Genomic DNA, 57,671 nt, shown 5'->3' with positions numbered 1-57,671 from the left:
AGATGATGCATATAAATTTTTACATTTATATCTTTCTCATCTAGTATTTTATTTAACTTATCATCATTCAAAAAATTCATTATACTTTTAAAATAATCTGTATCTGTAAATTTTCCTGAACTAAATTTTATCCAATCTCTCCATGTAGGAGTATATAATATATCTCGTGTTTGTGCAACTTCATTTGTTGGTAAATTGTCATATCTTGCATTTCCAATTATATAAACTGAGTCATCTAACATTCCCCAATCATCTACCATAACATTTCTTTCAAACTCAGAACTTGCTGTAACTATATTATAGCTTTTATATAGATTATCTATAATATTTTTGAATTTTTTATTCATTGGTTTTCTCTTTTTAAAACTTATAGTCCCATGATTTAAGAATACTTTTACTGTCTTTTTATGAAAATAATTAAGAACAGGTACAGCAAAGTTATATGGTGCTATATCTGCTGATGGCGCATGTGAAAATACTATGGCTTTTGAATTGTAATAATATAGATAGTTTTCTACACTTCCTCTTATTAATTTTTTGCCTGGAATTTTATCAAATACTTTACTGTCTTTATTTACCACCCAATAAGTCTCTACATCATTATGCTCCTTCAACATATACTCATAAAAGAACTTCGCATTATCATTGTATATATCTCCTGAATGTCCACCTATAAGCCAGATATTTCTACCATTAAACTTATGCTTACTAAATGGATACATAAAAAAAGCCAAAAGCATATTTATTAAAAATTTAACCTTGTCCATAAACACCATCCTCATTATAACTTATACTGTCTAAATCCATTAATTCTTCCTTTTATAGTGGCACTATGATAATCTCTGTTGGAACTCAATATAAGACCACCTATATTTCTTACAAGTTTTGATGCCATAACCTTTACAAACTTATAATTCTTTCTATAGACTATTTCTTTTTTACAAAGTGCTCCAAAACCTCTTCCATAGTTATAATCTTTTTGATACTTTTCTTTAGATTTAGAATGTTTTTTTGCAGGATGGTAAATTATATCATCTCCAAAGTATTTTCCTTTAAATCCTAAGCTCAATAAATTTAAAACATAATCTATCTCTTCACCAGCACCAAATTCTCCACCAACACCTAATTTTTCATCAAATCTTGTATATTCTTTCTCTTCAAAGTCAACAAAAAAAGTTATAGATGTTATAGTATTTAAAACGTTGGAACTTGTAATATCACAAGTTCCATCCGCCATTTTTTTAAATGCATCAATTTTATTTGCATCCATAGTCTTGCAACTGTATATTTTATAGTCTTTATTTTGATTAAAGAAGTTTATAACTTTTTCTAATGTATTATTTTCATAAACACAGTCATCATCAGGGAAACCTATAATTTGACCTTTAGCGTTATTTATTCCTACATTTCTGTTATAACTTAATCCCAGCTTATCGCTTTTTATATACTTTATATCTAACTTATCAATGTATTTGTCAACTATCTCCTTAACTTTGTTATTATCGTTTTGATCCACTACTATAAATTCAAAGTTTTTGTAAGTTTGACTTTCTAAGCTGTCCATAAGTAAGTATATATCATCATATCTATTTAATGTTGGCATTATTAATGATATTAACATTACTACCTCCTACTTTTCATTTTCCACAGTTCTACATTTCTTTTATCATTTAATATTACTTCTTTTATTAGTAATACTATTGCAAAACTAAATGAAGCCTCTAATAGTAAGTTTTCTGCAAAAGAGTATAATAAAAATATGAATAAAGCTACTAAATACTCTTTCTTATCTTTTTCTATAAAACTTCCTATGCCTTTATACATCAAATACATAAATAATATGCAAGCAATTACTCCTAATACACTAATTATATATATATAAGAACTGTCTAATGGATTAGTCGCTTTTATAGTTGCGCTATATGAATTTCCAAAAGGTTTCATAAAATTTCCTGCTTCAGCTAAGTATACATGCCAATACTTAGGTCTACTTGCTAATAATCTATTTAATATACTACTCTTAGAAAACATTATACCAATAGCTACACTGGATAAAGTAAGTATTATTGGCAACATCTTTACAAGTGTTGGTAGACCTTTTATTTTTTTTATGTTTATCAATCTTATTATTTCTACAAATATTAATCCTGCTAATATAGTAAAAAAGCCTGTTCTACTATATGTCGTTTGATAAACAAAAAATGCAGAACCAAATAAAATTATTCTATCCCATTTATTATAGTTTTTATATCTTAAGAATATATATGCTGCATATATAGTAACCATATGATAAAATACACTATTTGGATTACCAAGCCCAAAATCCATTCTTGTAACAAGCATATCTATATTTTCTATATATCTATAGTGGACTTCTTGATTAAATACTAATGAAGGAAATAAATTAAATAATAATATAGCTGCTATTAAAAAACATGCAGATATTATTAAGTAACTTTTAACTATATATTTATCATCTATTTGTTTAGCTGATACAGCTAGTAATACAATTAATAATATAGCTCCTTCTCTATTTAATACATAAAGTAAGACACAAGCTCCAACTAGAAACATTTCTGTTATACTTTTTCTCTTATCAAATAAAAAAAGTAGCATTAGTATTCCTATTGAAGAATAAAATAACGCTGATTTAATCATCCCTAGATTTATATTTGGGTCAATAAATGATATCATATACTTTCTAAGTACTATGATAAACAAAACAAATATATAAAGATATTTTTTCATCATAATATTTCTATCATCGTTTAAAGTCTTCATTTTACTTTCTCCCTTTTAGTTTCGTAAAGTATTACTTGCAAATATTTTACAACACTTCCATATCTTATTTGCACCTGTTAAGTGTTTGCTTTCTAAGAAATAATTTCTCTTTTTAGCCCAACTTTTTCCCCACCAATGTATACCAAAAGTGTTTTCTGTTATACATTCTGGTGTAAAGTCTTCTTTAAATCCAAAAGGATAAAAATATTCTTTATCATAGACACGAATGCCTTCTTCATAATTATTTGAGTCAATCTTCTTATAATTTTTTTCCATAAGGTGAGTCATTATCTTTGGTATTGTAAACAATGAAGAAGTAAGTACTTCTTTTTCATAATACTCCAATAAGTCTTTTAAAAAAGGATGTCCTTTTTCTACACCTATTATAGCACCATTTATATATTCTCTATCATCTTCATACCCACAGATTAGCCTATTATTTTCTAAAAGAGGAGTTATATCCTTTAGTATTTGCATATCTGTATCCATATAAACTCCACCTTGTTCATAGAGTACTTTTATTCTTGTATAATCAGATATGAATGCCCAAAGCTTTCTTTTATAACATTCTTCCAAAAACTTATTTCCTTTTATTTCCTTCTCTATATCAAAGTTTTTTTCATTCCACTCTACTATCTCATATTCTGGAAGCTTTTCTTTCCAAGAATTTATACATATATTTTCTATATTTCCTTTTGGACCACCAAACCATACATAATGTATTTTTTTAGGAATCAAATGAGCACCTCCTACATATATTCTTGTCTATCTTCTTCTTTTAATTGCTCTACTATCTTTTTGACATCTTGAGCTTTATCTTTTCTACAAACCATAACTGCATCATTTGTAGATACTACTATCAAATCACTAATACCTATTGTCGATATTAATTTGTCATCTGAATATATAATTGAATTTTTAGTGTCTATAGTAATATTTTCACCTCTTTTGATGTTACCTTCATTATCAGTTGGATATATTGCACCTAGAGAATCCCAAGACCCAACATCATTCCACCCAAAATCGCCAGGAACTACTATAACATCATTACTTCTTTCCATAATACCATAATCTATGGAAATTGATTGTATTGTTGGATATATTTCTTTTATTTTTTCTATTTCTTCCTTTGTACCTAAGTAATTGCTGATTTCTTCTAATTTTTCATATACTTTAGGTAAGTACCTCTTAAAATCTTCTAATATTTTAGATACCTTCCATACAAACATTCCACTATTCCATACATATTTTTTAGAGTTTACATATTCTTTAGCAATTTCATAATTTGGCTTTTCTACAAACTCCACTACTTCATATGCAACATTTTCTATTGTGTTTTCTCTATTAAAATTTATGTATCCATATCCTGTTGATGGAAATGTAGGCGTTATACCAATAGTTACTAGTTTATCATTGTTTTCTGCTATATAGATAGCTTTTTCTAATATAGATTTAAATTCTTTTTCATCTTTTATATAATGGTCAGCTGGATATACACACATAACACCATCACCATATTTTTTCATTATGTTAAAAGCTGTAAAACCTATAGCTGCTGCTGTATTTCTGGCACATGGTTCTGGCAATATGTTGCCATCTAAACATTTATCTTTTACTGTATCCTTTAAAGCTTCCAATTGCTTCTCATTAGTTACTATAAATAAATCGTCTTTTTTTGCTAGAGAATCTATTCTGTTTATAGTTTCATTTATTAAAGCATCTTCTCCACTTAAATTTATAAGCTGTTTAGGTACTTCTTGTCTACTAAGTGGCCAGAAACGAGTTCCTCCTCCTCCAGCCATTATGACATTGTATACTTTCATTGTTTATCTCCCCTTAGCTTTTTATATAGAATCCACTACATTTAATATATAAGATATTAAATTTTTCAATTTTAATTCTACATCTTCTTGGTTGTCTGAGTTTGCTCCAAAGTAAAATTTAATTTTAGGTTCTGTACCTGAAGGTCTTATAGCTATCCAAGAGCCATCTTCAAGTAAAAATTTAAGTACATCTGATTTAGGTAAATCATCTACTCCATCCTTATAATCCAAAATCTTATCTACTTTTACATCAGCCACATTATCTATTTTAACACTTCTAAAGTAAAGCATCATCTCTTTTATTTTTTTTATTCCATCTATACCTTTTAAAGTCACTGACTTTAATTCTTCCTTATAATATCCAAATTTATTATATGTATCTATCATAGCTTCATACAGGTTCATACCTTTTGAAGAATAATATGCTGCCATTTCACATATCATAAGTGAAGATACAACACCATCTTTATCTCTAGCATGAGTTCCAATTAAGTAACCATAGCTTTCCTCATATCCCATTATAAAGCTTCTATCATTACTTTCTTCAAATTCTTTTATTTTTTCTCCTATAAATTTAAATCCCGTTAAAGTATTTAAACAATCTACATTATAAGCCTTCGCTATTTTTGCACCTAACTCTGATGTAACTATAGTTTTTATTATTGTAGGATTGTTTTTAGGAAGTTTATTTTCTTCAACTAAACTCTCTATTATATATCTAACTAAAAGTGAGCCAACTTGATTTCCATTTAAGACTATATATTCACCACTTGAATCTTTTACAACAACCCCTACTCTATCACAATCAGGGTCTGTTCCTATTACCAAATCAGTATTATTACTCTTTGCCATTTCAATAGCTATATTAAATACTGACTTTTCCTCAGGATTAGGATACTTAACTGTTGAAAAATTAGAATCTGGTAATTCTTGTTCCTTAACCACCATCACATTTTCAAATCCACATTCATTTAAGACTCTTCTTACTGGCTTATTTCCAGTTCCATGAATAGGTGTATATATTATTTTTAATTTTTTACCATATTCATTTATTATATTTTGTCTTAACGCTTGCTTCTTAACAGCTTTTATAAATTCGTCATCTACTTCATTATCTAATATAGTTATTAAATTTTTAGATAAAGCTTCTTTAAAATCTAAACTCTTAATAACACTGTAATCATCAATCTTATTAACTTCTGCTATTATATCATTTGCCATATCTATACAGATTTGACCCCCCTCTGAGTCATATACCTTATATCCATTGTACTCTTTAGGATTGTGACTTGCTGTTATTACTACTCCCATAGCACACTTTAAGTATCTAACAGCAAAAGAAAGTTCTGGCGTAGGCTTTAATTCTTCAAAAATATAAGCCTTTACACCATAAGTACTTAGAGTCTTTGCTACTTCTATACAAAACTCTCTCGACATGTATCTACTATCATGTGCTATAACTATTCCCTTTTGTTTTCCTTCTTCTCCTTGAGTCTTTATGATATAATTTAAAACTCCAAGTGTCGCACGTCTAACAGTATAAATATTGATTCTATTAGTTCCCGCTCCTATTATACCTCTTAAACCACCTGTTCCAAACTCTAAGTTTTTGTAGAATCTATCTTGTATTTCTTTTTCATCATCTTTTATGCTTAATAGCTCATTTTTCGTTTGTTCATCAAAATAAGGAGAATTTAACCACATTTCATAATTATTCTTATAATCCATATTTTCATCCTTTCTGACTTTATTTTAATTTTCTAATGTAAGTGTCTATCTTTTAAGTAGTTTTTGTTTTCCTTTTCTTAAAAATTCAAAAGCTAAGTCCATCTCTTCTACTTTAAATAAAACTATCAATATCGTATATACAGAAGCTCCACCTAATACTCCTACTCCAACTGATATGATTTCTTTAATTGTTCCTGCACCCATAAATGCATATAGGTTATTATATATCAATAAAGTGACTACTGCCATTACTCCTGATGCTACCAAACTTTTTAGACCAGTCTTTATAATTTTATCTCCTCCAAAATATCCATTTTTCTTTTTAAGAGATATAAACAATAATATAACTGTAATTATATTTGAAGTACTAGTGGATATAGCAATACCTGCATGACCAAGTGGTCTTATCAATATTAAATTAAGAACTATATTTATTATTAAAGCTATACTTCCATTTATCATTGGTGTCTTTGTATCTGCAAGAGAGTAAAATGCCCTATATAAAACATCTCTTACTCCACACGCTAATAAACCTAGTGAATATAATCTAAGTGCTATAGATGTAAGGTCTGTTGATAATGCGTCGAATTTACCTCTTTGGAATAAGATTCTAACTAAAGGTTCTGCTAATATGATAGCTCCAATAGATATAGGAAGCACCACCAATATGATACAGTTAGATGATTTTACAATAGTACTTATAAATCCTTCTTTATTATCTTTACCTGACATCTTTGCTAGCTTAGGATATATAACTGTTATTATTGATGTTACAAATAATGCCATAACAAACTCATTTAGTCTATTTGCATAGTTAAGAGCTGATAACTTTCCATCCCCTAAAGTCGTTGCCAATAACCTGTCGACAAATATATTTAACTGTCCAACAGCTACCCCTATTAACATAGGTAATACTAGATTAACTAATTCTTTTATAGACTCATCCTTAAAATTTATATATGGCTTATACTTGTAGGACTTCTTAAACGCAAATGGCAACTGAAATAATAGTTGACTTGCCATAGCAAGCAGTGCCCCAGCTGGTAGTATCCATATATTTTTACCTGCACTTAGTGCTATTGCTGCTATTATTATAATGTTATATGGAATTCCTATAAGACCAGGAATTACGAAACTATCATTCACCTGTAAAAATGAACTAAATATTTTACTTCCACTCAGGAACAGAACTCCTGAAATCATTATTTTAGTAAATAGTATTGCTGCCTGGAACTTAGCAGGGTCATTTCTAAATCCTGCTGCAAATACTGTAACAAATTGCTCTGTAAATAAAAGCCCAAGAATAGCTATTATTATAGCCATTATATAGCATATATTTAAAACATTATTAGTAAATTTTAAAGCACCTTCATCTCCAAGTCTTTTCTTTGTTTCAAAGTACATAGGTATATAAGTTGTAGCAATTGCAGAGCCTATGACTGCTATGATTAAACCAGGTATATTTAATGTTAATACAAATACGTCTGCATACATACCTGTCCCATAGAAATTTGCAAGTACAAGTTCTCTAAGGAAACCTAATACTTTTGAAAACATAGTGGCTGCCATAATCCACAATGCTGCTTTAGCTGTTTTTGACATTTTCTTTCTCCTTATCTATTTAAACTCTAAAAGTAGAACTTTTAAAACTGCTTATAAACATTATTCTGATTAAATAAATCTAACCTATGAAAAGCTTCCTTATAAATTAAAGACTATATTGAATCATATCTAAGTGCCCTAAATGTAATTAATAGCAATAATAGTATTAATATTATACAAGATAAGGATGTTAGATTAAATATACTCTTTAATAGACTATAATCCCCTACTGCATATCCAACTTCAACTACCTCATTTATATTGTTACTTTTTAAGAATTTATCTTGTGTACTACTTAAGTTATCACTACAAATCAGTATTGGCATATTTTCTTTAGCTGATACTACTCCCAAAGAAATATATTCATTTACATCAGACCTACTACCAAAGTCTAAACTAGCAGTATATATTTTCTTTATATCTTTTTCATTATAAAACTTCTTTATTAAATCGATATTTGTACTTGATTTATTTATTTGCTTTATACCTTCTATATTCTTTAAGCTAGAATCAACTTCTGCAATAAACTCTTTTGAATCACCTAGTGCATATATTGTTTCAAGGTTTTTACCTTTTAGGAAATCAATTTGTTCTTCAAAACCTTCATCTTTAGCCCATATTATTGGCATTCCATTTTTAGCGGCATAAGAATATACAGATATGGCATTCTCTAATCCTACAGTTGAGCTAAGTAAAAATACCTTATCGAACCCTACAGTTCTATACATTTCTCTAGCTATCTTTAAGGATGTATCATATCTGTCTTTTCCTCTTATTCTTTCAACTTTCATTCCCATTCTTTCTATAGTACGCTCAGCATCTTTAGATACTGCTTTTAAACCACCTATTATTGTAACTTTCTCTGTACCTAGTTCTTTTAGATAATTTCTTGTTACTCTCCCAAGATTTTTACTCTTAGTTACAACTATTGGGGCATTTTTTAAATAGGCTAAAGGTGTTGCACTTATACTATCTACAATTGAATCTTCATTTACAAGAATTACTTCCTTAGAACTCTTAAATACTCTTTTATTTAACTCTGTAGAAATCTCTGGTATACTTCCTTCTATTAACTCTTCCTTAGGATTTGCATCTGCAAATACTCCTATCGTACTAGAAATAGAGATTAATAAAACTAACGATAATATAGTAGAAATTTTTTTAATCATAAGTTCTCATTCCTTTTCTTTTTTTGTATTTTTTGACAATAAAAAAGCTCTTTTTTAAAGAGCTTTTTCATTGATTAGTAATCTAATATTTTAAAATTATCTAGCTCCATCTCCTGTCAATACTACTTTAACAGTTTTAAAGAGTATCTTAAAGTCAAGTAATATACTCCTATTTTTTATATAGTAAATATCTTCTTTAAGTTTTTCTTCAGGAGTGATTTCGTATCCACCATTTACTTGTGCCCAACCTGTAAGTCCAGGTTTTATAGCAAGCCTGTTGATAAATCCAGGTATTTCCTCATTAAATTGAACAGTAAAGTTTGGTCTTTCTGGTCTAGGACCTATTAAGCCCATATCCCCCTTTAATATATTAAACAGCTGTGGAATCTCATCAATTCTAGTTTTCCTAATAAACTTTCCAACCTTAGTTATTCTAGGATCATCTTTTTCAGCCCATTGTGCGCCAAATTTTTCTGCGTCTGTTCTCATAGATCTTAATTTATATATATAGAATCTTCTTCCGCATTTTCCTAGTCTTTCTTGCTTATAAGTTATTGGTCCTTTGTCCTCTATTTTAATAAGAATTCCAAATATTGCTATTAAAGGTAAACCTATCACAAGTCCTATTATAGATAAAACTAAATCCATAATTCTCTGGTACAAGTCAAATAAAACTGTTCCTTTTACTATGCTATAGTCAATCTCGCTTGCAATTTCCTTATCTGCCCCTGGATAGCTTTTAACTTTAGGTATTTCACATTCATCATTAGTATATCCAGACATAGTTACCTCCATATTGGAATAAAAATTTTTTTAATTCTTAATTTCAACTTATTTCTATCTTATTTTTGACTTATTTCTATATTATACTCAATAATGAGCAGATTATCAATACAATAAACGTCATTGTAAACAATTTGATTCTTTACAAAAATATATCATCCCTTGTTATATTTTACATTATAACAGGAGATGATATATTTTGCTTTAATATTTTTTGTTTTATTTTACAGATTCTTCTATTCCTATTCCAATTTGAGTTCCCATTGTTTTTACTTTTTCAGAAGTATTTAACTTATCCATATCGCTCTTATTGTCTATAAATGCACATTCGACAAGTATTGCTGGGTAATTATTGTTTCTTAAAACATATAGGTAATCATTTCCATTTGCAAGTGTTCTTGTTTTAATTCCTCTATTTTGCATGTTAAATTTTTCTAATATTCTTTTTAATATATTTGATGCAGCAGTCTTAGTTTTCCCACCATTTTTATCTTTTACTTTATAAAAAATTTCTACACCATTACCTGCACCATTAGATGCATTGTAATGTATACTTGTAAACAAATCTGGTTTTATAGTATTTGATAAAGTTGTTCTTTCTCCTAGAGCCATTGTTTTATCTGTATCTCTAGTCATAACAACATTTACACCTTTTGAACGTAAATATTCAGTAGTTGCTAACGCTGTATCAAGAGTATATTTCTTTTCTTGTGCTCCACCATTTAATCCACTTGTTGCTCCTGAATCAGAACCCCCATGACCTGGGTCAATCACTACAGTTTTTCCTGTAGCATCTCCTGGATTTTCTGGTTCTGTAGGTGAATTATGTTTTGATAGACTAGATGCTATAGAACTTATAACACTATCTTTCATTCCATCACCTATTTGATATACTGTTCCTGCTGTTTTTTCTGATAAATTTGTAGTATGGTATGCAGAAACATAAGTTTTTGGAGTTATAAGTATAGGAGCTTTTAATTTAGCCGCTAAAGGTCCAGCTGTTATTGAGTCAACTATTATGTCAGATTTTGCAACTAACATTGCACTCAACTCTTGGTCTGGATAGAAAGTCTTAATTACATTTGCATTTGTTTCATGTCTATCTGCACCAGAAACTCTATTTTTTGAAGCTCCATTTTTTGCTATTTTAGATATTTGGTCTATAAGTTTTGATGATAAGCTTTGGCTACCACCTATATAATAAGCTTCCTCTAGACCTTGTGAAGATAACCAATCATATGTACTTTGTGGTACAGAATCTTTATTAGATAATATTATAGGTTGTTGGTCTTCACCTGCTTTTGGTGAAATGTTAAGAGCATCATATTCACCAGCATAACCATTTGCTATGTATATTTTATTAACATCATGGTACTTATCTATTTCTTTTGCTATAAGTAAAGATGTTTCGTGTCTATCAACACCACCAATACGAGTTACATTCACATCTACAGCAGATTTAATTTGAGATACTGCCTTTTGTGAAACTGAACCATCATCACCAATGATTATTACATCACTTGGATTTAGACGTTTTAATTCTGCCTTTGTACTTTCTGGTATATCATCTTTATTTGCAAGTAATATTGGTGCATCATAAGTAGAAGCAAGTGGAGTAGCTGTTATTCCGTCTGCTGCCAGTTCTCCATTAACTATTACAACCTTATTAGCTCCATCTTTCCAACCTTGTTTACTTATCTCAACAGCAGTTTCAAATCTAGTAGCTCCTGCAAGTTTTTTTACTGGTGCAGAAGTTTTTCTCATATATTCATTTACTGCTTTTGTTGAATTTGCATCACTTATTATAAATTCTTGTGTAACATCATAATCTTTAAGATTTAATCCCATAGACTCTAAGTCTTCTTTGTTTAAAACTTTTTGCTCATCTTTACCATTTACTTTTATGCTTTGAAGTTCCCATACATTTAAGTATTCTGGGTCTTTATTATAATTTATTACACCTTCATATGTATCTGTCTTTTCATTGTAATTTAAAGTAGCTTCAAGTGGCATATCATAACACATAAAATTTAATGTTATCGAATCAGCATTTAACTTTTCTTTAAACTTTACACTTGCATTCGATTTACTTCCTAACACTACACTTTTTCTTTGTAAATTTATATTAATATCTGAATTAGATTCTGTATTTGCAGTAGTATTTTCCGCTGCTAAAGCCACGTTTGGTGCCACCATTGCTATAGACAACATTCCTGTTGCTAATAATTTTGTACTCTTTTTCATTATATCCCCCCTAGATTTTTAAACCTTTAAATCTTTGTTTAAATTCGTCTTGAACTTGTTTTATATTACATAAATGCAATATTATGTAAATCTTTTTTCATTATAGCACAAAAGATTACAAATTGTAATCTTTTTGTAATCTTTTATGGCATGATTTTTAAATTTTATCTAGAGGAAACTTGTATTATATCTGATACTTTCTGTATATTTAAACAAAAACAAAGAAATTCTTGTCTAAAAAAACATCACACTAAATTTTGATAAATATTTTTTTCTTATACATAATGGACATTACTATAACCCAGAATAAGACATACAATAAAGAAAATACTAGCGAATCCCAAGTTGTACCTGCCCAAGGTGTTATAAGTTCATATGTAACCCACTCTACCAAAGTAGTTGGATAATCGACTTTATCTGTAAGTTTTGGAAGATTCCAAAAAACATGGCTTAATATCTCAAGGCACATATATGTAAAAATAGGGCTACTCCCAAGTGCTATTATTGGTGTGAATATTTTACTCTTATTTTTGATGTCGCATATGAAATAAAATATTGCCAGTAATATACCATAACTTCCAGCCATTAAAAGTACAAATGAGCTAGACCATAATCTTTTATTAAATGGAAAATATTGATTAAAGATAAAAGCACATATTAGCAAAATAATACTCATAACTAATATTTTAAAGAATTTTTTGTATTCTCCTATGTTTTCTTTTAAAAGTACACATCCCATAATACAACCCAACATACCTGAAGAAATTGCTATTATACTAGTTAGGAATCCATCTGGTTCAAAATCTGGTTTGTATAAATGACCTTTAAAAAAATGGAAATCCACCAATTGTGCAAGAGAACCTTCTAACTCGAATCCATATGGTTTTGCAACTACATAATAACCTATTATTATAAATGCAGATATACATAAGAATATAATTATTGTCATAGTACTTCCTACATTTAATTTTTTTAATAGTAAGTATACTAAACTAGTTACAAAATAAACTAGTCCCATACGTTGAAGTACTCCAAGTATTCTCACAGTACTTAAGTCGTGATTTCCTAGGTAATTTAAGAAAAATCCAAATAATATAAGTAAAATACTTCTCTTAAATATACTAAGTATTATGCTTAATGTAGACTTATTGTTTTTTAGTTTACTATTTATTGATATTGGAATTGTAACCCCTAAAGATATAACAAAAAAAGGAAATGCAAAATCTGCAAGTGTTACACCATGCCATATAGCATGTCTTAGCTGAGGATACATTCTCATCCAAGTTCCAGGATTATTGCAAACTATCATGAGGGCTATTGATAGCCCTCTTATTATATCTATTGATTTAACTCTATTTTTCATGATTTTTGTATCTAATTTACCTTCAAATCCACTTTCCATATTACCTCCCCCAAGATTTAACTGTATATTTAGATTTAACTATGAATCTATCTAACTATATATCTTCAGATATAGTTCTAAAATATAGCTTTCTTAAATATACATCTTTTTAATTAAGAAACTTCTTTAGAAATCCAAGTTTATCTAATATATCTTGTATCTTATTAATTTTCTGGCTTATAGAATCTATAGTTTTTTCTATTGAATCAACCTTAGCTTCTAAATCCTCAACCTGATTTACTTTTTTATCTATAGTTCCATGATTAGTAATGTCACTATTAGATGAGTTATCTATAAGCTTTCCTATATAACCATCATTAATTAATTTTGTATCATTAGCAGATGCCAATATCATCATTGTTTCTATATCTGAATTTCTAGTATTTTCTATAACTCTACCATTTTTGTCATGAACTGACAATATAGTTATCGTATCATGATTATTAAATCCACCTTCTCCAATATTTCTAACTATAACATTTACTAAAGTAGCATAGTTATTTACTTCACCATTAGGCATATCTACTGTAACCGTTTTTGAGCAATCGCCTTTTATATTAATAGTTATTGGCTTATTTGTTACCATTCTAAAAGCCTCATTTACAGTATCCTCTTTTGGATTAAAGTTTATAATATCATTAGGACTTGCAATATTTATCATATCAGTTAATTCTTCAACAGTTTTTGCCTCAAAAACAGTCTTATCTTGTAGACTCTTAATCTCATCAAAAGCTTCTTCATTTCCATTTCCACCAACTTGTGTTACTGTACTTAATTTTTTCGTACTAAGTACATCTCTCTGCTTTGTATTTAGTTTATCACCAACTAAAACGACTGGTGACTCATTTCTAGCTGCTAATACTCCAACTGCTAATGAGTCTATAAGCTGGTTTTCATTTTTACTTCCATCCTTGGTAACATATAGATTACTTAAACTTGTATCCGTATAAAACTTTTCTAAAACTTTAGCATTAGTTTCATTTCTATCTTTTCCACTCAATCTTTCTGCATTAGGAAGACTCTTTTCTACTGCTCTTGAGACAGAATTTGTACCTCCTATTACATATGCCCTTATAACTTTCTCCTCTTTTATAAATTTTTCAAATGGTTCTACTCCATCTTTGGGACTAGATAATATTATAGGCATGTTGTTTTGAGCAGATGGTGCTCCAACACTAACAGCATCACTTAGACCTTTTTCTCCATTTACAACAGCTACTTCCTTAACATCTTTTATGTCTTTCAATTTATTAGCCAAAATCAATGAAGTTTCATATCTATCATTACCACTAATTCTTTCTACATTGAATCCTTCACTTTTCAATTGATTTTCTATATCTTTACTTAAAACAGTAGTACCACCTATCAAATAAATGTCTTTAGCTCCTAGACGTTTTATCTCTGCTTTAGTTCTATCATCCAATTTATTATTTTCTGTTAAAAGTATTGGTGCTCCTTTAACTTTCGCAAATGGTGTAGCTGAAAGAGCATCTGCTAATGACTTATCATTAACCAGTACTACATTAGTACTAGAGCTATACGACTTTTGACTTATCTTTACAGTAGTTTCATATCTTCCATTACCTATTATTTTTTCCTCTGTAAGTGCATATGATGAAGTTATAGAAATGCTACTTAAAGTAAGCGCTATTGTCAATGTTGTTAAAATAGTTTTTGGTGCTTTCATTATTATTACCCCCTTATTTTGTTTAAAATCTTACTATATTTATATTATAAAATATCTTTACACTATTTTACAGTTTAAATTTATTACATTTTTCCTCACCCAATAAAAAAAGAGCTATCTCAAAATAGAGATAAACCTCTTTTTCATTGTTGAAATGCTAAAAATATATTTTATTTCATACAAAAAGAGTGCCTCATGAACTAAAAAGTTCATTTTGAGACACTCCATTTTGTTACTTTATATCTATAAACTTATATTAAATATTTTCTAATAATAAAATGTATAGCTTTACTATCTTTATATTTATTATTTTTCTAAAAGACTATTTAATTCATTAAAAGCACTTTCATTTCCATTTCCACCAACTCTAATAGGAGTTTCTATTTTTTTAGATTTAAGAACATTCTTTTGACTTTCATCTAATTTATTTCCAACTAGAACTACTGGTGAATCAGTTTTAGCACCTAATGCTCCTACTGCTAGTCCATCTATTAAGTCACCTTGACTTTTTGAACCATCTTTAACAACAAAAGCATATTTTAAGTCTGAATTAGTATAGAATTTGTCTATTATCTTAGCATTAGTTTCATTTCTATTACTTCCTGCAAGTCTTATTGGATTTGAAAGCTTGCTTTCTAAGTTTGATGATAAAGTAGCTGTACCACCAATTATATAAGACTTAGTTATTTTTGATGAATTTAAAAACTCATCAGCACCTTGTAACTCACTCTTTTCATTAGTAAGTATTATTGGCATATTGTTATCAGCTGCTGCTGCGCCAACACTTATTGCATCTGCAAGTCCATTGACACCATTTGCCACTGCAACTTGTGAAACAGATTTTATACTGTTTAGTTTTTCAGCTAAAGATATACTAGTCTTGTATCTATCACTACCTGAAATTCTTTCTACTGATATACCCATATTGCTAAGTTGAGTTTGTACATTCTTACTTAAAGAATTCTCTCCACCTATTAGATAAACCTTTTTAGTTCCTAATCTTTGTAATTCTGATTTAGTTTTTGAATCTAAGTTATCTTTTCCTGTTAAAAGGATTGGAGAATCAATTGCTGCTGTAAATGGTGTAGCTGTTAAAGCATCCACTATTGTATTTCCATTTACTAGTACTGCATTTTGAGAAGAAGTCCATCCTTTTTGACTAACTTTAACTGCTGTTTCATATCTGTCTGCTCCAGTTAAAGATTCTCCTGAAGTAGCCTGTCCAGAAGATGTTTTTGTTATAGCTTTTATAACAAAGTTGCAAGGAGAAAATTCACTGTATGTATTTATATCTTCAAATTTATTGTTTTGAAGTATGTAACTTTCACCTAAGTTTGCTTTAGCTTCATATAGATAGTATCCATCTATGTTAGTTTCATATGCTAAAGTTGATTTTTCTCTATTAGGATTTGCTGTGTTATCTATAACTACTACTATTGCACCTTTCCCTTTTGGGAGGTTATAAGAGTTAGTAGGTACATTTATGTATCCAGAGTATGATACTGTTCCATTTGCAAGTTTTGTCATTGAGTTGTTTTGAGGAACTCCATTTACTACTGGTGCATAATATACTTCATATTTTGCTCCTACAGAGTCTGTTTCAAACATAACAGAATCAAGTTTTTCAGAATCTCTACTAAAATCAAATACATTTGCTGCTGTTATTTTATTTGACATTATCTTGCTAAGACCAGCATATTCAAGTTGGTACATTTTTTTGTCACTGTCTGGTTTTGATACTGATTTCATTGCATAGTTATCTGTATCTTTTAGTATAGTTTTATCTTCATAAGAAATCCAGAAGAATCCTTTCATAGAATTGAATTCTCCCCAGCTACTTTTTACTAACCATGCTCCATTTGATTCTGGTTTAAAATTAGCTACAAAATTATCTTTTGAGTAGTTATCATCCCATCCCACTATTGCTACAGCATGATTTGATATTGCACTCTTATTTGTGCAATTATATGAATTTTCATCATCACTGAAATACTTTGAATAATGAGCATATCCTGATGTAACTGCACCATATTGCATGATAGCATTTTTTACAGTATTCTTATCTTTATCAAGGCGAATAACATCTGTTACATTAAATTGAGTAGGCACAGAATCCATATTTGAAGGTCTAGTAGCACCTTCTTCTTCAGATTTAAGATTATATGGTATATCCTTTTCTAATTTAGGACCTGCCCATGAAGTCAGATATCCTACAGCTGTTACATTTGAACTCCCTGACATATCATCTAAATTCCATCCATACTTTCCACCAGTTGACCACCATCTTAAGTGTTCTTCTGATAAATCATAAGTTCCATTACCTTTTAATTTTAAATATGCCTCTAATGTTGACATCCCAGAAAAAGCCCAACAAGTATTAAGACTTCCTTGATCTTTAGCTGGTGTAGTAAGTCCAAGACTCATTGGATTGTATTTTACACTTGATTTATATACTGATGGAAGACTACGTATAGTCCTATTTTGAAGTGTTGTACCCTTCATTTTATGTGGAAATGGTATCACTCCATTATATCTCGCTGTGTCTCCATTTTTGATATCTTCTAGATATTGAAGATATTCTTCAGAATACTTTGCAATTTCTACTCCATCTAGAGTTTTATTTTTTTCTGCTGATACAGGTATTGTTGACACTATTAAAAAGCAAACTGTTAACAATGCCAGTAGCTTTGACAATTTTTTTGATTTGTACTTTCTCATATTTACCTCCTTATATATATTTAACTTTTATTATATCAGATTTCTAAATTGAGGTCATATTTTATTTTGTTAAAATTATAGATTATTAGTAAATATTAATTATATGATGTTATAGTTTTATTTTTATAATATTTTAAAATATATTGATTTATTAATGGATATGTTATAATAAAATGTGTCAGTTTTATCTAAAGATAGTTATATTTGATTAGTTTGGGAGGATTTTATATTTGATTTTAAAAAAACATGAGGAGACAATATTATATTTATTTTGTGGAGCATTTACTACTCTTGTAAATATAGTTTCATATTTATTTTTTACTAGAGTTCTTTCATTTAATTTTATAGTTGCAAATACTTTGGCATGGATACTTGCTATTTTATTTGCTTATATTACTAATAAGTTTTTTGTGTTCAAAAGTATTAGGATTGAAATAATTTTCTTATTTAAAGAATTTTTATCTTTTGTTAGTTTTAGATTACTTTCTGGAGCTATTGAAATGTTAATTATGTATGTAATGATTGATCTGTTATTTGTAAATGATGTTATAGTGAAAGTAATTACTAATATAATTGTTATAGTTTTGAATTATTTATTTAGCAAGATGATAATTTTTAAGAATCTTAAATAAAAAAAGTAGCCTACCATTTCAGTAGGCTTATTTATATATTTAAATAATATAAATGCATTAGATTTTAAGGTGCATGTACATATTGAATCTTATTTGTCTTTAATTCATCAAAATGTGATTTTACAGAATGATATCCTATTGCATACTGTCCATTTTCTGGATTCCATTTTTTATAAGCGTTCATAGCACTAAGTAGCTTATTCTCTTGGCTATTTAATACTTTCCATACTTCTATATTTGAATTAATTTTTTTGAAATCATTATAGTCATATGGTTCTACATAAAATCTTAAATCCTTTATTTTTCCTTCATTGTACAGTTCCAATGCTGCCTCTCCCAATGCTCTATGATCTTCATGTATACCACTTGCTTTATACGGAGTAACTGTCTTTACTTTTGCATTTGGATATTCATCAAGATACTTTAATATTATCTCCTTTGCTTTTTTTTTGCTTAATTCTCCATCATGAGCTCTATTTTCTTCTATATGTATATTACTTTCCTTAACACCCATTTCTTTACAACTTTCTTTAAACTCTTTGTCTCTATCTTTTGAAAATTCTTCTTCTGGCAAAGAATACTTATGTACATCTTTTATATGATATGAACATATACCTCCATCATCTAATACCTTTCTTATTATAGATTTACTTCCATCTGTACATAATATAACATGTGTATCACTTTTTTCAACATGCTCAATTATATCACTTCCCATACTTAAAATTTCATCATCTTGATGTGGTGAAAAAAATAAAGTTGCTTCTACCACTATTATAACCTCCTGTTTCGTGAAATTATTTATATTTCTAAAATAGTATACATATAAAAATATGTCACTTTAAATTTCCTCAATTATATCTATTAATGTAATTACTAGCAGTAACTTTTAAACTGTTTAAGATTTCACACTCAAACATAATTCGTTTAATATATTATAAAATTATATAATTGAAAAGTTATATAATCATATATTTAGTAAATATTTTTATCTATTTAAAATATATGATATGCAACAATAAATATTATAAGTACTGCTAGGGCATTTCCTAAAAATATTCCAAATATAGCATCTTTTAATCTCATCTCTAACAAAGATGCTATCCCTGCTGCGCTCCATGTACCTGTAGTTGGAAGTGGTATTCCAACAAATAGAATTAAACCTATGACACTTAAAGATTTTATTTTTTTTGCTCTACTATGTAGTTTATTTTCTATGAAATTAATAAAGACATAAAAATAACCTTTTAATTTTAAATAATTCAATATATATCTAAAAGTTAATATTATAGGTATTCCAATTAATGTAGATCCCATTAAACATGATAAATATACTAGCAGTGGAGATTTAAAGAAAGCCCTATAGGAATTGCCCCTCTAAGCTCTATTATTGGTATCATAGAAAAAAATACTAAATTTACATATTGCAATACATCACTCCTCATTATAAATTAATAAGCATTCTTGTTTAATACCCCTTTAAATATTGTTAAAAATATTATTTTTATATCAAATAAAAATGACCAATTCTCTATATAATACAAATCATGTTCTATTCTTCTTTCTATTGATGTATCTCCTCTATATCCATTTACTTGAGCCCATCCTGTTATCCCAGGTCTAACTTGATGCTTAATCATATATTTTGGTATCTCATCTTTAAACTTATTCACAAAAAATGGCCTCTCTGGTCTAGGACCTACTATTGACATTTCTCCCTTTAAAACATTAAAAAATTGAGGAAGTTCATCTATACTTGTTTTCCTCATTACTGAACCCCACTTTGTTTTTCTTGAGTCATTTTTTGTTGTCCATTTTGTTTTTTCATCTTCATCATCTTGAACTTTCATTGATCTAAATTTATACATATAAAAGTCTTTTCTATTTAATCCAATTCTTACCTGTTTATATATTATTGGACCAGAAGATGTAATTTTTATCATTATTATTGAGAATAACATCATTGGTGATGTTATTAATATAGCAAATAAAGAAAAACATATATCAAATAACCTTTTACATGTATTCTTAAAGTAATTATCTAAAGGTACATGTCTTATATCAATAATTGGCAATCCGTCTAAATCATCTATATATGGTTTTGTAGGTACATAGTTATAATAGTATGGAATTATATTTGTTTTAACACCAGCTTTTTCACATTTATTTATTATCTCTCCAAGTTTAAAAGAATACTTTGAATCAATTGTTATAAACACAATATCTATATACATTTTGTCTAGTATAGTTTCTATATCATCTATAACTCCTAAAATAGATACACCTTCAAACTCATTTTTTTTATTATCTTCTTCATTTAAGCATCCTAATATATTATATCCCCATTGACCATGTTTTGTAATTTTTGATATTAATGTTTTTGAAGCTTTTGTTGTTCCAACTATTAAACAATGCTTTTGATTAAACCCTCGAAGTCTTGACTTTCGCAATATATATCTTATCATTATTCTAACTAAACTAGTTAATAAGGTATTATAAATCATAAATAATAAAAGAACTGCTCTAGAATAGTTTATAAGTTTTATTATAAATAGAACTAAAATCAATATTAAAGCTCCTATTATATTTGCTGTTATAACTTCTTTTATTTCTGTATATATACTACTTATTCGTTTAGTATTATATAAATTCAAAGCATTGTATATTATAAAGTACATTAATGTTGAACAGATTGCAGTTACCACATATCCCTTTGTCCCAATTGAATTTATGCCTTCTAATATATAAAATTTTGTATAATATGCAAATGTAAAGGATAATAAAGTAATAGTCATGTCAAGTAGTATATGTGTATTATTCAACAGCTTCTGATTTTCTTTTATCATAAAAACTCCTTTTTCTAAAAAAATATTCAATTTTAACATATTATTTATTATTTTATTTATTCTGTATGTATATAGTTAAATTTAATTAACACATATAATATTAGAAAGTACATACAAATATTTCTAATATTATATGTTTGTACAAAATTTTTATTTTAAGTTTAAAATAAAAATTACAATTCATCTTATAAATTTATCAATAATATATTTATATACATTAATTATAAGCAAAAACTCTATTTTAAAATAATTAAATAAATTCTTAAAACGGAAACCTATTTTTTCTATTCTTTTTAAAGATTTTAACCCTTCAATAATCCCTTCTCTATAAATTTTACCAAATCCTTTTTGTGAAAAAAATATGTATTTTATCAAAAACCCTATAAAAATAAAAGGAAAATTTATTATTAATTGTGCCAATGGCATATTCTTATAAACTAAGTACACATTATTTCTTGCAGACAGTCTTACCTTAAAATTATTATATCTACTTCCAGTTGTTGCACTTCCAATATGATAGACTTCCGCTTTTGAAGAATATAAATTTTTATATCCATAAATTTTAGCTCGATAACAAATATCTACATCTTCCAAATATGCAAAGAAATTTTCATCAAAATATCCAATTTTTTCTAAGATTGATTTTCTATATATCGCTGCTCCTGCACAACAACTAAACACTTCTCTATCTCTATTGAATTTTTTCACACTTTTTCCATCTCCACATTTTAATGTCCATCCAAACAAATTATATTCATCTCCTGCATCATCTATAATATCTTTTTCAGTATATCTTATCATTTTAGAAGATACAGAAAAGATTTTTTCATCACAACTTATTACTTTGACTAAATTTGAAACCCAATCACTCTTTACCTCTGTATCATTATTTAAAAGTACAATATATTCTGACTTTGACAACATTATACCTTCATTTACGGCTACACTAAATCCGTAGTTTCTATCTAATTTCTTATATACTACTTTTCTATATGCTTTTATCCAATCATATGTGTCATCCTGAGAGTTATTGTCTATAACTATAATATTGAAATTACAATCATTCTGATTTAATAAAGAATTGATGCAATTTTTCAAATATAAACTTCCATTATAATTTGGTATTATTATATCAACCATTAATATTCTCCATTATCCATGTCTACCTTGCAAGTTATTTCTTAAAACAAATTAAATTCAAGTATGATTATGAATTGATGCTACTTTCCTCTTTTTGTAAATCATTTTTCTTAATTTTATAAAGTCTAAAAAGAGTATTTACATAAGAAAATATAAATTTTATCAAATCTCTTTTTGATTCTCCATAGAGACGTTTATTAAAATAAATTGGAATCTCCAAGTTTTTTAATTTCATATTCATTTTGCCCTCCAAAATATAAATTTTGATATACATAAAGTTCTAAATCATATTAGTAATATTATCATATATTCTTTTACAATTTTCAATATCATTATATTTATAAAATTTATTTATTCTCTCAATATATTTATCTTTTATTTTACAATCATTTTCTATATATTCAACAATTAAGTTAACTAATTCTTTATACTCAGTACAAACCTCTCCGAAGCCCATTGTATTATAATCAAAATATCCTTTACTATATGTATGTGTTCCGTTTTTAAAGATTTCTTCTCTATCATATTGATAATAAATAACTGGCTTTTTTAAAAATGCGAAGTCAAAAGCAACAGAAGAATAATCTGTGATAAATAAACTTGATTCACAAAATAATCTATTATAACTAGATTCTGCATTTTTAAATACAACATAATCATTCTTTTTAAAATCCTTAATTTGTTGATGAACATTAGGATGTGGAAAAAATATAATTTTATATCCACATCTTCTTGCACACTCTATAAGTTCTATATCATTTATTAACTTATTATATACCTCAAAATAATAGCTTTTTTTAAAATTTTCATTATAATTTCTTTCTCCATTTTCTACATTTATGTCACTTACTAAGCTTCTTCTCCAAGTCGGACATATAACTATCTGTTTTTTATTACAATCTTTCAAATTATCATATCTAGCAAATCCTGTAAGTTTTACTACATTATTATCATAATAATATTTTCCTTCTAAGATAGAATTATACTCTTGTATTGATGCTGTTATAAATAAATCAATATTTTTATTATATTTATTCAACCATGATGACAAATCATCCTTTGTTATTCCATGTTGCAAAAATATGAATTTAAAGTCAATTAAATTTTTCAAATATTTTCCTCCACTTTGCAATCCACATCTTATATTATCTTCAATATGAGATGAAATCATTTTATCAGATAAAATTAAAAATAATTTATGTTTACAAGATCCAAATTTTATAACTTTACCTATCTTAGATATTCTTTTATAATCCTTAGAATTTTTACTTATGACAAAATATTTTTTTATGGAATCTTTTCTATTCAAAGCATACTTAAATAAAGCCTCTGCATTATCATCTGCTTCATTAACTCTATCCATAAATAACCACAATTCATTTCGTTTTAAAATTTTTAATAAATATGAGATTATTCTTATCAAAGTAATTTTATATTTTTTATTTTTTAAAAGTTCTTGGATAAATCTAAATTCTCTTCCTATTTTGGATTTATTATTTGCTTTAATAACAGAAAATAATGAATCATGATAAACTACACAATATCCATTTTCTATAAAATAAGACTTTTCAATATCAGCATATAATCTAACAAATTTATTAAATATTGGTTTTGTTTTTATTTCAATTCCATTTGATTTTACAAATAATTCAATCACTCTATTCTCCATATTATTTGATAAAGGAATTTTTATTGAAAAATATTTTCTTTGTAATATAACTTCATCAAGCGAAAATTTATCATAAACTACGTTTTCTAATACTTCAGAGGTATATATAACTGAATTACATTTAGCAATTACAGATATATCTTCATCTTTGAAAGCATCTAAATAATTTAAAAATCCTTCTATTACAAATTGATTATCTTGTACATGTAAAAAGTCTATTCTTGGTTTAAAATTAGACAGTTTATAAATAAATTTTTCATTTATTCCATAATAAATTTCATTAGCATTAATTATTTTACTTATATTTATCTGAGATCCATACTTTAACTTTATACAAAACAACTTATGTTCTATGTAAATATTTTTTTGCTCTATTATTATAGAATCCTCTACATCTAATAAAACTGTTTTTAAATTTTTCTTAAACTCTATTTTTTCTTCATCATTAAAAATGTCATCACTTAAGTTCGATACACTAACTCTCCACTGTAAATCATACATCACCAAATATTGTATGTATTTTGGAATCACTCCAAGTTTATATTTTGCATATTTTAATACATAACTTGAAAAATTAATTATATATTCATTATACCATTCTTTTCTATTCTTGCCGTTTTGAATTGCTGATGACATATTTTTCCTTCTTCTATAAAAATATTTAGCATCTGAAATAACTCCAAACTTGCACTTTTCTAATAAAATATTTGTGAGAAATTTAGTATCTTCTGCATATTTTAAATTTTTATCAAACTCAAATCTTTTTGTTATTTCGTTTTTAAAAAATGAACTACCTGAATGTAATTGAATTGATTTATATTCTTCAAATATATCTATAACTTTACTTACTTCAAACTTATAATTTAATCCGTGTTCTCCTTCAACTAACTCAAAAAAATACAATGGTATAGAAACAAAATCTATTTCATCATAATGACACTCAAAAAATTTATAAACTTTATCTAATACATTTTTATCAAACTTATCATCAGAATCTATAAAATTTACATATTTTCCTTTTATGAATTTTAGACCTTCATTTCTAGCAGATGAAACACCGCCATTTTCTTTATGTATGTACACGATATTGTTTGGATATAAAGCTTTATACTTTAAACATATTTCTTCAGAATTGTCAGGACTTCCATCATTAATTAATATTATTTGAATATCAGCTTTAAAATTTATATTTTCTTGATTTATTATACTGTCTATAGTACAATCTAAATATTCTTCAACATTATAAATAGGTATAACTATTGAAAATTTATACTCATAATTGCTCACACTTTTTACCCCTTTTCTAAAAATTTGTCACTATATCTTAAACATTATTCTTTCTATGAACCTTTTTATTCCATAATTATTTATGTATTCAAATGCCACACTAAATTTTGACCTTCTTGTATAAGTACTTTTCTCAATATAACTATTATATTTATCAAAAATTAAGTTTTCATATTCTTTCATGCTATCTTTTTTATTCTTCAACACTTTTCTATCATTAGGTACATTATAAATAGATGTAACCTCATCCAAAAAGTAAAATTCTGACTTAATACTATACTTTATCCATAATTCCCAATCCTCTAATAGATGAAATCTTTCATCCATTCCTCCATACTTTTCATATAGTTCTCTTCTAAACATAACAGCTTGTATAGGAAACATATTTTCAAAAAATATCTTTTCTTTATTCAAAGGTTCATTATATTTTTCAATTCTTTTTATAGCAACATAAGTTAATTGTTCTTCTATGTACTTTATTTTTTGTTCATATGAACTGGAATGTACAACATCATATTCAATGTATTCATCCAAAATACTAGTAAGTAGTTTAACATGGTTAGGCAAAAGAATATCATCATCATCAAGAAAATTAATATATTCTCCTTTAGATATTTCTAGTCCTATATTTGCAGCTTTTACTCTTCCAACTTTTTCTACAGTTGAATAATAGTTTATATTTAATTCATTAAACTCTTTATAGATTTTTTCTTTAGATTTTTCTGGACCATCTTCTACAATAATAATTTCAATATTTTTGTATTCTTGATTCTTAATACTTTCTAATGCAATTCTAAGAAGCTCATATCTATCATGAGTTCTAATTATAATTGATACCATTTTTTCACACATAAACTCATAATCTTAATTAAAGTTTAACAATTTCATTATATATTCTTTCACAGTTTTTATTGTCATGTACTTTAAAAAATTTATCCATCCTTTCACAATACTTAATTTCTAAATTAAAATCACCATTTATAAATATTTGCTTTAGATAATTTATAATATCTAGTTCCTTATCTAAGACAGGACCAAATCCATTTTCAAAATAATCAAAATATCCTTTTTTATAATGTCTTTCAAAAAAATCCTTTCTATCAAATTGATAATATATTACTGGTTTTCTCATATATGCAAAATCAAAATACAGACTAGAGTAATCAGTTATTAATAATTTAGAACTTTTTATCATATCTTGTAATTCAATTTCTCTACTATTCGCAATAATAATATTTTCACTTCTTGAGTTAAAATAAGATCTATATATTTGAAATTCATGATGAAGATAAAATATAAGAGTATAATTATTAAGTTCTAAAAAATCAATTAAATTATCATTATTTATGAAACTATTATAAGTATCATAAAAATTAGAATTTAAAAACAATCTATCATCATGTTTATTTTTTTTAGATAAATACTCTCTCCATGTAGGCATTAATAAAATTTGGTTCTTATTCTTAAATTCATGTAGATTGTCAAACCTAGCAAGACCTGTATATACAACTTCATCTTTATATCCAAATTTAGATTTTACATAATCATACTCAGGTTTTGCACCACAAATAAATAAGTCAAATTCTGTATATTTTCTTCCTAATATATCTACTAAATCATCTTTGATTATACCATGTTGCAAAAAAATATATTTTTTTCTACCTAATATGCCTGAAAAATATTTGTTATAAATCTTATAATTCCATGGTTCTATAGCTCCTTTATGAGCTGTTACAAGTTTTTCAGATAAAATGAATAATATTCCATGCTTAATAGTATAAGGCTCAATCACATCTCCTAATTTATTTACCTTATAAAAATCTTTCTCATTTTCCTTACTTATTAAGTAATATACATTTATACTTTGATGATTTTCTCTTAAATACTTAAAAAATATATATCCATTATCACTAGCATCATTTCCTCTCTCCGATATTATCCATACATTTTTATACTTAGGATTTGTTTTCATAAATATAGATACTATTACTGAGGCAAATATAACAAGTAATTTATTCAATATATTTAAAAATCTATTAAATACATGAAATAAATTTTTATTCTTTAATTTTAAAAGTAATATCTTTATAAAAAATGTATTAAAGTTATTACTTTTCACCACAATTTCAACAAGTTCTATTAAAAATGTATCATCTAATTTACCTATTGATTCATTAGAAGAATTCTCAAATAATACTTTACTTTGCTTAAATATTTTATTTTTTTCTTTTTTGGTAAGAATTCTTTTATTAAGCATATTATATAAAAATACCAAATAAGTTTTCATATTAAACCAATCTATCATAAACTTATATTTAGGATACTTATATATCAAATTATATAATTCTAAATTTAAATCTAAATGCTCAAAATAGTTTTTCTTTTTCTGTAAATAATTATCAGACTTAGAAATATTCTTTTCATCTTCTCTTTTTCTGTAGTAGTATTTACATTTGTCACTAATATATATTTTATTTGCATTAAAAGTTGTTAGTACTGATACCAATACATCTTCAAAGCTATTTATTGGAAACCTTAATTCTTTGAACAATTTTTTTGAAAATATTTTATTGCATACAGAAGTTGCAAATATTATTTCAGGTATATTACATATATCGGTAACTACCCCTTCTTTATCAAATATCTTACTTGACAAATTTCTTTCATATGTATTACCAGATTTACTATAATATAAATACTCATACATGAATAAATCACATTTATTTTCTTTAATCTTTTTTAAAGCCATCTCATATGTATTTAAAGAAATAAAGTCATCTGAATCAACAAAAGTTATATACTCTGCTGTAACATATTCCAAACCATCATTTCTTGAATTAGCAGTTCCTCCATTCTCATACCTATTAAGAATTTTAATTGATTTATATTTCTTAGCATATTCATATACTATTTCTAAACTTTTATCTGTAGAGCAATCATTCACAATAATAACTTCAATATTATCAATTCCTAAGGTTTGGTTTATTATGGAGTCTAAGCATTCCTGTATATAGTCCTCTACATTATACACGGGTATAATAACACTTATTTTATATGACATATTTATCTTATCTCCTCTAGTTAAATAAATTATCCATTTAGATACTCATCATACATGTTACAGATTTTTTCAGAATCTCCAACTATCTTTACTTTTCCTTTTTCTAACCAAACTACCTTAGTACATATACGTCTAATTTGATCTATTGAATGTGATACAAAAAGTACTGTGGCATCTGATTTTATAAGCTCTAACATCTTATCTTCGCTTTTTTTTCTAAATCTGCCATCTCCAACAGATAAAACTTCATCAACAATTAATATTTCTGGTGTTTTTATTGTTGCTATGGCAAACCCAAGTCTAGCTTTCATACCTGAAGAATAATTTTTAATAGGTGTATCTATGAATTCTCTTATTTCTGCAAAGTCAATTATATTGTCTATATTTTCATTTATAAATTTCTTACTATATCCCAATATTAATCCATTTAATGTTATGTTTTCCCTACCAGTAAGCTCATTATCAAACCCAGCTCCAAGTTCTAAAAGAGGTGATACTTGTCCATTAATTTCTATTGAACCTATAGTTGGCCTTAGCACACCAGAAACAAGTTTCAACAATGTACTTTTTCCAGCTCCATTTAATCCGACAAATCCAACAACTTCGCCTTTGTGTACTTCTAAATTAATGTTATCTAGTGCAATAAAATTTTCATATTTTACTTCTTTTTTAATTTTTTTTATAAAGTACTCTTTAATTGAGTTTATCTTTTGAGTTCCTTTTCTAAAGTGCATGGACACACCTTTTATCTCTATTGTAATATTGCTCATACTTAACATCTCTCCTAAATATATAGTATAAATTTATCTTGTTTCTTGTAAAAAATAAATAATCCTATTATTAAATAGATTAAACTATAAAAAGCACATAAAATAATATTTGTCATGGATGTAATATATCCATTTAATATACAATCTCTAAATATACATATGGCAGGATAAATTGGATTTAATTTCATAAAAAAAACAAATCTTGAATCTACAATATTTGGAGAATAAAATATAGCTGACATATACATAACTATCAGTAATACAACTGAATATATGTGTTCCATGTCTCTAAAGAATACATTCACCGTAGCCAAAATTAATCCTATACCAAATGATATAATGAATAAAGTCACTAAGGGATACACAATAAATAAATTCATATAACTAAACTTAACACCAGTAAGAATCATCACCAAAAATAGAGGTATTAAAGATATAATAAATATTATAAAAGTTGACATAACTTTAGATAGAGGATATATGTACTTTGGAACATATATTTTCTTTATTAAAGAACTCTTTCCTGTTATTGATTTCATAGACTGATTTGTAGATTGCGAGAAAAAATCATATAATAATCTTCCTGACAAACAATATACAGGAAAATTTACTATAGAATTTTTGAATATATTTGAAAATATAAATGTTAATACAATCATAGTCATTAAAGGATTTATCATACTCCATAATATACCTAGAAAAGAATTTCTGTATTTTAATTTTATATCTCTTTTAACAAACTCATAAAGCAGTGGTTTATATCTTTTAAATGTTATCAAATATTTATTCATTTTTACGCTCCTGTAACTTAATTGTGTATTTATTTATCTTCTAATAACTTGAAAGCTAAGTAATAATATTTTATTTTTAATTAAATTTAATCTCATAGTTAAACTGATTTTATGATTTATTTTCTACTGCAGAAAGTTCTTTAATATCAAAGTAAAAAGAATGCATACTCATTTTCTTAACTAGCTTTTTAGGTAATTTCTTATAATTTTTCCCACATAAATGACCTATAAATTTAAACCCACTCTCCATTATTAGATTTGGAATTAGCCATATCTTATTATTTTTAACTAGATACTTTAATGCCTCTTTTACAAATCTAATTCCTTCAGATTCAGCTTTAATACCAAAGAAATACTTACTACTGTCAACAAACACGACTCCTATATCAAAATTTCTTTTAAATTGCTGAACATAACTATATGTATGTGAATGAAAAACTTTTGCATTTGATGCATAATAAGTTTTTTTATCATTAAATATGAATTTAGCAGCTATTATCATATCTTCATTCATTATAACATCTTCTGGAAATCCTCCAACTCTAAAAAATTCTTCTTTTATATATGCTGAACAAACATTACTAAAGAAAAAAGTTTTTATATTTAACCTTTTGATATCTTCTTTAGATTTTATTATATCACTATCACCATAATTAAAATTTCTAGAAAATATTTCTATTATGTTAGAATCTTTGTTAGGAATTTGCTTTCCATATGTACAAACAACGTTATTCTTTCCAAGTGGTTTTATTAGTTCTTCCATAACTCCATTATTTTGTGGACATGCATCTTGTGTGATAAATACTAATATATCTCCAGTTGCTAGCTTCGCAGCATAATTTCTAGTTTTTCCATGACCAAATTCATTTTGAGTTATCTGTACAAACTCTATTTTATCATATTGTTGAGCAATTTGTTTAGTTCTGTCGCTTGATTCTGTATCTATAATTATTATTTCATCAGGATTCACAGTTTGATTTAGCAATGACTTTATAAGATTTTCTAGATATCTTTCAGCATTTCTAGTTGGTATTATTACACTTATCTTCAAATTTACATCTCCTTTAAACTTCTTATTTATATTTAAGTATAAAAGATTTATTATAAACTTTTATATGTATTTTATAAACTATTGTTTGATATATATCTATATTATATCATTTTTGTACATATTAAAATATTTATTTCTAAATAACACTTTTTAAATTATAAAATATAATAAATTTTTATGACTTAGCTTTATTATAACTATTTTATTGTTAAAATAACTTTGAGCATGAACATTTCGATATTTTACTTTTATTAAAAATTTTGTTCTACATATTTATATTGAAACAATTTATTTTTCTTTATATATCCATTATAAAAAAATATTACTAGAATTAAAGCATCTAGTAATATTTTTTCTTTATATTAAATATATCGTTTATACTTCTTCAATATCAGTATTAAAAATTCTATTTGCACTTATACCTCCAATAACCCAAAATATCACAGAATTTCCAACTAAACTATCATTAAAAACTGCTTGAATTGCATATGCTAAAAGTCCAAAAATAAATATATATAAATACTTATCATTTATCTTGTCTGCAAATTTATAAAATGCACCCTTTAATAAGCATATTATAATCCCTACTAAACCTACTAATCCAACTAATCCACTTCCATAAGTAACACTAATATACCAATTATGTGGTTTATCTATAATTTCACCATAAGAACTAGTTGCTCCATCTTTATCTTTGCTAATTATTTCATATGGAAATGTATCAAATCCATGACCCAAAATAGGTTTATCATTAATATATCCTATTGCTTTAGTCCAAATATTTAAACGGTCTGTACTCATAGAATTAACTGATTTAAATACTGCTGAATCTTCTATCTTAGTTATATTAGCATCTGGATTCGTTTCAAGTATGCTATTTTGTTTATTTAAGCTCATCGAGAAAAATAATGAACCTACTGTTATACTTCCTACTATCACGATAGTAATAATATTGAACAGTTTCTTTTTATTGCTATACTTTATAATAAATATAAAAATTATAAAACATATTACAATAACTGGTAGTATGATTGGTGAAATATTATTTATATCAGCAAATACAGAGAATGTTTCTTTGTATACATTGTTATTGTATCCATTAAGTAGAAAATATATAATAGCATCTAACACAAAAACACTTAAGAACCATACAAAAAATGTTTTTTTATCTTTTTTATCAGTTAAACTGTAAACTGCTAATAATATGATTGGTAATACTACTATTGAAGTTAAGAAACCACTTATTGAATTTGATACAAGAATTAATATAAAAGAAACTATGTTTCCTATAAGAGCTCCTATTTTTTTCTTATTATTCTTTTCAATTAATAAATATGTTAGGCTTATACTAAAAATTACAGAAGCTATGCCACTCATATAGTTAAAGTGAGTTAATGTTGTCCAGTAAGTTCCTGATAACGCCTTACCACCAAGTACAATATTTAAAATATTTGAACTTAAAACATTATATCCAAAAAAATTAGCTAATCCTAAAAATAAATTTATAAACAAAAATGGAAATAATCCAAAATAAAACAAACTAAAATATTTTTCCTTTATTTTTGTATTATATAATATAAAGAAAATTATCACATAACAAAACCAAGCAATAGCCCCTTCATATCTTTCAGTATTTCCAAATAGAGCTATATCCTTATATTTAGATACTAGTGGAGAAATAATTATTCCAATAGTCAAAATCAATAACATTATATTTAACTTTTTATTTTTTAAATCTTCTTTCAAAAACAAAATTTTATATAAAAATAAAATAAATACTATAAATGTTCCCAAATATAATAAAAATGTTTTGTAAAAATTAAATATTTCCATTTTTTGACCAGAAGCATATTGTGTTACTAATGTGAAAATAGGACTATAATTTGTAGACTTATATACATGATTTACTATTGGTATTATACAAAGCATCAATAAAATCACACATAAAATAATCTCATTTATTCGTTCTACTTTACCTCTATTATAATATTTATTTAATTTACCTGACATATATCCCTCCTATTATTTAACTTTTGATAGTACTTCATCAACTCGCTCTTTATATCCATCATTTGCACCAACTTTAATAGATTCATTTATAATTTTTTTTGCTGTCTCTTTATCACCATTATTTGCCGAAGATTCAGCATATAACAGTAAAAGATACGGATTCTCTCTTACACTTGGATATCTTGAATATATTTTTTCCATTTCCTCTTGTAAATTTTTATAATCTTCCTTTTGTAAATACAACTCTATTTTTGCTAAACTTAAAGCATCACTTTCACCATACTTCTTTTCCAGTCCATCAATTTTACTTAAGGAAATATTTATTGTATTTTTCTCTTTACTTCTAATAGCTGCATATTTATTATATACTTGATAATCTGATTTTCTTTCATTTATTTGAGCAAATGCTTTCGACATTGAAAATCCAAAACTAGCAATTGCTAAAAAAGACAATAGTAAAACAAATTTACTTGTAAATTTCAATATAAAGTCTCCTCTCTATTTATAATAAAATCTTATTGTCGAACGTGATGTAGTTGAATCAGAGATATTATCATTAGTTACTCCAGACCTACCCCATCTATTAACTTTACTATCAGTAGTTTTTGTTTCAACTACCTCTATATATTTTCCATCTTGAACATTGATAGTGAATGAATTTTGATTAGATACCTTTTTCCAAGAGCTTTTACTTATACTTGAACCAACATTCATCGCTGATGGTCTAGAATTAACTATTCTATAATACATTTCATAACTAGAAGATTTAGGTTTTGTTGACACTTTAAGCATCACACTATCTTTTTTAGGTGGAGTACATGGATACACACTCACAGATATTCCATCAGCTTTGTCATCATCATCCTCTATTACATTATCTTCTTCTGGAGATTTTCCACTCATTGCAGGATATCTTGAACCATCTAAAATATCTATCCTTCCTGAATTTTTTATAGTTACATTCTTGGCATTATTAGTTATTCTATATATTTTTCCACTATTATCAACCAGTACATCTTCAGCATCATTTATAAAAGTTAATCTATTAATTTCACCATCAATTCTATTGTCTATTTTTAATCCATTATTGTCATAAACTGTTATATCATTAATATATCCTTCATTTGTTAATGTTTCTTTTTTCAAATCTTTTATTTCTACCTCTTTTTCTATTGTCCCTTTATTATTAACATCACTATTTGGCATATTTAGTGTAATTTTACCTCCAAATATACCATCAAAAGTTATTTTTATTGTTTTTTTTGTATCAATATCGATTAAACCATTTATTTTATCTTCTGGCTTGAACATTATAGTATCATTAGCATCAACTTTACCTAAAGTTACTTTCAATTCATCAATTGTTTCAACAGTATACTTAGTCTCCTCTTGTATATTTTTTATTTCATTGAAGGCATTTTCATTACCTAATCCTCCAACTTGTGTTATTTTATCAAAGCACTTTGTATTTAATACACTTATTTGTACAGAATCCAACTTATTTCCTACCAAAATAACTGGAGAACTATTTTTTGCAGCTAATACTCCAACTGCAAGAGAATCTATTAAGTCTCCTTCCTTTTTCATCCCATCCTTAGTTATGTATGCATTTCTTAAATCAACATCCTTATAAAATTGTTCTATGACTTTTGCATTTGTCTGATTTCTATTTTCACCTGATAGTCTTTGTGGAGATGGTAAACCATTTTCTACAGAACTAGAAACTGAATTTAGTCCTCCTATTATATAGGATTTATCAATTTTAATACTGTTTATAAAATCTTTTGATACATTTATCCCATTATTTGTATCAGAAAGTATAATAGGAATATTGTTCTGGGCCGCCGCTGCCCCCACACTTACTGCATCAGCCAATCCTTTTGTTCCATTTACCACAGCTATTTCAGATATATTAGCCATAGTTTTCATTTTTTGTGCTAATTTTAGAGATGTTTCATATCTACTATTCCCAAAAATCCTCTCAGAACTTATTCCTATTGATTTTAAATTATTTTCTATACTTTTATTTAAGGTATGTTCTCCTCCTATTAAATATATTTTCTTTACCCCTAATCTTTTCAATTCTGTTTTTGTTCTTTCATCTAAGTTATTACTTTGAGTCAATAACACTGGAGCATTCTTAAGTTTAGCAAATGGTGTAGCTGATAAAGCATCTGCTATTGAGTTATCATTAACTAGTATTGCTTCATTTGAATTACTCCAGCCATTTTGACTTATTTTTATAGCTGTATCCCATCTACCACTTCCAATTAAAGTTTCTTTTGTTAGTGCATTTGATGTTTTAATACTTAAACTTGCCAATATAGATGATAGTACTACTAATGCTATTATTTTTTTATTCACTTTCATAATTTTTCCTCCATAAATTCATTTTTAACCATAAAACTACCAAAGATAAGAAATCTGTTATAATAATTAAATTATTATATATTTTAAATTAATAACATTATCTCAAGTAAAAAATATAGAAAAAGACTCCTATATCCAAGGAATCCCTTATATCTAAATAAATCTTTTTAAAAAGATTTATTTGTATTAATAGATATAAAACTTTTTCTAAGTACATTTTTATTATATTATAAATCTAGGTTTATTTCAACAGAACTAAAATATGATTGACTATCATTTAAATGAAAATAAAGACATTGAACTATTTCATAATATAAAATTTTATATTATAAAATAGTTACAATATAAAAAGTAACAAAATTGTAATTTTTTTTTAATTACTATATTATAACTAATAGACTTTTTATATTCTTTATAGTATAATATTAAAAGGAAGAAAGAAATTTCGAACATCTCTTTTTTTCGTATTTCTCACATGAAAAAGTCTATTCTGAAATTATATTAATTTTGGAATAGACTTTTTTGATTTTAATATATTTTTAGTAGAAAATAAGAGCTATTTCTAAAAAACTTATATAGGAATAACTCTTATTTTTATGTTTATTCGAACTTATATAAGTATTGCACTGTTGTCTTTCTTATTTTATTATTTAATGCTTCAAACATATCATATCCTTCTATAGTATATTCTTTAGCTGGATCTTTTTGAGCATATGCCTTAAGCCCTATATATTGTCTAAGTTGATCCATTGCATCTATATGTTCTACCCAATAAGTATCAACAACTTGTAATAAAGTTTTCTTTTCTAACTCTAAAATCTTATCCATTCCTAAAGCCATCTTTTTTAAATCGTATACTCTTTTTGAAATTTGATAAGTATGTTCTACTATATCTTCAATAGTTTTTTTATCAATTTCAGGTATTAATAATGTATTTGCAGGCATAAATGTACTATATAAATATTTAAAATATCCAAAATAATTTCTTTGATTTTTTAAATATGTTTGAGCTGTATCCTCTATAATTCCTCTTACCATATTTTGTATATCTCCAGATATATCTATATTATCTAAAACCTTGTCTCTCTCGCTATATATAATTTTTCTTTGTTCATTAATAACATTATCATACTTAAGTACATTTTTTCTTTGTTCAAAGTTTTTTCCTTCAATAGCTCTTTGTGCCCTTTCTATTGCTTTAGATAGTGCTTTACTTTCTATTGAATCACCTTTTTTAGAAGTTATTCTTTTCAATATTTTTTTGATTTCTTTACCCCCATATAGCTTTATCACTTCATCTTCCAAACTAACAAAAAATCTTGATGTTCCAGGATCTCCTTGTCTACCTGAACGTCCTCTAAGCTGATTATCTATTCTTCTAGATTCATGTCTTTCTGTTCCTATAACATATAATCCACCTAGCGACTTAACTTCTTCTTCTTCTTTCTTATCTCCAGCTCCAAGGGATATATCAGTACCTCTACCAGCCATATTTGTAGATATGGTTACAATTCCAAGTTTACCTGCCTTTGATATTATTTCTGCTTCCTTATCATTCTGTTTAGCATTCAAAACTTGATGTTTTATACCTCTTTTTTTAAGCATATTAGATAAACGCTCTGATTTTTCTACAGATACTGTACCAACAAGAACAGGTTGTTGTGTATTATTAATTCTTATTATTTCTTCTACAATAGCCTCATATTTTTCTTCCTGTGTTTTAAATACCTTATCATGTAAATCAGCTCTTATTACAGGTTTATTAGTTGGTATCTGAACTACATTTAGTTTATAAATAGATTCAAACTCACTTTCCTCTGTCTTAGCTGTCCCTGTCATACCACATAATTTTTCATACATTCTAAAGAAGTTTTGGAAGGTTACAGTTGCCATAGTTTTGGATTCATCATTTATTTTTACAGATTCTTTAGCCTCTATAGCCTGATGTAGACCATCTGTAAATCTTCTTCCTTCTAATATTCTCCCTGTAAATTCATCTACTATATGAACTTCTCCATTTTTTACAACATACTCGACATCTTTTTCCATTAATGTATATGCCCTTAGTGACTGATTTACATGATGAAAAATTTCTATATTATCAACATTTGTTATATTTTCTATTCCAAAAAATATTTCTGCTTTTTTTAAACCACTAGATGTAAGTGCTACAACTTTATCTTTTTCATCTTTTTCATAGTCTTCTTCATTTATAGTTTTTATAAATGCATCTGACATCTCATAAAGTTTATTTTCCTCACTTCCATTAGCAGCTATTATAAGTGGTGTCCTAGCTTCATCTATAAGTATAGAGTCTACTTCATCTATTATAGCATAATTTAATTCCCTTTGTACTTTATCCGTTTTCTTTGTTACCATATTATCTCTTAGATAATCAAATCCATATTCATTGTTAGTTCCATAGGTTATATCACACTTATACTGACTTCTTCTTTCTTCAGGAGTTTGTCCATTTAAAATTACACCTACTGTTAATCCTAAAAATTCATATACTGGTTGCATAATTTCTTTATCACGTTTAGCTAAATAATCATTCACAGTTACAACATGAACACCTTTTTCTAAAAGAGCATTTAAATATATAGGAGCTACTCCAACTAATGTTTTTCCCTCTCCTGTTTTCATCTCTGCTATCTTACCTTGGTGCAATACTATTCCTCCAATTAATTGAACTCTATACTGTCTCATACCTAATACCCTTTTACATGTTTCTCTTACTACTGCAAAAGCTTCCTGTAGTATATCATCTAGTTCTTCTCCATTTTTTAACCTAGCTTTAAATATTTTTGTCATATTTTTCAACTCTTCATTAGACATTTTTACCATCTTAGGCTCTAAAGCTTCTATATCATCTACTATATAATTAAGAACTTTAATTTCCAATTCATCTGATTTATCAATCATTCTATCTATTACTGACATCTTATATTCCTCCTTCTTTACTTTCATATACTATTATACATTAAAAAGATTGATTAGTAGACTTTTTTTTAAAACTATAGTATAATAATCATACTTAAATAATAAATTACATTTTCTTATTTAAGTATTTCTCACAAAAAAGAGACTAAAAATAGTCTCTTTTTTAGTATAAAAAAAAGACTTCTTATAATAGAAGCCTTTTTTATTATAAATTAAGTTTATATTACATATCTAATAAATCTTTTAATTTATTAACAACTGAGTTAGCTATTCCTTTACCAACTTGAATTAAGTTTTTAGTTCCTTTTTCTGAAACTACTTTACTTATTGCAACTGATTGATCTGAAGATATACTATCAGTAGCTAATACTATAGGAGCTTGATTGAATCCTGCTATTGAAGCTGCTGCTAATGCATCAACTAATTGATCTTCTTTAGTAGAACCATCTTTAGCAAGGAAGAAACTTTTTACCTCTTCACTTACTATAGCATCTGTTTTATCTTTAGTGAAGTAATTTTTTATTACTTCTGCATTAGTTTCTTGTCTATCGTCACCTTTTATTCTGTCAACACTTTGACCTGTTGCATCTGCTATTGCTTCTTCCATATCTTCAGAAACACTTGCAAATCCACCTATTATATCTACATTAGAACTTCCTAAGAAACTTTCTTGTTCATCAGTTAAACTTTTAGCTTTTCCGTCAACAACTATTATTGGTGTTGCTTTTTCTACTCCATCTGCACCATTATATGAAGCAACTGGAGCTATACTCATAGCATCTGCTAATCCTGTTCCACCAACAACAAATGCTTTATCATCATCTATGCCAATTTCATCTGCTATTGCTAGAGAAGTTTCATATCTGTCATCTCCAGATAATCTTACAACTTTTAGACCCATTTCTTCTAATTCTTTTACTACGTCTTCAGATACACTATTTTTTCCACCAGCTATATAAACTTTTTTACCTGTTACAGCTTGTGAAGATTTTAAATCTAAAACTCTCTTTATTTCAGTTTTTACTGATGAATCTAACTTATCTTTAGATGTTAATAATAATGGAGCATCTTTTTCTGCTGCTAAAGGAGATGCAACTAGTCCATCTACTATTGCTTGTGAGCCAACAAGAACTATATTTTTAACATCATCTTTTAGTTTCTTAGTACCATTTGTATCATCAGTACCATTATGATAATACTCTTTACTTAATTCTATAGCTGTTTCTATTCTATCATCACCAGCTATAACAGTACTATTTGAATAAGAATCATTATTCTTTTGCAATTCATCAAGAGCCGTTTTTAAATTACTTTTACTTGTAGATTTTAAAGTTAATATTACTGGAACATTTCCATCGATAGCATCACTATCTAAACCTGCTATATCATGATATTTTGATGCTGAACGAGATAAGTTATTTTTTAATCTCTTACCTTCTGGATATAAAGTAACTTGATAGTAACTATCAACTTTAGTAAATCCATCTTCATCAATTAAATCTAGTGCTGAAGTTAATTCATTACTATTGAATACATATTTATCAGCTAAATCTTTTGCTACATCTTTTGCATCACTTGATACAACTTGTGTTTTTTCAGTTGCTGGTATAACTTTTATTGTTGCTTTATTAGTAAGTGTTATTGTAGCAAATTCTCCTGTATCTAATCCAGCTAAAGTTTTCTTTACATAATCCTTATTGTTCATGTCAGCTGATACACCTGTTACAACCTTTGAAGCTTCTGTACCATCATTAAGTCCAGGCTGCTTAGTATAAGCAGGTTTGTTATCTTCATCAGTAAAAGAAATCTCTTTAACATAAACCTTATTTTTATTTCCATCTAAATCCTTTTGTAAATCTAAAAGATCTGTAACTAAATCACTTGCCTTATTACTACTTACTACTAATTTTGTCTTTTCAGTTGAATTTAATAATTCATCTGCAGTTGCTGCATATGCTGGAGCTGCTACCCCTACTACAGAAACAGCTGCCATTGCCATTGCTAAACTTTTCTTATTCATTTCTTTAATTCCTCCCAACATTATATTAATTACATCCCTTATTATGTACACTAAATTTCAAGTTAACATAGTTCCAATATTTCTCACATTTTCATTCTATTCTATCTAGAATTTATTTGCAATAGAATTATATATATTTCTCCGTTTTTTTTTCGACTTTTTTTTCTTTTATTTTATTTTAACCTTTTTTTTAGATTTAATTTTATTTTTCATTTAACTTTATTTCATTTCATTAATTTAAAAACTCTATTGTTGCATGAATATCACCTATTTTAGAAATATTAAGTCCAAATCCAAAATTATTAAAATTTTCATTTAACATATTATTCTTATATTTAGAAGATTTTTTCCAAAGAGTAACAATATCATTTGCGATGTTCTTTGCATCTTTACTTGTATATTCATTTTTAGATTCTATAGAAATAAATGCAATATTTTCTTCACTTCTCATTCCATTTGTAACTTCAGCGGCATTTTTTCCATCTATAATATGTGCATAGACACCTTTCTCATACATATATCTAGACCAAACACTTGCCATATCTTCTAAATAACCTAACTTCTCCAATTCTTGCTTTTCATTTTGCATTCTATATTCATTTATTAATTTATAAACTTCACTAGTAATCATATTTTTAAAATCTTGACTATTTGGATCATTAATATTTTCAACTATTACATTAACATATACATTTTTTGTGGCTATATTTTTTTTATCATCTTGAGCAGTTATATTAAGTGTATAAAGACCAGTCTTATTTGAATTTACTTCCCCCTTAATCTCTATAGGAAGAATTTTTCCATTCTTATCTTTAGCTGTAATATTCATCATGGATATATTGAACTTTTGCCCTTTAATAATTTCAATATCTGATGCAGTTATTGTGGGTGCTAAATCTTTTACATCAATTGCTTCTTTACACTGATTAATAATTTTTTCAGAAATTTTTCCCAAAGTGCTTATTTTATTTGCACCTTCCAATATACTTTTATCACTGCCATCACTTATGAGAACTATTGGATTCTCCTTAGATATTGCAGCACCTGAAACCGCATCTATTAACTTATATCCTTCTGTTATATAAAAAGCTTTTTCCTTCTTATAAAAATATTTTATTACCTTTTTATTAGTTTCAAACCTATCTTTTCCAGCTATTCTTATTGAATTAGTTTTTTTAGCTAATTCAATATTTATTATTTCTTCTGAACCAACTACATAGCATTGATAATTTTGAACATCAAAATCTAAATTTTTTCCATCTGTAAGTATAACAGGCACTCCATCTCTAGCAGCTACAGAAGAAACACTCATTGCATCAGCTTCACCTGTATATCCATTTACAAGAAATACCTTATCACCTTTATTTACTGGTTTAATAGTAGATATTTCTTTTGCTATAAGATAACTAGTCTTTATCCTATCTTCTCCACCAATTCTCTTAACCTCAATCCCTTTATTCTTAAGTTGAGTTTCTACAGATTTACTTATAGTATCTTCTGTTCCTATAACATAAGCATTCTTAACATCCTTTAATCTCTTTTCAACAGCTGTTGGTATCTTATCTTTTTGTACCAACATTATAGGCGCTTTAACCACTCCTGATAATCCACTTGCACTTAATCCATCCACTATAGAATTATCAGTGTTTACTAATATAACTGTATCATATATTTGTTTGTCAGCTATTAATGCAGAAGTCTCATATCTATCCTTCCCTTGTATCTTTTCTATGCCTGAAAATGCATTAATATTTGATGCACCTGCCATCATTAATGTTACTGCCAATCCTATCGATAATATTCTCTTATTTACCTTCATCAAACCCCTCCTACTAATTTTTTATATAATTCAACTCATTATAAATTACATCCTCAGTAGTCATTCCCTCTAAACTTATAAATTTTTAAAATTAAAAACACCTAAAATACCATAATCTATAAAATCAATAACAAAACAGATTACAAAAAGTACTTTAGATGTGATTTTCATTTTATAATATCAGTAAATTAATAAAAAAACAAGATTTTTGGTATTTTTTACAAGCTACCTTCATTGCCATTTAAAAATTCTTGAGTAGCATGTACTTGACCATCAGACAATACATAAATTCCAAACCCAGTACTGTAAAACTCATTACTAAGCATATTTGCATTGTACTCAGGAGACTTCTTCCACGCTTCAAATATAGTCTTTGCCAAATCTTTTGCATCTTGAGTTGTCTGAACATCCTTAGAGTTGATATAAATATATGCTATATTCTCTTCACTTCTCATTCCAAATTCAGAAAATACTTGTGGCGCATTTTTACCATCTATATAATGTGCAAAAACTTTTTTATCCATCATATACTTAGACCATGCATTTGCCATACCTTCTAGCTTACTAGATACTACTAAAGGCTCCTTACCTTTTTCTTTCCTATAAGAATTGATTAAGTTATACATTTCAGTAGATACCATTTTTTTGAATTCTTGGCTATTGTAATCATGAGATTTATCATCCAAAACTTCTATTTGAACTCTTTTTTCTGTACTTTTTCCCCACTCATCTGTAGCTTTTAATGTCAATATGTATGTACCTACTCTATTTGTATCTATAAACCCATCAATTTTTATTGGCAATACCTTCCCAGTATTATCTTTAGCAACTATATTCAACTTACTACTGTCAAACTTTTCACCTTTATATATTTTTGTTGTCCCTATTGTAATTGTTGGAGATTGTCCATTTGACTTTGAGGCACTCATACATTGTTCTATCACCTTGTCACTCAACTCTCCTACAGAAGTTATATGATTTGCTCCTTCTAACACAGATTTATTACTACCATCATTTACTAATACTACTGGACATTCTTTAGTCAGGGGTGCAGCTGCTATAGCATCTACTAACTGATATCCATCCGATATATAGAATCCATCTACATTTTTATAAAAGTAGTCTATTACTTCTTTGTTAGTTTCAAATCTGTCAGTTCCTTCTATTCTAACTGAATTTGTGTTTTTTACTAAAGAACTGCTCATTATCTCCTCTGACCCTATACAATAAGACTGAACATTTTTTACATCAAAAGGCACACTCTTTCCATCTGTAAGTATAATTGGAGCTCCATCTCTAGTAGCTACTGATGATACACTCATTGCATCTGCTTCTCCACTATAGGCATTAGTTAATAATACTTTGTCCACTTTTTTTATAGTTGCTATTTCTTTAGCTATTAGATAACTTGTTTTTAGTCTATCTTCTCCACCAATTCTTTTTACTTCTATATGTTTAGAATCTAGTTCTTTTTCTACTGATTTACTTATAGTATCTTCTGTACCTATTATGTATGCTTTTTTGATATTTTTTAGACATCTATTTGTCTCTGTTGGTATCTTATTTTTTTGTGTAAATAATATTGGTGCTTTTGTGGCACCTGACAACCCACTTGCACTTAATCCATCTGCAAGCGATTTTTCTGTATTTACTAAAATTACTGTTTCATAAGTTTGTCTATCAGCTATCTTTGCTGCTGTTTCATATCTATCTTTGCCATATATTTTTTCTACTACTGATGATGCATTTACACTTTTGAAGTTTACCAAGATTAATGATACTGCTAGACCTAATGATAATATTTTTTTATTCATTTTCATATCCCCCTGATGATTTTTATGTTTTATATTTATATTCTGTTTACTTTTTTTAATTATTTTGTTATTTTTTGTATATTATAAAGTATATCTTATATAAATATATTCCGTCTATATATTAATATTTTATTTTATTAAAAATCCAAAAATCATCTCTAGTTATAATTTAAATATTTATAAAATATATTTCACTAATAAATATAATTTGCATCATTTTATAAGTTAAATTTAATTCCACTTAAATTATGATACATATCTCACTATAATATTATTAAGGTAATATAAATAAAAATAAGAACGTACTTAGATATATAATTTATAGCTAAATACATTCTTATTTTAAGTTTACTTATTTATATTTACTTTGATACTTATTTTGATTCAATTAAACTCTTAATCTTATCTACTACAGATGAAGCTATTCCTCCACCTATCTCAAATAACTTAGATGAATTTTTATTTTTCAATGAAATTTCTTGTGATTTATCTAACGTGTTTGTAGCAAGTAAAACTGGCGAATTATTTTTAGCTGCTAATGGTCCAACTGCTAAAGCATCTATAAGCTTATCTTGATTAGCAACTACAACTCCATCAAGTTTTGATTGAGAATAGAATTTATCTATTACCTTAGCATTTGTCTCTTGTCTATTTTGACCTGCAACTCTATTTTTTGATACATCTTTATTCGTTATTTTTCCAACTTGCTCAATAGCCTTGTTAGATATCTTTTCTACTCCACCAACAAAGTATACATTCGATACTTTATTAGATTTGATAAATTGTTCAGCTTCATTGTCTACACCATCTTTTTGTGTGAGTACTATTGGAGTTTTTTCCTTTCCAGCTAATGATGCTATTGATAATGAATCAGCTTCTCCATTTCCTGCCCCTATATATAACTTGCTTACACTATTTGTCTTATCAATTTCTCTTGCTATATTAATAGAAGTCTGATATCTTGTATCTCCACCTATTCTTTGTACTGATATTTTTGAATTTATAGCCTTAATTGCTTCAACTACTGCATTTGGCATAGAATTATTTCCACCTATTACAACCACTTTTGATGGATTTAATCTTTTTATTTCTTCTACTGTTTTTTGAGGAAGCTTATCATTTGAAGATAAAAGAATAGGTGAATTTTTTACACTAGCAAGTGGTGTAGCAGTAAGCCCATCCACCATACTTCTGTCTTCTCCATTTACTATTACAACTGTATCTGATTTTGTCCAGCCACTTTGAGATATTTTAACAGCAGTTTCAAATCTATCTGCACCTTTTAATTTTTTTACTGTAACATTAGAAGTAGAGTCACTTGAACTTCCTCCACTAGAACTACCACCTCCAGATGAACCACCTGAATTATTATTTCCACCATTATTATTGTCATCCGAACCATCTGGTGGTAACTCATCTGGTTTAGCTAGCTCATTATCAACTACATACTCTAAACTTTTTGGAAGTGTAACTTCAATATACTTACTTATTGTAGCCTTTCTTCCTTTACTTGATTTTTGAGATAATCCAAGCTTTAATACTATATTTGAACCACTTTCCTCTGTTTCTTTACTAACAACAGAATAGTTTATTCTAATATTATTTAATAAGTATTCTAATGCTTCACTCTTTTCAACCTTATATTTTTCAGGGTCATTTTTGCTAGTACCACTTCCACCAATTGGTTTTACTTCATTTTCATTAACAAGAGTGAATACTAAGCCTTCACTAGAACTTATACTTTCAAAGTCTACAGACTTATTATTATATGTAACAACTTTTAAAGCTGGCTTAACATTTGTCCCATTTCCTAAGACTTTATACTCAGCATTTGAATTACCACCAGATTTCTTTACAGAAATCCCTCCTATGCTTAATGTATCTCCATCTAGTAAATCTTCACTTGATGTAACATATATATCTAGTGTAGTTGTATTATTTCCTTTATTATAATCTGCTCTACAAGTTGCATTAGCATTTCCATTTTTTATCTGCTTTGATATATTATCAGACCACTTAATCTTTTGACCTGGTTCATTATCTATTAATTCAACCTCACCTTGCACCTTTATACTAGCTTGAAACGAATACACTATATTCTCTACTGACTCCACAGAAATATCTATAGTATTCACCTTTTCATACGTCTTTGTTCCCTGCAACACTGGAGCAGCATATGCACATGTCGCACTTCCAGTTATAGCCACTGCCATACTCGACACTGCGATAGTTCTTATAAAAGATTTTCCTTTACTCATTAACACCCGTCCTTATCTATCATCAGCTAGATGAATAAAATCCTTTATCCATCTAGCTTCTTATATTTAATTTATAAATTACCCTAAATTTATAGTTACATTATATATGCTTTATATGCTTTATTTTTGACAAATTGCTTTTTTAAAACTTTTTCATCCACTACTCAAACAAAATGCCCAATATCACACTGATATCTTAGTCTTTTCAGACTTTCACATACTATTTATCTCTGACAATATTACTCTTTACTTTATTATTTACAGTAATTACCTTCTTATTACTTACATCGACAGTACTTCTTGTAGCCTTTCTAGCTTTACTATTACTATCAGTAAGACTTATTGTCTTTAACTCATCATAAGTTGTAGCTCCCACAGGTACATACATTGTATCACTTACAAATCTTTGACCTACTGGAGTATCTCCCTGAAGGTCATTGTATCTATAAAGTTCTGCCTTAACCTTATCACTTAAAGAGTTGAAGTCTTCTTTTGGCATATAATAAACCCATGTGCCTTTGCTTATCTCGCCTAATTGTCCATTTTTTGGCACCTCTGCAAATAAAAGAGCTTCTCCAGAGATAGTTTTATTATTTTTATCTACAAGTAATGGTAAGTTAAATGCTGGATTTCCACTATATTCTCCTGTAATTACTATTGAACCTGATGGAATTTTAGCTGTTTCATCTTCATTTGTATTAGGGTCATCGCTTTGATATATATAATCTTCTGCTAACTTTCCAATTCCATTAGTACGAGCTTGGTCTACACTATTCACTGTCCCAATCTCTATATTGTCGCCTGGAGGTCCTATTATATCTAACTCTGCAACTTCTATATTAGACTTATTGTTAGATATTAATTTTACATATCTAGCTTGATATGTCCAAAGCTTACCATCTTTATTAAATGTAACTCTAGCTTCATTGTCTTGGTCTTTTCCTCCACCAACTAAGTCTTGTCCATATTCAAAAGTTCCTTGACTCACATCTTCCCAAGTCTTTTTATCATTACTTACTTGTATCTTGTAAGTAGTCAATGGACTATATGTTGTGCTAGTATCCTTTCTAAGACTAAACAGTCCTTTTAGTGAAAACTTTCTAGCTTCTGTCTTTGGTTTTGTATACTTTAATCCAACTATAGGTAATGTCTCTTTCATATCTACTATTATATATGGATTTTCTTCTACATTTATATCTGGGTCTTTTTGTGGGTCTTTGTTCCATTCAGCTTTACTAATTCTCTTTCCTTTATAAGTAGTGCTTGCATCATTATCCTTTATATTATCAATTTCAGGATTTTGTAGTGGTCCATGTGAGTCATTTTCACTTCTAACATCGCCATCAGAAACAGTATTTGTTATAAATGACCATGCTGACTTATTAATTTTTCCTTCATCTGATAATTTTACAGTACCAACTTCAAACTCGTCTGTTGGATTTAAGTGATAGTCATATGCAACTACTTTATATGTAAACGCTCTGTTATTAAGAGGAGATATATTGTCAATAAATTGAGCTTTACTATTTCCTTTTGCATCCACAAAACCTACTGTTCTGTATTTTACTTGAGTTTCATTTTCACCATCTAAGTAGTTTCCATCACTTCTTATTATTTCATATCCCAATATTTTATCTTTATCTTTATCAACATCTAAATCTATAGATATCTTATTAGATTTAACTAAAGAGCCACTTTGCACTCCATCAGCAAAACTAGCACTTACCTTAGTATCTTCTGCCATGTTAGATATGTTTTCATTTAAAATCTTTCTTCTAGCCTCATCATTTACATACTGTATCTTTCTAGTCTCTTTTTCAAACTTCTTACCATCCATTATACTGTTTAGCTCTGGTGTAATCTCTACTCCCCATGCCTTAAAGTAATCTCTTAAATCTTTTTCAACGACACTTGATGCCATAGCAACTAGCATTTGGTCTTTTGGCAAGTTATTTATTGGGTCATCACTTGAAAGTGCTCTATATTTTCTAGAAATTTTAGCATAGAATGAATCATTACCTAAATCAGCATCTGAATTATTCTTTAACATTGAACCAGTAAAATCATCGTCATATGCTAAATGTAATTGCCATAACATTCCAAGTCTTTCAAATACGTTACTTGGTATTCCCAAACTATTTGAAGTAACATGTTCATATATCTTATCCATTGTAGAACCTTCAAGTCTTGAATGTGTCTCATCATCAAATGTCTGAGCAAGTAGTGCAAGTACATTGTTACTAGTCTCACTGTATGTCATCTTACCTATATCTGTAACATGCCCTATCTCATGACCTATTCCCCATCCAAATAAACTTCCTCCACTAGCTTTTCCATTAGCATCTATTTGGAAAGGTACTCCATTCATAAGCCCTGGAACTGAGCCGTATTCCACTCCTACATGTAGACCAGAAGCATACATAAATGCTCCAATAAACATTCTTTGATATTTTATGTTCATACGAGATTTTGGAGCCATATCATTTTTAGTTATATTAAACTCATTATCGTCTATAGTTCCATTACCATCTAAATCTTGTGTCTTAAATACGCCTCTTTCAGAGTATATTAAATCCATAATTTGTTCCCATGCAAGCATACTGTTATATAGTCTATCTACTTGTGTGTTTAAATCAGAATTTCCTTTTGATATTCCTTGATATACAGCTGTTGCTGGAACGTTTAATGTTACTTTGTCACTTTCAATGTCAGTAGTATTTAATACACCTGTTGTTTCTGAATATCCATATGAATTACCAATATTTGTTCCTGGATAGTATGGTTCTCCTTTTATCTCATTCTTATATTTAGCTAATTCTTCTATATAAGTTTTTATTTTTTCTTTAGATTTAGAAACCCCCTCAGGGCTATTGTCGTTTATCATTCCATTTAAGTTAAGATGTGGTATCTTAGTAGCTCCTGCTACACGCACTTTTATATCTCCACCACTCGGAGTATCATAAGGGTATCTTATATATAAGCTTCCTCCACGTTCTGCATCTAAGCTGTGAAGCTTACTCAACTGAATTACATTTTTACCAGTGTTAAGGTTTATTTCTCCACTCTTATATGCTCCAGACTCTCCATAGTATTGTGTATAGATTAACTTAGGAGTCTTACCACTTTTACTTCCAACATATATCGTGATTTCATCTCCAGCTCTAGCAGCTACTCCCAATGCCTGCCAGTCATTTCCCATACCTAAGTTATTCGACTTAACAGTATAGTTTCCACTCTTGTCTTTATATTTTCCTGATACATTTATATCTTGATTGACAGTAGTCACATCAGTAAGTTTTGCTCTATCATTATATAAGTCTTGAGCTAATTTTAATTCTCTTTCTATAACCGTTTTATATGGATGATATTCTCCACTTGCTGTATCTGGAGTATTAAGTCTATCTTTTAGTTCTGTAATTTTTTCTTGAGTTATACCTTCTTTTAATTCAACTTGTAAATCGTCTGTAAATAAGTCTCTTACCTCTTTTTCTATACTGTCATACTCATAGAATTTAAGCTCTGATATATTAGATTTATATGAATAAGACGAGCAAACACTAACTTGTATCTTAGTCGCATTTATTGGTTCTTTTAATCTAACCATCACGTATTTATTATTATTTACAGGGTCTGTCTTTGTTTCAAAAGGTGCATCGCCTAAATTATGTAATTGACCATTTTCATCCCAATACTGTATCTCAAAGTCATTTATAGTCTTATCAGAAATATCAAATCTAGGTGTAGCCATAAAAGTATCCATAGTATAAGCTTTATCGAAAGTTATGATTGGTCCTCTATTCGTTCCTTCAGCTGCATTATATTTTGGGAATGTCCAATGTGTTGTGAAGTCTCCATCTACTACATTAAATTTATCAAATGGATTTTTATCACTATATTCACTTGTATCATATCCAGCTGGATAAGTAACATCTATTATATGATTAGTTGGTATTCCAAATCCGGCATCAGATTTAGGAGTATTAATCAATCTGTAGTTAGGTGTTGTTGGTGCATCTACACTTTCAGTTGTGCCTAGATATATCTTAGACATTCCACTAGTACCTAAGTGATTGGTAGCTGTCATTCTAACTTCATACGTTGTATTATCTTTAAGCCCTTCTATTTTTGAACTTGTTCCTCGAATAAGTTTATCATTGTATTTTATCCAAGAGCCATTAGAACCTTTTTCTCTGTAATATAAGTCAAAATCTTTAGCTTGTTTATGATTTTTCCAACTTACATCAAGAGCTTTAAATCTACCTTTAATGCTTATGCCTTCTGGTGGCTCTGGTCTTGTATCTGGAACAACTTGAAATTCTATTATACTGTCTGAGCTAAATTGTATAGGCTTATAGTTTGAGTCCACATTTTCTGGTACTCCATCTAAATTGCTTGGTGAAGCTTCTTTATATCCACTAGACCAATCGCCATTTAGAGACTGTATGCTAACTCTATATAGACCATATGCATCTATATCTCTAACCTCTATAGAATTTTTGCTAGTTTGTAATTTTTTAGTTGATAATACTTTTCCTTTACTATCAATCGTATCTAATATAAGTTCATATGCAGACACATTAACTTCATTGTTCCAATAAAAAGATACCTTTTCATTTCCAACAGCAGTACTAGTTGTTATTTTATTAATTTTAGGTATATTCATATCTGGCTTTGGTATTTCTTTATAAACATTATTTAAAAATTCAACTTTAGATATTTCTGCAAGATTTCTATCATTGGCTGTTGTAGCTGTTATTTTTATAGTTATCTTTTTCACTGCTACTTGTTTTCCAAGATTTATCACTATATCGCTATTTTGAACATCTGCATATGTTTCTAAAGCTGACCTACTATATGTAGATGTTGTAGAGTTATCATCTTTACTAATATTATTATCTTCTTTTGGTGTATCTTTGTCTAAATCAGATTTATCTGTTGATGAACTTTCTTTATCATTACTTTCCTTATTATTGTTTTCTTGTTCATTTGTATTAGAATTTGATTCTTCTTTATCATTCTTTTCTTCTTGAGTATTATCTAAGTTATTATCAGGTTGCTCTGTATTTTCTTCTTTATTATTTACTTCTTCTTGTTGTTCCTCTTTTAAAGTTTTTACATACTCTTTGTTTTCATAAGGAATCTCTTGAACATTACCATCTTTATCTGTAACCTCAACTATTCCTTTTGCTGGAGCACTCCCTTCAGGAGCTTTAATATTTATAACTTCCATATCAAGAGCTTCTGATAAAGCTATATCCAGTACTGCTGGTTTTTCTTCTGATATCTTATCCTCTTTATTTGCTGGAGATATTGTAACTCCACTACTTTCTCCACTAAATAAATCTTCTACAGTACCTTGAATATCTGTATCAGTATTTTTTTCTAATATTACTTTGCTTGTATCTACTATAGGATTGGTAGGTACTATACTTTCTAGACTATTTGCATTTTCATTTTGTCCTAGATTTTTATGTACATAGTCTAGGTCAGCAATATCTACCTTTCCATCTCTATTTAAATCATATTCTTTTTTATTTGAATCTATATTTTCTAGAACTTCATTATAATCATTTTTATCTACTTTGCCGTCTCCATTTACATCACCCATTAAGAATAGTTCATAGTTTAAAGGTTTATTTTTATTATCTACACTTGCTCTATTACTTAATAAAACCCTTTGAGAATAATTTGATATATCAATATCTTTAACTTCTTTACTCTTAAATCCACTTCCAGAGACTTCTACCTTGTATTTTCCAACAGGTAAATTGCTGAACATAATATTATAATATGATATATTTTCATCTTTATCTTTTACTTCACTTCTATTGGCAGATAATTTTTTGATAGTATAGTCTATAGTATCTGTTCCTATATTTATACTTCCTAAATTTTTACCTCCAAGTTTTATTATCCCACTATTATTATTACCATCTTTTAATTGTAGCTGTATATCAGTTATACTTTCTGATTCATTATTTTTGATTGGAAGTGAAAAATTTAAATCCACTTCTAGATTCCCCTTTAGCTTTTCTGTAACTGATTTTTCAACTGCCCTTAGTTTTCCCTCTAATATAGGCTCTGCAAAAACATTCAATGGTGCACTACACATAGATACTGCTAGTACACAAGATATTGCCTTTTTCATGAAATAACAATCCTCCCTCAATAAATCTTTAATTTTCCATGAATTTAAATGCTATAGTTTCAGACAATAAAAAAAGACACTCAAAGAGAATCTTTATTATGAATAAAAAGAATTTGCTCTTTTTAGCAACTGGCTGATATGGCTTTATAAGCTTTAATCCCTATAGTTTTGCGTCATTAGATTTCCCTAATTTTGCCATTTAATTTTCAATGCTTTTATACCCATTTTATACTATATTTAAACTTTTTAATACAAATTTTTTATGTTAAAATCCAAAAAAAGAATATTTATATTATTATGTTAATATAAATATTCTTTCTCATTATAAATACATTACTTATACGTTATTTTCTAATTATTATCTTATTACATATTTCCAACACTTATATATTATTCTTATCAAAATATCTAAATCTTGGTAAATACTTATTCTTTATATCTTCCATAAAACTCATGTGTTGCATATATAGTCTTATCACCTGTCATAGTTAATCCAAATCCCATTATCTCATATCCCTTATGCAACATATTTGTACCTTCCTCAGGATTGGTCTTCCACTCATTAAAAATAAAGTTTCCTATATCATCTGCATCCCTATTTGTATATACAGGCTTATCTTGGATTTTATACTTAATTATATTTTCCCCTTGAACAGAAATGTATCCAGGCTTAATCTCACTCCAATCTAAGTATTTCAAAAAAGTAGAATACGAATTTTTACCATTTATAGTATGAGATAAAGTCTTTTTATTTGCCATTAAATTAGACCAGTCATTTGCTAAACCTTCTAATCTACTTGCCACAGATAACTCTCTTACTCCATTTTCTTTTCTGTATTGTTTTGTAAGAGCATATATTTTTCCCTTTATTCTATCCTTAAATACTTTATCATTTGGATTATAGTATAATCCTTGTTGATTTGGAGAGGCTTGATTTATACATTGCTTGATGACATTCTGATTTATTCCTCCTAGTACAGTTAATTTATCTGCACCACTTAAAATACTCTTATTGCTACCATTTTCAACTAAAACCACAGGTGCATTTTTTGCTATTGTAGAAGCTACCAATGCATCAGTTAGTTGCATACCTTTACTTAAATAAAATTCTTTACTGTCTTTATAAAATTCTTGTATAACTCTTTTATTTGTGTCAAATCTATCCGTTCCACCCAATCTAACAGAATTTGTACTCTTAACCAGTTCATCACTTATTATCTCGCTAGAACCAAGTGCATAACTCTTTAATCCTGTTGTATCAAATCCTACACTGCTTCCATCTGTAAGTATTATAGGTACTCCATCTCTTGCTGCTACTGGCGATGCACTTATTGCATCTGCTTCTCCTGTGATTCCATTAGCTATAATTACCTTATCGATTGGTTTAATTTCTTTGATTTTTTCAGCTATCTTTACACTTGTATCAAATCTATTTTCGCCAAATATTCTCTCTACAACCTTATTTTTAGATATCAATTGATTTTCTATACCTTTACTGATAGTTGATTCTGAACCTATTATATATACATTCTTTGCTTTATTTAATCTTTCCATTGTAGTATTTGGGATTTGATTTTGTTTTGTCATTAAAATAGGCGCGTTTAATGCTCCTGCTAAACCACTTGCGCTCAAGCCATCTGACAAGCTATTATCCGAATTGATTAGTATTGCTGTATTATAGTTTTGTTTGTCTGCTATTTTTGCTGCTGTCTCATATCTATCAATTCCTTTTATTTGTTCAACTGATGTGAGTGCATTTACTCTAGGAGTATTTACCATTACTAAAAATAGTGTAAGTCCTATAGCAAATATCTTTCTACTATTCTTCATATTTTTTTACCCCCAATATTAGTTTTTATAATTTTGTTATATTGATTTTACTTAGACTTAATAAAAAGTTACAATTTTGTTACCATATTTTATATATGATACCATAGTTATCCATCTAACTCAAACAATATAATTAAAGTTTTTATTATTCATAAATTCAAAACATTATAACTTATTTTCTTTAATTAAGTGATAGGCTCAAAAGTTTTATTAAGTTATACACTTAAAACAATATAATTTAATAAGTATTTATTTTCTATAAACTGTCTTCTATATAAAGTTTTTAAAATCGATATTTTAAGATACAGTGACTACAAGATATAATAATCAAAAAACAATAAAAAGATGGTATCCTAACTTATTTTAAGATACCATCTTTTCATTGTTTCTATTTTAATTGTTTATACTTATTTATTATCTATATTATATCTTACTTAGCTAAACATTATCTAAATAAACTTACAAATTTAAATTTTATATACTATTAGTTTCTAGTAAATAAGTTTATTTTTTCTGCTATTTTCTCAATAGCATTTTTAGCTATTCCTTCACCTATTTGTACTAACTTAGTAGTATTCTTAAGTCTTAATTCAACTACTTCTTCTTGTGACTTAGAAAGTTCTTCTGTAGTTAATATTATTGGTGCTTTTGCACTAGCTGCAAGTGGTGCTGCTGTAAGTGCATCAACTAATTGTCCATTTCCACCTACATAACCATCTTTTGCAACATATGCTTTAGTTGCTCCTGCATAGTACTTGTTGATTACTTTAGCATTAGTGTCTTTTCTGTTTTCTCCTGCTAATCTTTCAACTTTATTATTTAAATCTATTTCAACTAATTTGTTTTCAACATCTTTTGATACAGAGTTCTCTCCACCAACTATTTCTAATTCTTTTCCATTTAATAACTTCTCAGCTTTAGCATCCAATTCGTTACCTGTAACTATTATTGGAGCACCAAATTGAGCAGCTCTAGCAGATATACTCATAGCATCTGCTTCTCCATTTCCACCTACTACGAAAGCAGTTTTAAATGTATCTTTTAATTGTTTTGCTATTTCTAAAGAAGTCTCAAATCTATCTTCCCCAGAAACTCTTTCAACTTTACTTACACCTAACTTAGCAAGTTTTTCTTCAGTTTCTTTTGATATTTTAGATTCTCCACCTACTATATATATCTTCTTAGAAGATAAGTTGCTTCCAAGTACTCTTAATATCTCAGCTTCTATTTCTGATGGTAATGAATCTTTCTTTGATAATAGTATTGGTGCATTTTTTTGAGATGCAAGTGGTGCTGATGCCAATCCATCAACTATAGCATCTTCTCCAACTAAGATTATTGCTTCTGCTGCTCCATCATTAAATCTCTCTTTGCTAACCTCTACTGCTGTTGTAAATCTTGAATCTCCAGATAAAACTTCTACTTTTAATTCTTTTCCATCTTTAACATCAGTTAATACTTTGTGTAAATCTCTTACTAACTTATGATTTTTACTTGATATACTTATTGTTTCTGGCTTTTCATTTGTCTTGCTTAAAATCATATCAAAGCTTGATTTTTCTGGCTTATCTTTATCATCACTATCTTCTTGCTCTTGAGTAAGTATAGCTACATTTTCAAATGTTAAAGAATATCCATTTTTAACTTTATTAACTATTTCTCTTCCTGATGTAGTCAATCTAACTCCATCGAATAAATCTTCTGCTGATACATCTTGTAAATCTGCATTTTTAACTGTTATTGTATGTAATTCTTTTGATTCTATATCACTATATTTCTTTTCATAGCCTTCAAAAGTACTTTCTTCTGATATTATTTGTTTTGAGAAATCTAAGTGTTGGTCTCCCACATTTATAGTAATAACATTTTTTGAATCTTTTGCTCTTTTTACTTCAACTGAGCTTGTAGATTTTATTGTTGCTGTTAATTTGCTATCAGAATCTTCTGCTAAAGTTGCATTGAAAGCATTAACTGCATCTACTATTTCTTGGGCTGTTTTGTAGTTTTCAATTTTATAGTCAACTACTTTTCCACCTAGAGTTTGATGACCTTTGTCTTGTATTGTAACTTTTAAACTTTGTCCTTCTACTAATGCGTTTATTTTGTTTTGTAATTGAGTTGCATTAGTTAAAGTTACATTGTCTACTTTTATATCGTAAACTCTGTCATTTACATTTGCTCCTGCTTTTGTCTCTTCAAACTTAATTTCTAATGCTTTTCTAACTTCTTCAATTAATTTAGTAGAATCTTTCGCACTTACTGTGTAACTTTTATCAACATTTTCTGACACAGTGTTATCTGCGAATATTGGTGCTGCTGCACTCATAACTGTGGCTCCTGCCATTACTATTGCCATACTTCTCTTCTTGTTGCTCAACATATTTATGTCCTCCGAATATTGTTTTTTAATTTTTTTATATTCGTATTTCCCACATATAAATAATATTATATATAATATTATTTATCAATACATTTTATAAGTTTACATAATTTACTAGTATAAGTTTTAAAATAATTGTATAAAAATCCATATTTTAAGCACGTTATCATATCAATTTTTACTAACTAATCCTCTTTATTTAAATTAAATATACATCACTAATTTAAACTATTTTGCAAAGTTTAAGACTACTATTTATTATAAGAAGTATTGTAAAACAAAAGAGGATACCTCTCAATGATAATAGAATCATTTTGAAGTACCCTCTTGAAAATAACTAAGTCAATAATTTTCTATCTTTCACACTCTTGATTTGCAACTGTACAAGAAGTTTTACAAGCTGATTGACAAGAAGTTTGACACTCTCCACATCCACCTTTTGCAGCACTTTGCTTTAAAGTAGCTTGAGATAAAGTTTTTACATGTTTATTTTCCATTTTCAACGCCTCCATTTCTAATTGTTTCCTATTGATTATATCATAAAACTACTCTAATATAAACTCTATTTAAAGTTGACACCCAATACGCCTCCAATACCTCCCGCTGCTGATATTAACAATAACTTATAAATCATTCCTACTTCAAACACAAACTTTTCTTGTGCTAAAAACACAGTTAAAAAAATACATACTATGTACAAAAGTCCAACCAAAAGTCCATATATAAGACCTTTTTCTTTCATGTGTTTTGAAGTATAAAAACCACCTATAGCTGCAGAAATGGTAGTTATAAATGATGAAACCATGGTTATATTATCCCCACCAATATCTGTAAATGTCAAAAATAAGTTATACACTAATAAAACAGCCAAAGTTATTATATACGCATACCCTAG

Annotated in this window: 38 protein-coding genes and 1 riboswitch (2 of these 39 cut by a window edge); of the genes, 1 reads left to right on the top strand and 37 read right to left on the bottom strand. The window is 27.6% G+C overall.

Annotated features, from left to right (window positions below):
* From Q3304_RS14745 to Q3304_RS14685, 13 genes are all read right to left on the bottom strand, one after another.
* Positions 1 to 767, bottom strand: the 5' portion of a protein-coding gene (locus Q3304_RS14745; protein ID WP_054271352.1) for a CDP-glycerol glycerophosphotransferase family protein. The gene continues 409 nt to the left of window position 1, outside the view; 767 of the gene's 1,176 nt are visible here — the first part of the coding sequence; its start codon is at positions 765 to 767; the stop codon falls past the left edge of the window.
* A 14-nt stretch (positions 768 to 781) separates the two neighbouring features.
* A complete protein-coding gene (locus Q3304_RS14740) occupies positions 782 to 1,621 on the bottom strand; it encodes a glycosyltransferase family 2 protein (RefSeq protein ID WP_407814463.1) in 840 nt (279 codons plus the stop codon).
* Between the two features lie 2 nt (positions 1,622 to 1,623).
* Complete coding sequence (locus Q3304_RS14735) at positions 1,624 to 2,781, bottom strand: polysaccharide polymerase (RefSeq protein ID WP_407814462.1); 1,158 nt, start codon at positions 2,779 to 2,781, stop codon at positions 1,624 to 1,626.
* A 15-nt stretch (positions 2,782 to 2,796) separates the two neighbouring features.
* Positions 2,797 to 3,519 (bottom strand): glycosyltransferase, encoded by a 723-nt coding sequence (locus Q3304_RS14730; RefSeq protein WP_167640329.1) that lies wholly within the window; start codon positions 3,517 to 3,519, stop codon positions 2,797 to 2,799.
* 11 nt (positions 3,520 to 3,530) lie between these two features.
* Complete coding sequence (locus Q3304_RS14725; RefSeq protein ID WP_407814461.1) at positions 3,531 to 4,604, bottom strand: mannose-1-phosphate guanylyltransferase; 1,074 nt, start codon at positions 4,602 to 4,604, stop codon at positions 3,531 to 3,533.
* A 21-nt stretch (positions 4,605 to 4,625) separates the two neighbouring features.
* A complete protein-coding gene (locus tag Q3304_RS14720; protein ID WP_407814460.1) occupies positions 4,626 to 6,332 on the bottom strand; it encodes a phospho-sugar mutase in 1,707 nt (568 codons plus the stop codon).
* Between the two features lie 45 nt (positions 6,333 to 6,377).
* Positions 6,378 to 7,934 (bottom strand): murein biosynthesis integral membrane protein MurJ, encoded by a 1,557-nt coding sequence (gene murJ, locus Q3304_RS14715; RefSeq protein WP_407814459.1) that lies wholly within the window; start codon positions 7,932 to 7,934, stop codon positions 6,378 to 6,380.
* Between the two features lie 113 nt (positions 7,935 to 8,047).
* Positions 8,048 to 9,103 carry a cell wall-binding repeat-containing protein gene (locus tag Q3304_RS14710; protein WP_407814458.1) on the bottom strand — a complete coding sequence of 352 codons (1,056 nt, stop codon included), beginning with the start codon at positions 9,101 to 9,103 and terminating at the stop codon, positions 8,048 to 8,050.
* Positions 9,104 to 9,199: 96 nt separating this feature from the next.
* On the bottom strand, positions 9,200 to 9,886 hold the full coding sequence (locus tag Q3304_RS14705) for a sugar transferase (protein WP_021385677.1): 687 nt from the start codon (positions 9,884 to 9,886) through the stop codon (positions 9,200 to 9,202).
* Between the two features lie 219 nt (positions 9,887 to 10,105).
* Positions 10,106 to 12,130, bottom strand: coding sequence for an N-acetylmuramoyl-L-alanine amidase (locus Q3304_RS14700; protein ID WP_054271360.1), 2,025 nt, complete (start codon positions 12,128 to 12,130; stop codon positions 10,106 to 10,108).
* Positions 12,131 to 12,380: 250 nt separating this feature from the next.
* Entirely contained in the window at positions 12,381 to 13,532 is a 1,152-nt protein-coding gene (locus tag Q3304_RS14695) for an acyltransferase family protein (protein ID WP_407814457.1), read from the bottom strand.
* Between the two features lie 109 nt (positions 13,533 to 13,641).
* Positions 13,642 to 15,219 carry a cell wall-binding repeat-containing protein gene (locus Q3304_RS14690; RefSeq protein ID WP_407814456.1) on the bottom strand — a complete coding sequence of 526 codons (1,578 nt, stop codon included), beginning with the start codon at positions 15,217 to 15,219 and terminating at the stop codon, positions 13,642 to 13,644.
* Between the two features lie 306 nt (positions 15,220 to 15,525).
* Entirely contained in the window at positions 15,526 to 17,937 is a 2,412-nt protein-coding gene (locus Q3304_RS14685; protein WP_407814455.1) for a cell wall-binding repeat-containing protein, read from the bottom strand.
* 230 nt (positions 17,938 to 18,167) lie between these two features.
* Between Q3304_RS14685 and Q3304_RS14680 the strand changes: the two genes are divergently transcribed.
* Complete coding sequence (locus Q3304_RS14680; protein ID WP_407814454.1) at positions 18,168 to 18,569, top strand: GtrA family protein; 402 nt, start codon at positions 18,168 to 18,170, stop codon at positions 18,567 to 18,569.
* A gap of 64 nt (positions 18,570 to 18,633) precedes the next feature.
* On the opposite strand, the gene Q3304_RS14675 is transcribed toward Q3304_RS14680, so the two are convergent.
* From Q3304_RS14675 to Q3304_RS14560, 24 genes are all read right to left on the bottom strand, one after another.
* Entirely contained in the window at positions 18,634 to 19,341 is a 708-nt protein-coding gene (locus tag Q3304_RS14675; RefSeq protein ID WP_407814453.1) for a PIG-L family deacetylase, read from the bottom strand.
* Positions 19,342 to 19,565: 224 nt separating this feature from the next.
* Positions 19,566 to 19,886 (bottom strand): small multi-drug export protein, encoded by a 321-nt coding sequence (locus Q3304_RS14670; RefSeq protein WP_407814452.1) that lies wholly within the window; start codon positions 19,884 to 19,886, stop codon positions 19,566 to 19,568.
* Between the two features lie 134 nt (positions 19,887 to 20,020).
* On the bottom strand, positions 20,021 to 21,415 hold the full coding sequence (locus Q3304_RS14665; protein ID WP_407814451.1) for an undecaprenyl-phosphate glucose phosphotransferase: 1,395 nt from the start codon (positions 21,413 to 21,415) through the stop codon (positions 20,021 to 20,023).
* Between the two features lie 180 nt (positions 21,416 to 21,595).
* Positions 21,596 to 22,555 (bottom strand): glycosyltransferase family 2 protein, encoded by a 960-nt coding sequence (locus Q3304_RS14660; protein ID WP_407814450.1) that lies wholly within the window; start codon positions 22,553 to 22,555, stop codon positions 21,596 to 21,598.
* Between the two features lie 67 nt (positions 22,556 to 22,622).
* Positions 22,623 to 22,796, bottom strand: a complete 174-nt coding sequence (locus Q3304_RS14655) for a hypothetical protein (protein WP_407814449.1) — start codon at positions 22,794 to 22,796, stop codon at positions 22,623 to 22,625.
* 39 nt (positions 22,797 to 22,835) lie between these two features.
* Complete coding sequence (locus Q3304_RS14650) at positions 22,836 to 25,511, bottom strand: CDP-glycerol glycerophosphotransferase family protein (protein ID WP_407814448.1); 2,676 nt, start codon at positions 25,509 to 25,511, stop codon at positions 22,836 to 22,838.
* Positions 25,512 to 25,541: 30 nt separating this feature from the next.
* Positions 25,542 to 26,363, bottom strand: coding sequence for a glycosyltransferase (locus Q3304_RS14645; RefSeq protein ID WP_407814447.1), 822 nt, complete (start codon positions 26,361 to 26,363; stop codon positions 25,542 to 25,544).
* A 16-nt stretch (positions 26,364 to 26,379) separates the two neighbouring features.
* On the bottom strand, positions 26,380 to 28,572 hold the full coding sequence (locus tag Q3304_RS14640) for a CDP-glycerol glycerophosphotransferase family protein (protein WP_407814446.1): 2,193 nt from the start codon (positions 28,570 to 28,572) through the stop codon (positions 26,380 to 26,382).
* Between the two features lie 29 nt (positions 28,573 to 28,601).
* Entirely contained in the window at positions 28,602 to 29,342 is a 741-nt protein-coding gene (locus tag Q3304_RS14635; RefSeq protein ID WP_407814445.1) for an ABC transporter ATP-binding protein, read from the bottom strand.
* A 14-nt stretch (positions 29,343 to 29,356) separates the two neighbouring features.
* Positions 29,357 to 30,133, bottom strand: a complete 777-nt coding sequence (locus Q3304_RS14630) for an ABC transporter permease (protein WP_407814444.1) — start codon at positions 30,131 to 30,133, stop codon at positions 29,357 to 29,359.
* A 109-nt stretch (positions 30,134 to 30,242) separates the two neighbouring features.
* Positions 30,243 to 31,184, bottom strand: coding sequence for a glycosyltransferase family 2 protein (locus Q3304_RS14625; RefSeq protein WP_407814443.1), 942 nt, complete (start codon positions 31,182 to 31,184; stop codon positions 30,243 to 30,245).
* Between the two features lie 375 nt (positions 31,185 to 31,559).
* A complete protein-coding gene (locus Q3304_RS14620; protein ID WP_407814442.1) occupies positions 31,560 to 33,194 on the bottom strand; it encodes an O-antigen ligase family protein in 1,635 nt (544 codons plus the stop codon).
* A 12-nt stretch (positions 33,195 to 33,206) separates the two neighbouring features.
* Positions 33,207 to 33,677 carry a hypothetical protein gene (locus Q3304_RS14615; RefSeq protein WP_407814441.1) on the bottom strand — a complete coding sequence of 157 codons (471 nt, stop codon included), beginning with the start codon at positions 33,675 to 33,677 and terminating at the stop codon, positions 33,207 to 33,209.
* 15 nt (positions 33,678 to 33,692) lie between these two features.
* Entirely contained in the window at positions 33,693 to 35,564 is a 1,872-nt protein-coding gene (locus Q3304_RS14610; protein WP_407814440.1) for a cell wall-binding repeat-containing protein, read from the bottom strand.
* Positions 35,565 to 36,164: 600 nt separating this feature from the next.
* On the bottom strand, positions 36,165 to 38,507 hold the full coding sequence (gene secA, locus Q3304_RS14605; RefSeq protein WP_407814439.1) for a preprotein translocase subunit SecA: 2,343 nt from the start codon (positions 38,505 to 38,507) through the stop codon (positions 36,165 to 36,167).
* A 223-nt stretch (positions 38,508 to 38,730) separates the two neighbouring features.
* Positions 38,731 to 40,527: an S-layer protein SlpA gene (gene slpA, locus Q3304_RS14600; protein WP_407814438.1), complete on the bottom strand. Its 1,797-nt coding sequence runs from the start codon at positions 40,525 to 40,527 to the stop codon at positions 38,731 to 38,733.
* 232 nt (positions 40,528 to 40,759) lie between these two features.
* Entirely contained in the window at positions 40,760 to 42,346 is a 1,587-nt protein-coding gene (locus Q3304_RS14595) for a cell wall-binding repeat-containing protein (RefSeq protein ID WP_407814437.1), read from the bottom strand.
* 218 nt (positions 42,347 to 42,564) lie between these two features.
* The gene (locus tag Q3304_RS14590) at positions 42,565 to 44,166 is read right to left on the bottom strand and encodes a cell wall-binding repeat-containing protein (RefSeq protein ID WP_407814469.1); all 1,602 of its coding nucleotides are present in this window, start codon (positions 44,164 to 44,166) and stop codon (positions 42,565 to 42,567) included.
* A gap of 368 nt (positions 44,167 to 44,534) precedes the next feature.
* The gene (locus tag Q3304_RS14585; protein WP_407814243.1) at positions 44,535 to 46,418 is read right to left on the bottom strand and encodes a cell wall-binding repeat-containing protein; all 1,884 of its coding nucleotides are present in this window, start codon (positions 46,416 to 46,418) and stop codon (positions 44,535 to 44,537) included.
* A gap of 220 nt (positions 46,419 to 46,638) precedes the next feature.
* Positions 46,639 to 52,566 carry a M60 family metallopeptidase gene (locus tag Q3304_RS14580; protein WP_407814244.1) on the bottom strand — a complete coding sequence of 1,976 codons (5,928 nt, stop codon included), beginning with the start codon at positions 52,564 to 52,566 and terminating at the stop codon, positions 46,639 to 46,641.
* Positions 52,567 to 52,687: 121 nt separating this feature from the next.
* Positions 52,688 to 52,773, bottom strand: a riboswitch (cyclic di-GMP riboswitch).
* Between the two features lie 219 nt (positions 52,774 to 52,992).
* Complete coding sequence (locus Q3304_RS14575; protein WP_167639976.1) at positions 52,993 to 54,396, bottom strand: cell wall-binding repeat-containing protein; 1,404 nt, start codon at positions 54,394 to 54,396, stop codon at positions 52,993 to 52,995.
* Positions 54,397 to 54,880: 484 nt separating this feature from the next.
* A complete protein-coding gene (locus tag Q3304_RS14570) occupies positions 54,881 to 56,776 on the bottom strand; it encodes a cell wall-binding repeat-containing protein (protein WP_407814245.1) in 1,896 nt (631 codons plus the stop codon).
* 353 nt (positions 56,777 to 57,129) lie between these two features.
* Positions 57,130 to 57,273: a six-cysteine ranthipeptide SCIFF gene (scfA, locus tag Q3304_RS14565; RefSeq protein WP_009891067.1), complete on the bottom strand. Its 144-nt coding sequence runs from the start codon at positions 57,271 to 57,273 to the stop codon at positions 57,130 to 57,132.
* A gap of 65 nt (positions 57,274 to 57,338) precedes the next feature.
* Positions 57,339 to 57,671: the 3' portion of a TIGR04086 family membrane protein gene (locus Q3304_RS14560; RefSeq protein ID WP_054271374.1), read on the bottom strand. It continues 30 nt past the right edge of the window; only the last 333 of its 363 coding nucleotides appear in the window; its start codon lies off the right edge, out of view; it ends in the stop codon at positions 57,339 to 57,341.

Source organism: Clostridioides sp. GD02377 (assembly GCF_045899875.1).
GTDB classification, from domain to species: domain Bacteria; phylum Bacillota; class Clostridia; order Peptostreptococcales; family Peptostreptococcaceae; genus Clostridioides; species Clostridioides difficile_A.
Note: the sequence above shows the minus strand (reverse complement) of the source record. Positions and strands in the feature narration are given on the sequence as shown.

What these genes read in the sequence shown, in the direction of transcription:
- Q3304_RS14740 (WP_407814463.1), bottom strand. Translation starts at nt 1,621, where the DNA reads ATGTTAATATCATTAATAATGCCAACATTAAATAGATATGATGATATA.
- Q3304_RS14735 (WP_407814462.1), bottom strand. Translation starts at nt 2,781, where the DNA reads ATGAAGACTTTAAACGATGATAGAAATATTATGATGAAAAAATATCTT.
- Q3304_RS14725 (WP_407814461.1), bottom strand. Translation starts at nt 4,604, where the DNA reads ATGAAAGTATACAATGTCATAATGGCTGGAGGAGGAGGAACTCGTTTC.
- Q3304_RS14720 (WP_407814460.1), bottom strand. Translation starts at nt 6,332, where the DNA reads ATGGATTATAAGAATAATTATGAAATGTGGTTAAATTCTCCTTATTTT.
- murJ (WP_407814459.1), bottom strand. Translation starts at nt 7,934, where the DNA reads ATGTCAAAAACAGCTAAAGCAGCATTGTGGATTATGGCAGCCACTATG.
- Q3304_RS14710 (WP_407814458.1), bottom strand. Translation starts at nt 9,103, where the DNA reads ATGATTAAAAAAATTTCTACTATATTATCGTTAGTTTTATTAATCTCT.
- Q3304_RS14705 (WP_021385677.1), bottom strand. Translation starts at nt 9,886, where the DNA reads ATGTCTGGATATACTAATGATGAATGTGAAATACCTAAAGTTAAAAGC.
- Q3304_RS14700 (WP_054271360.1), bottom strand. Translation starts at nt 12,130, where the DNA reads ATGAAAAAGAGTACAAAATTATTAGCAACAGGAATGTTGTCTATAGCA.
- Q3304_RS14695 (WP_407814457.1), bottom strand. Translation starts at nt 13,532, where the DNA reads ATGGAAAGTGGATTTGAAGGTAAATTAGATACAAAAATCATGAAAAAT.
- Q3304_RS14690 (WP_407814456.1), bottom strand. Translation starts at nt 15,219, where the DNA reads ATGAAAGCACCAAAAACTATTTTAACAACATTGACAATAGCGCTTACT.
- Q3304_RS14685 (WP_407814455.1), bottom strand. Translation starts at nt 17,937, where the DNA reads ATGAGAAAGTACAAATCAAAAAAATTGTCAAAGCTACTGGCATTGTTA.
- Q3304_RS14670 (WP_407814452.1), bottom strand. Translation starts at nt 19,886, where the DNA reads ATGGGATCTACATTAATTGGAATACCTATAATATTAACTTTTAGATAT.
- Q3304_RS14665 (WP_407814451.1), bottom strand. Translation starts at nt 21,415, where the DNA reads ATGATAAAAGAAAATCAGAAGCTGTTGAATAATACACATATACTACTT.
- Q3304_RS14660 (WP_407814450.1), bottom strand. Translation starts at nt 22,555, where the DNA reads ATGGTTGATATAATAATACCAAATTATAATGGAAGTTTATATTTGAAA.
- Q3304_RS14655 (WP_407814449.1), bottom strand. Translation starts at nt 22,796, where the DNA reads ATGAATATGAAATTAAAAAACTTGGAGATTCCAATTTATTTTAATAAA.
- Q3304_RS14645 (WP_407814447.1), bottom strand. Translation starts at nt 26,363, where the DNA reads ATGTGTGAAAAAATGGTATCAATTATAATTAGAACTCATGATAGATAT.
- Q3304_RS14640 (WP_407814446.1), bottom strand. Translation starts at nt 28,572, where the DNA reads ATGTCATATAAAATAAGTGTTATTATACCCGTGTATAATGTAGAGGAC.
- Q3304_RS14635 (WP_407814445.1), bottom strand. Translation starts at nt 29,342, where the DNA reads ATGAGCAATATTACAATAGAGATAAAAGGTGTGTCCATGCACTTTAGA.
- Q3304_RS14630 (WP_407814444.1), bottom strand. Translation starts at nt 30,133, where the DNA reads ATGAATAAATATTTGATAACATTTAAAAGATATAAACCACTGCTTTAT.
- Q3304_RS14620 (WP_407814442.1), bottom strand. Translation starts at nt 33,194, where the DNA reads ATGTCAGGTAAATTAAATAAATATTATAATAGAGGTAAAGTAGAACGA.
- Q3304_RS14610 (WP_407814440.1), bottom strand. Translation starts at nt 35,564, where the DNA reads ATGAAAGTGAATAAAAAAATAATAGCATTAGTAGTACTATCATCTATA.
- secA (WP_407814439.1), bottom strand. Translation starts at nt 38,507, where the DNA reads ATGTCAGTAATAGATAGAATGATTGATAAATCAGATGAATTGGAAATT.
- slpA (WP_407814438.1), bottom strand. Translation starts at nt 40,527, where the DNA reads ATGAATAAGAAAAGTTTAGCAATGGCAATGGCAGCTGTTTCTGTAGTA.
- Q3304_RS14595 (WP_407814437.1), bottom strand. Translation starts at nt 42,346, where the DNA reads ATGAAGGTAAATAAGAGAATATTATCGATAGGATTGGCAGTAACATTA.
- Q3304_RS14590 (WP_407814469.1), bottom strand. Translation starts at nt 44,166, where the DNA reads ATGAAAATGAATAAAAAAATATTATCATTAGGTCTAGCAGTATCATTA.
- Q3304_RS14585 (WP_407814243.1), bottom strand. Translation starts at nt 46,418, where the DNA reads ATGAGTAAAGGAAAATCTTTTATAAGAACTATCGCAGTGTCGAGTATG.
- Q3304_RS14580 (WP_407814244.1), bottom strand. Translation starts at nt 52,566, where the DNA reads ATGAAAAAGGCAATATCTTGTGTACTAGCAGTATCTATGTGTAGTGCA.
- Q3304_RS14575 (WP_167639976.1), bottom strand. Translation starts at nt 54,396, where the DNA reads ATGAAGAATAGTAGAAAGATATTTGCTATAGGACTTACACTATTTTTA.
- Q3304_RS14570 (WP_407814245.1), bottom strand. Translation starts at nt 56,776, where the DNA reads ATGTTGAGCAACAAGAAGAGAAGTATGGCAATAGTAATGGCAGGAGCC.
- scfA (WP_009891067.1), bottom strand. Translation starts at nt 57,273, where the DNA reads ATGGAAAATAAACATGTAAAAACTTTATCTCAAGCTACTTTAAAGCAA.